52 protein-coding genes and 3 pseudogenes (2 of these 55 cut by a window edge) are annotated in these 57,671 nt (G+C 57.0%); 7 read left to right on the top strand and 48 right to left on the bottom strand.

The window, feature by feature from the left end; all coding sequences use genetic code 11:
• The 3 genes from pyk to PSES9_RS0106565 all read left to right on the top strand — a co-directional run.
• Nucleotides 1-490 carry the final stretch of a pyruvate kinase gene (pyk, locus tag PSES9_RS0106575; RefSeq protein ID WP_010485253.1) on the top strand. Its footprint begins 926 nt before the window's first position, so the window shows 490 of its 1,416 coding nt (coding positions 927-1,416); the start codon falls outside the window, past its left edge; it ends in the stop codon at nucleotides 488-490.
• Nucleotides 491-660: 170 nt separating this feature from the next.
• Nucleotides 661-1,581 carry an urea transporter gene (locus PSES9_RS0106570; protein WP_010485251.1) on the top strand — a complete coding sequence of 307 codons (921 nt, stop codon included), beginning with the start codon at nucleotides 661-663 and terminating at the stop codon, nucleotides 1,579-1,581.
• 106 nt (nucleotides 1,582-1,687) lie between these two features.
• Nucleotides 1,688-2,527 carry an ion transporter gene (locus PSES9_RS0106565; RefSeq protein ID WP_010485249.1) on the top strand — a complete coding sequence of 280 codons (840 nt, stop codon included), beginning with the start codon at nucleotides 1,688-1,690 and terminating at the stop codon, nucleotides 2,525-2,527.
• A gap of 137 nt (nucleotides 2,528-2,664) precedes the next feature.
• On the opposite strand, the gene PSES9_RS0106555 is transcribed toward PSES9_RS0106565, so the two are convergent.
• The 13 genes from PSES9_RS0106555 to PSES9_RS0106495 all read right to left on the bottom strand — a co-directional run bounded on the left by PSES9_RS0106555 (nucleotide 2,665) and on the right by PSES9_RS0106495 (nucleotide 14,181).
• On the bottom strand, nucleotides 2,665-3,243 hold the full coding sequence (locus PSES9_RS0106555) for a TerD family protein (protein WP_010485247.1): 579 nt from the start codon (nucleotides 3,241-3,243) through the stop codon (nucleotides 2,665-2,667).
• A gap of 88 nt (nucleotides 3,244-3,331) precedes the next feature.
• Complete coding sequence (locus tag PSES9_RS0106550) at nucleotides 3,332-3,907, bottom strand: TerD family protein (protein ID WP_010485246.1); 576 nt, start codon at nucleotides 3,905-3,907, stop codon at nucleotides 3,332-3,334.
• 36 nt (nucleotides 3,908-3,943) lie between these two features.
• The gene (locus tag PSES9_RS0106545; protein WP_051120938.1) at nucleotides 3,944-4,942 is read right to left on the bottom strand and encodes a TerC/Alx family metal homeostasis membrane protein; all 999 of its coding nucleotides are present in this window, start codon (nucleotides 4,940-4,942) and stop codon (nucleotides 3,944-3,946) included.
• Nucleotides 4,943-4,987: 45 nt separating this feature from the next.
• Complete coding sequence (locus tag PSES9_RS0106540) at nucleotides 4,988-5,437, bottom strand: tellurite resistance TerB family protein (RefSeq protein WP_010485243.1); 450 nt, start codon at nucleotides 5,435-5,437, stop codon at nucleotides 4,988-4,990.
• Between the two features lie 46 nt (nucleotides 5,438-5,483).
• The gene (locus tag PSES9_RS0106535) at nucleotides 5,484-6,665 is read right to left on the bottom strand and encodes a TerD family protein (protein WP_010485242.1); all 1,182 of its coding nucleotides are present in this window, start codon (nucleotides 6,663-6,665) and stop codon (nucleotides 5,484-5,486) included.
• On the bottom strand, nucleotides 6,665-7,249 hold the full coding sequence (locus tag PSES9_RS0106530; protein ID WP_010485240.1) for a TerD family protein: 585 nt from the start codon (nucleotides 7,247-7,249) through the stop codon (nucleotides 6,665-6,667). Before PSES9_RS0106530 ends, PSES9_RS0106535 begins: the two co-directional genes overlap by 1 nt.
• A gap of 2 nt (nucleotides 7,250-7,251) precedes the next feature.
• On the bottom strand, nucleotides 7,252-7,986 hold the full coding sequence (locus PSES9_RS0106525; protein ID WP_010485238.1) for an HAD family hydrolase: 735 nt from the start codon (nucleotides 7,984-7,986) through the stop codon (nucleotides 7,252-7,254).
• The gene (locus tag PSES9_RS0106520; protein ID WP_010485236.1) at nucleotides 7,986-8,936 is read right to left on the bottom strand and encodes an HpcH/HpaI aldolase/citrate lyase family protein; all 951 of its coding nucleotides are present in this window, start codon (nucleotides 8,934-8,936) and stop codon (nucleotides 7,986-7,988) included. The genes PSES9_RS0106525 and PSES9_RS0106520 overlap by 1 nt, the downstream gene beginning before the upstream one ends.
• Entirely contained in the window at nucleotides 8,936-10,030 is a 1,095-nt protein-coding gene (locus tag PSES9_RS0106515; protein ID WP_010485234.1) for a cysteine protease StiP family protein, read from the bottom strand. The genes PSES9_RS0106520 and PSES9_RS0106515 overlap by 1 nt, the downstream gene beginning before the upstream one ends.
• The gene (locus PSES9_RS0106510; RefSeq protein WP_010485232.1) at nucleotides 10,027-10,779 is read right to left on the bottom strand and encodes a hypothetical protein; all 753 of its coding nucleotides are present in this window, start codon (nucleotides 10,777-10,779) and stop codon (nucleotides 10,027-10,029) included. Before PSES9_RS0106510 ends, PSES9_RS0106515 begins: the two co-directional genes overlap by 4 nt.
• The gene (locus PSES9_RS0106505; RefSeq protein ID WP_010485230.1) at nucleotides 10,769-11,887 is read right to left on the bottom strand and encodes a phosphoribosyltransferase domain-containing protein; all 1,119 of its coding nucleotides are present in this window, start codon (nucleotides 11,885-11,887) and stop codon (nucleotides 10,769-10,771) included. The genes PSES9_RS0106510 and PSES9_RS0106505 overlap by 11 nt, the downstream gene beginning before the upstream one ends.
• A 64-nt stretch (nucleotides 11,888-11,951) precedes the next feature.
• Nucleotides 11,952-13,091 (bottom strand): trypsin-like peptidase domain-containing protein, encoded by a 1,140-nt coding sequence (locus PSES9_RS0106500; RefSeq protein WP_010485228.1) that lies wholly within the window; start codon nucleotides 13,089-13,091, stop codon nucleotides 11,952-11,954.
• 91 nt (nucleotides 13,092-13,182) lie between these two features.
• Nucleotides 13,183-14,181: an ATP-grasp domain-containing protein gene (locus PSES9_RS0106495; protein ID WP_010485226.1), complete on the bottom strand. Its 999-nt coding sequence runs from the start codon at nucleotides 14,179-14,181 to the stop codon at nucleotides 13,183-13,185.
• Between the two features lie 484 nt (nucleotides 14,182-14,665).
• On the opposite strand from PSES9_RS0106495, the gene PSES9_RS0106490 reads away from it, so the two are divergent.
• Entirely contained in the window at nucleotides 14,666-15,205 is a 540-nt protein-coding gene (locus PSES9_RS0106490; protein ID WP_010485224.1) for a DUF1523 family protein, read from the top strand.
• 59 nt (nucleotides 15,206-15,264) lie between these two features.
• Here the strand turns inward: PSES9_RS0106490 and argR are convergent, their stop codons facing one another.
• From argR to PSES9_RS0106385, 20 genes and pseudogenes are all read right to left on the bottom strand, one after another.
• Nucleotides 15,265-16,248: a transcriptional regulator ArgR gene (gene argR, locus PSES9_RS0106485; protein WP_010485222.1), complete on the bottom strand. Its 984-nt coding sequence runs from the start codon at nucleotides 16,246-16,248 to the stop codon at nucleotides 15,265-15,267.
• Between the two features lie 70 nt (nucleotides 16,249-16,318).
• Complete coding sequence (locus tag PSES9_RS0106480) at nucleotides 16,319-17,083, bottom strand: ABC transporter ATP-binding protein (RefSeq protein WP_010485220.1); 765 nt, start codon at nucleotides 17,081-17,083, stop codon at nucleotides 16,319-16,321.
• Nucleotides 17,084-17,109: 26 nt separating this feature from the next.
• Nucleotides 17,110-18,222: a succinylglutamate desuccinylase/aspartoacylase family protein gene (locus PSES9_RS0106475; RefSeq protein WP_010485218.1), complete on the bottom strand. Its 1,113-nt coding sequence runs from the start codon at nucleotides 18,220-18,222 to the stop codon at nucleotides 17,110-17,112.
• Between the two features lie 10 nt (nucleotides 18,223-18,232).
• Nucleotides 18,233-18,931, bottom strand: a complete 699-nt coding sequence (locus tag PSES9_RS0106470; RefSeq protein WP_010485216.1) for an ABC transporter permease — start codon at nucleotides 18,929-18,931, stop codon at nucleotides 18,233-18,235.
• A gap of 16 nt (nucleotides 18,932-18,947) precedes the next feature.
• The gene (locus tag PSES9_RS0106465) at nucleotides 18,948-19,637 is read right to left on the bottom strand and encodes an ABC transporter permease (RefSeq protein ID WP_010485214.1); all 690 of its coding nucleotides are present in this window, start codon (nucleotides 19,635-19,637) and stop codon (nucleotides 18,948-18,950) included.
• Between the two features lie 151 nt (nucleotides 19,638-19,788).
• Nucleotides 19,789-20,568, bottom strand: a complete 780-nt coding sequence (locus tag PSES9_RS0106460) for an ABC transporter substrate-binding protein (protein ID WP_010485211.1) — start codon at nucleotides 20,566-20,568, stop codon at nucleotides 19,789-19,791.
• Between the two features lie 542 nt (nucleotides 20,569-21,110).
• Nucleotides 21,111-23,072, bottom strand: a complete 1,962-nt coding sequence (gene acs / locus PSES9_RS0106455; RefSeq protein WP_010485210.1) for an acetate--CoA ligase — start codon at nucleotides 23,070-23,072, stop codon at nucleotides 21,111-21,113.
• A 164-nt stretch (nucleotides 23,073-23,236) separates the two neighbouring features.
• Nucleotides 23,237-23,671, bottom strand: a pseudogene (locus PSES9_RS25650) (methyl-accepting chemotaxis protein); the annotation flags it as partial.
• Nucleotides 23,672-23,776: 105 nt separating this feature from the next.
• Nucleotides 23,777-24,463: pseudogene (locus tag PSES9_RS25645) on the bottom strand (PAS domain-containing protein); the annotation flags it as partial.
• Nucleotides 24,464-24,815: 352 nt separating this feature from the next.
• Nucleotides 24,816-25,697: a DMT family transporter gene (locus PSES9_RS0106445; RefSeq protein WP_010485206.1), complete on the bottom strand. Its 882-nt coding sequence runs from the start codon at nucleotides 25,695-25,697 to the stop codon at nucleotides 24,816-24,818.
• Nucleotides 25,698-25,795: 98 nt separating this feature from the next.
• Nucleotides 25,796-26,707 (bottom strand): LysR family transcriptional regulator, encoded by a 912-nt coding sequence (locus PSES9_RS0106440; RefSeq protein ID WP_010485204.1) that lies wholly within the window; start codon nucleotides 26,705-26,707, stop codon nucleotides 25,796-25,798.
• A gap of 69 nt (nucleotides 26,708-26,776) precedes the next feature.
• A complete protein-coding gene (gene ycaC / locus PSES9_RS0106435) occupies nucleotides 26,777-27,403 on the bottom strand; it encodes an isochorismate family cysteine hydrolase YcaC (RefSeq protein WP_010485203.1) in 627 nt (208 codons plus the stop codon).
• Nucleotides 27,404-27,488: 85 nt separating this feature from the next.
• Nucleotides 27,489-29,072, bottom strand: coding sequence for an MFS transporter (locus PSES9_RS0106430; RefSeq protein WP_238530367.1), 1,584 nt, complete (start codon nucleotides 29,070-29,072; stop codon nucleotides 27,489-27,491).
• Nucleotides 29,073-29,079: 7 nt separating this feature from the next.
• The gene (locus PSES9_RS0106425; RefSeq protein WP_010485199.1) at nucleotides 29,080-30,918 is read right to left on the bottom strand and encodes an amidohydrolase; all 1,839 of its coding nucleotides are present in this window, start codon (nucleotides 30,916-30,918) and stop codon (nucleotides 29,080-29,082) included.
• 102 nt (nucleotides 30,919-31,020) lie between these two features.
• Nucleotides 31,021-31,560: an antibiotic biosynthesis monooxygenase gene (locus PSES9_RS0106415; protein ID WP_010485198.1), complete on the bottom strand. Its 540-nt coding sequence runs from the start codon at nucleotides 31,558-31,560 to the stop codon at nucleotides 31,021-31,023.
• 17 nt (nucleotides 31,561-31,577) lie between these two features.
• On the bottom strand, nucleotides 31,578-31,988 hold the full coding sequence (locus PSES9_RS0106410) for a DoxX family protein (RefSeq protein ID WP_010485197.1): 411 nt from the start codon (nucleotides 31,986-31,988) through the stop codon (nucleotides 31,578-31,580).
• Nucleotides 31,989-32,029: 41 nt separating this feature from the next.
• The gene (locus PSES9_RS0106405) at nucleotides 32,030-32,854 is read right to left on the bottom strand and encodes an alpha/beta fold hydrolase (RefSeq protein WP_010485196.1); all 825 of its coding nucleotides are present in this window, start codon (nucleotides 32,852-32,854) and stop codon (nucleotides 32,030-32,032) included.
• 296 nt (nucleotides 32,855-33,150) lie between these two features.
• Nucleotides 33,151-34,611, bottom strand: coding sequence for an ATP-binding protein (locus tag PSES9_RS0106395; RefSeq protein WP_010485194.1), 1,461 nt, complete (start codon nucleotides 34,609-34,611; stop codon nucleotides 33,151-33,153).
• 179 nt (nucleotides 34,612-34,790) lie between these two features.
• A complete protein-coding gene (locus tag PSES9_RS0106390) occupies nucleotides 34,791-35,741 on the bottom strand; it encodes a GlxA family transcriptional regulator (RefSeq protein WP_010485193.1) in 951 nt (316 codons plus the stop codon).
• A 174-nt stretch (nucleotides 35,742-35,915) separates the two neighbouring features.
• On the bottom strand, nucleotides 35,916-36,923 hold the full coding sequence (locus PSES9_RS0106385) for an AraC family transcriptional regulator (protein ID WP_029529400.1): 1,008 nt from the start codon (nucleotides 36,921-36,923) through the stop codon (nucleotides 35,916-35,918).
• 133 nt (nucleotides 36,924-37,056) lie between these two features.
• Between PSES9_RS0106385 and PSES9_RS0106380 the strand changes: the two genes are divergently transcribed.
• Nucleotides 37,057-38,652, top strand: a complete 1,596-nt coding sequence (locus PSES9_RS0106380; protein WP_010485188.1) for a GMC family oxidoreductase — start codon at nucleotides 37,057-37,059, stop codon at nucleotides 38,650-38,652.
• A gap of 183 nt (nucleotides 38,653-38,835) precedes the next feature.
• On the opposite strand, the gene sthA is transcribed toward PSES9_RS0106380, so the two are convergent.
• From sthA to PSES9_RS23040, 10 genes and pseudogenes are all read right to left on the bottom strand, one after another.
• Entirely contained in the window at nucleotides 38,836-40,230 is a 1,395-nt protein-coding gene (gene sthA, locus PSES9_RS0106375) for a Si-specific NAD(P)(+) transhydrogenase (RefSeq protein WP_010485186.1), read from the bottom strand.
• Between the two features lie 107 nt (nucleotides 40,231-40,337).
• Entirely contained in the window at nucleotides 40,338-40,565 is a 228-nt protein-coding gene (nqrM, locus tag PSES9_RS0106370) for a (Na+)-NQR maturation NqrM (RefSeq protein WP_010485184.1), read from the bottom strand.
• Nucleotides 40,562-41,587, bottom strand: coding sequence for an FAD:protein FMN transferase (locus tag PSES9_RS0106365; RefSeq protein ID WP_010485182.1), 1,026 nt, complete (start codon nucleotides 41,585-41,587; stop codon nucleotides 40,562-40,564). Before PSES9_RS0106365 ends, nqrM begins: the two co-directional genes overlap by 4 nt.
• Nucleotides 41,588-41,589: 2 nt before the next feature.
• Nucleotides 41,590-42,813, bottom strand: a complete 1,224-nt coding sequence (nqrF, locus tag PSES9_RS0106360; protein WP_010485180.1) for an NADH:ubiquinone reductase (Na(+)-transporting) subunit F — start codon at nucleotides 42,811-42,813, stop codon at nucleotides 41,590-41,592.
• A gap of 15 nt (nucleotides 42,814-42,828) precedes the next feature.
• Nucleotides 42,829-43,437, bottom strand: a complete 609-nt coding sequence (nqrE, locus tag PSES9_RS0106355) for an NADH:ubiquinone reductase (Na(+)-transporting) subunit E (RefSeq protein ID WP_010485177.1) — start codon at nucleotides 43,435-43,437, stop codon at nucleotides 42,829-42,831.
• Nucleotides 43,437-44,111, bottom strand: a complete 675-nt coding sequence (locus tag PSES9_RS0106350; RefSeq protein WP_177313036.1) for an NADH:ubiquinone reductase (Na(+)-transporting) subunit D — start codon at nucleotides 44,109-44,111, stop codon at nucleotides 43,437-43,439. The genes nqrE and PSES9_RS0106350 overlap by 1 nt, the downstream gene beginning before the upstream one ends.
• Nucleotides 44,108-44,896 (bottom strand): Na(+)-translocating NADH-quinone reductase subunit C, encoded by a 789-nt coding sequence (locus PSES9_RS0106345; protein WP_010485173.1) that lies wholly within the window; start codon nucleotides 44,894-44,896, stop codon nucleotides 44,108-44,110. The genes PSES9_RS0106350 and PSES9_RS0106345 overlap by 4 nt, the downstream gene beginning before the upstream one ends.
• Nucleotides 44,889-46,100 carry an NADH:ubiquinone reductase (Na(+)-transporting) subunit B gene (locus tag PSES9_RS0106340; protein ID WP_010485171.1) on the bottom strand — a complete coding sequence of 404 codons (1,212 nt, stop codon included), beginning with the start codon at nucleotides 46,098-46,100 and terminating at the stop codon, nucleotides 44,889-44,891. Before PSES9_RS0106340 ends, PSES9_RS0106345 begins: the two co-directional genes overlap by 8 nt.
• A 2-nt stretch (nucleotides 46,101-46,102) precedes the next feature.
• A complete protein-coding gene (locus tag PSES9_RS0106335; protein WP_010485169.1) occupies nucleotides 46,103-47,440 on the bottom strand; it encodes a Na(+)-translocating NADH-quinone reductase subunit A in 1,338 nt (445 codons plus the stop codon).
• Nucleotides 47,441-47,849: 409 nt separating this feature from the next.
• Nucleotides 47,850-49,350, bottom strand: a pseudogene (locus PSES9_RS23040) (glyceraldehyde-3-phosphate dehydrogenase).
• 132 nt (nucleotides 49,351-49,482) lie between these two features.
• Here PSES9_RS23040 and mfd point away from each other — a divergent pair.
• Together mfd and PSES9_RS0106320 are read left to right on the top strand one after the other, a co-directional pair.
• Complete coding sequence (gene mfd / locus PSES9_RS0106325; RefSeq protein ID WP_010485163.1) at nucleotides 49,483-52,920, top strand: transcription-repair coupling factor; 3,438 nt, start codon at nucleotides 49,483-49,485, stop codon at nucleotides 52,918-52,920.
• Nucleotides 52,921-52,937: 17 nt separating this feature from the next.
• The gene (locus PSES9_RS0106320; RefSeq protein ID WP_010485162.1) at nucleotides 52,938-53,465 is read left to right on the top strand and encodes a CsiV family protein; all 528 of its coding nucleotides are present in this window, start codon (nucleotides 52,938-52,940) and stop codon (nucleotides 53,463-53,465) included.
• 59 nt (nucleotides 53,466-53,524) lie between these two features.
• Here PSES9_RS0106320 and PSES9_RS0106315 read toward each other — a convergent pair whose 3' ends face one another.
• The 5 genes from PSES9_RS0106315 to rnd form a co-directional block, all read right to left on the bottom strand.
• Nucleotides 53,525-54,760 carry a hypothetical protein gene (locus PSES9_RS0106315; protein WP_010485160.1) on the bottom strand — a complete coding sequence of 412 codons (1,236 nt, stop codon included), beginning with the start codon at nucleotides 54,758-54,760 and terminating at the stop codon, nucleotides 53,525-53,527.
• 142 nt (nucleotides 54,761-54,902) lie between these two features.
• A complete protein-coding gene (locus PSES9_RS0106310; protein ID WP_010485158.1) occupies nucleotides 54,903-55,352 on the bottom strand; it encodes a YcgN family cysteine cluster protein in 450 nt (149 codons plus the stop codon).
• 255 nt (nucleotides 55,353-55,607) lie between these two features.
• On the bottom strand, nucleotides 55,608-56,543 hold the full coding sequence (locus PSES9_RS0106305; protein ID WP_010485156.1) for a D-2-hydroxyacid dehydrogenase: 936 nt from the start codon (nucleotides 56,541-56,543) through the stop codon (nucleotides 55,608-55,610).
• Between the two features lie 86 nt (nucleotides 56,544-56,629).
• Nucleotides 56,630-56,923 (bottom strand): YcgL domain-containing protein, encoded by a 294-nt coding sequence (locus PSES9_RS0106300; RefSeq protein ID WP_010485154.1) that lies wholly within the window; start codon nucleotides 56,921-56,923, stop codon nucleotides 56,630-56,632.
• On the bottom strand, nucleotides 56,920-57,671 hold the 3' portion of the coding sequence (gene rnd / locus PSES9_RS0106295) for a ribonuclease D (RefSeq protein WP_010485151.1). Its footprint extends 397 nt past the window's final position; 752 of the gene's 1,149 nt are visible here — the last part of the coding sequence; its start codon lies off the right edge, out of view; its stop codon occupies nucleotides 56,920-56,922. The genes PSES9_RS0106300 and rnd overlap by 4 nt, the downstream gene beginning before the upstream one ends.

Below are 57,671 nucleotides of genomic sequence, written 5' to 3'. Positions count from 1 at the left end.
TGCTGAAACCGCCTCGGGCGACTACCCGATGGAAGCGGTCAGCATGATGAGCAAGATCATCCGCCAGGTTGAAAACGGGCCTGACTTCCAAGCCCAGCTGGATGTCAGTCGCCCCAATGCCGAAGCCACGGCATCGGATGCAATCAGTTGTGCGATCCGGCGTATCAACGCCATCTTGCCGGTCGCCACTCTGGTCAACTATACCGAATCGGGTGCTTCAAGCCTGCGCGCCTCTCGCGAACGGCCAAAGTCACCGATCCTGAGCCTGACGCCAAATCTCAATACCGCGCGCCGCTTGACCCTTGCCTGGGGCATTTATTCAGTGGTCAACGAGCGCCTGCACAAGGTCGAGGAAATCACCAGTACCGCACTTGAAATCGCCCAGGCGCAAGGCATGGCCAAGCGTGGAGATACTGTGGTGATTACCGCTGGCGTACCGTTCGGCCAACCCGGCAGTACCAATAGCCTGCGCATCGAAACACTGCATTAACACCCCTGTTTGCTTCACGGCGCCTCAAGGGAAGGACATCTTAAGGCTCCACCGGACAGGGATGTTCACCTAAGGCTGAAAAGCCGCACATACATGAACTCCTGACGCTCGCAGCTGCAACTGCGGGCGTTTTTTGATTTAACAGCACACTCCTCCGAGCGGTTTGACAGATGCCCACCCGGCCACTCCCCACGCCTGCATTGCGCGGCTTCAGAGCCTTACTCAGCGGTTTCAGCCAGATATTCCTGCAAGCCGATCCAGGCTGCGGCTTGCTCATTTTGCTCGGTATCGCAGTTGGCGCGCCAGAATTGCTCGGCGGGGCCTTGCTCGGCGGATTAAGCAGCATGCTCACCGCACAGCGCCGGGGCTATGCCAGCGCCGACATCGAACAAGGTCTTTATGGCTACAACGGTATCCTGCTGGGCATGCTCATCAGCATGCAGTTTCAATGGTCGGCGAGCTTGCCGTTGCTGATCATGGCCAGCGCCGGCCTGTCGAGCCTGATGCTTGCACCTTGGATGGCGCGGATGCGTAATCACCAATGGTTGCCGGCCTTCACATTTCCCTTTGTCCTGATCAGCTGGTTGTTACTCGAGCTGGCGACGCCCTTGCAATTGCAACTACGACCGGGCGCCATGGCCGAGTCGCAACCGCTGGACCTGATCAACAGCTTGGCGGCAATGGCCCGTGGGCTGGGGCAAGTGCTGTTTATCGAGCGACCGCTGTCCGGCCTGTGCCTGTTGCTTGGCCTGTTTGTCGCGGACAGTCGTGCCGCCGCCTGGGGGTTAATCGGCTCAGCCTGCGGCCTGGGTTTTGCGCTTTACCTGGGCTGGGAACAGCACAGCGCCCTTGCTGGGCTGTATGGATACAATGCAGTTCTGGCGGCCATTGCCGTAAACCAGGTTAATCGCAACATGGCCTTACCAGTGCTGGCGATTTTCCTGGCCCTTGTATTGCAACCCGGCTTCGCCGCACTCGGACTCCCCGCCCTGACCATGCCCTTTATTCTCGCCTGCTGGCTAATCAGCGCCAGCCAGCGCCTGCTCAAACAAAGCGCAACGCAGATTGACCTGCGCAACACCAAGCCCTAGCAGAGTGCGCGCAATACTTGCATCAGGCAGGCTAAACTCCCTAGGCTGAAAAGCGCTTGTTACAACGCGACGATCATCGCCAATCAAGGGAGCACGCCAGCAGCACATGGACAACACATTGAGTTTGCGCCGCCGGATCTACCGGATCATTTTCTTTACCGACACCCCGGCCGGCCAACGTTTCGACAACATTCTGCTGGTCACCATTGTCGCCAGCCTTATCGTGGTGATGCTCGACAGCATCCAGGCCATACACAGCCAGTACCGGGCCTGGATGTCTGGCCTGGAGTGGATGTTCACGGCGTTGTTTGCTGTGGAGTACCTGGTGCGGATCTACTGCTCGCCCAAACCCTTGCGCTATATCTTCAGCTTCTATGGCTTGATCGACCTGCTCGCTATCCTGCCCGGCTTGTTGACGCTGTTCTTCCCCAGCGCGCAGTACCTGCTTATCGTCCGTGTGATCCGCATGATGCGAGTCTTCAGGGTGCTCAAGCTCAGCCCCTACTTGCGTCAGGCCAACTTCCTGATGACCGCGCTGCGTGGCAGCAAGCAGAAGATCATCGTGTTTTTCTCCTGCATCGCCATACTCGTCACCGTATTCGGTACCCTGATGTATGTCATTGAAGGCCCGGAGCACGGTTTTACCAGCATCCCCAAAGGCATCTACTGGGCGGTGGTGACCCTTACCACCGTAGGCTTTGGCGATATAGTCCCACAGACAGTGCTGGGGCAGTTTCTTTCGACCCTGGTGATGATCACCGGTTATTCGATTATTGCCGTGCCTACCGGGATTTTCACTGCTGAATTGGCCACAGCCATGCATGGCGGCGAATTACTGGAGCGTGAATGCCCAAGCTGCAAGAAAGATGTGCACGAACCCCATGCGGCCTTCTGCAATCGTTGCGGCAACCCGCTGTTCCCGCGCGAGGCTGATAAAACAGAGTAAATGATCCGGCAACCCGGGAAGGATAAGAACCAGGCCAAGTGGTTTGACACCACGTTCAAGACAAGGCCCCAAGCTGCAGGTTTCAGTGGATGAAACCTGCAAACAATGGCTGAACTGTTGCAGTTCAACCGTGCCGTTTAGGCGATGCTGACGCCATGGGCTTCAGCCAATGGCTTCAATCCACCCGCAAAACCCTGGCCTATTGCCTTGAACTTGAAGTCGTCACCTGCACGATAGACTTCACCGAAAATCATCGCGGTTTCGGTCGATGCATCTTCACTCAGGTCGTAACGCGCCAACTCCTTGCCGTCCGCCTTGTTCACCACCCGAATGTAGGCGTTGGCAACCTGACCGAAGTTCTGCTTGCGCTGATCCGCTTCATGGATGGTCACCGAGAAAACCAGCTTCTTGACAGCAGCAGCCAGGCCGTTGAGCTTGACGGTGACTTGTTCATCATCACCCTCGCCTTCACCCGACTGGTTGTCGCCCATGTGCTCAACCGAGCCATCGGCGGATTTCTTGTTGTTGTAGAAGATGAAACCTGCGTCTTCGAGAACCTTGCCGTTCTCACCGACGATAAAAACCGAAGCATCAAGGTCGAATGGCGAGCCATCGGTAACGCGTGGGTCCCAGCCCAGGCCAACCACTACTTCGCTCAACCCTGGTGCTTCCTTGGACAGCGAGACGTTTCCGCCTTTGGACAGACTAATAGCCATTTGCAAAATCCTTGCGCAATAAATTCGAGCTTTTTTGAATGGTAAAACTCGCTGGCGCTATTAATGGCGCCAGCAAGTCATCGACTGTTTAGAAGTTCATGCCATAGGAGTTGGCCAATGCTTTCAGGCCACCCGCATAACCTTGGCCAACGGCGCGGAATTTCCATTCGCCGTTGTTGCGATACAATTCTGCGAAAACCATTGCGGTTTCGGTCGATGCATCTTCAGCCAAGTCATAACGCACGACTTCAGCACTGGTTACTTCGTTGACGATGCGAATGAACGAACCGCCCACTTGGCCAAAGTTCTGCTTGCGCGAATCGGCATCGTGGATGGTCACGACGAAGGCAATTTTATCGACATCAGCCGCGACACGACTCAGGTCGACCTTCAACACTTCGTCGTCGCCATCACCGGCACCTGTGCGGTTGTCACCGGTGTGCTCAACCGAGCCGTCTTGGCTCTTCAGCTGGTTGTAGAAAATGAAGTCGGCGTCGCCACGGACCTTGCCGTCAGCACCCAATAGGAAGGCGCTGGCATCCAGGTCGAAATCAGCGCCGTCGGTGGCGCGTGGGTCCCAACCCAGACCGATCAGCAGCTTGGTCAAGCTCGCATCGGTTTTGGTGAGTGACAGGTTACCGCCTTTTTGAAGAGTCAGTGCCATGGGTAAAGCTCCTTTCTGGATGGTTAATACTGTTGCTCAGTTGTTTTCGGGCTGTACATCTTCCTTACCGGGGAAGATCCAGCTCGCGACGACGCCTATGACCAAGACAATCATGACGATCATCAGACTGGTGTTGGCATCAATGGTGTAACCGTGATGGAACATATGGTCGGTTGCATTCAAGCCGAGCTTAACGGCGATGAAGAACAGCAGCACGATGACCGCCTTCTCCAGATGGACCAGGTAGCGTTTCAGGGCCTCCAGTACAAAGTACATGGTGCGCAAACCCAGGATCGCAAACAGCATCGCCGAATAGACGATCAGCGGCTCACGACTGACCGCGATAACCGCAGGCACAGAGTCGAATGCAAAAAAAACATCGGACACTTCCACGACTACCAGACACAGGAACAATGGCGTCGCGAAAATCGCGCCTTTAGCCGCTAGCGTCATGCCTGCGTTTTCAGGCTTCTGAATTTCTGTCTCGAGATGCTTGCGCGAGACGAAGAAGTTATGGCCATACAGCTTCGGCCATACCGGAAACAGCTTCTGGGCGAAGCGATAGGCAATGTGCTTGGAGTAATCCTCTTCTTCCTCGTCGTCACCACCGGCGCGCAGCATCATTACGGCGGTCCAGGCCACGATCACTGCAAATACAATCTCGACCCAAGGGCCAAATGCGAGCAGCCCGGTGCCGATTGCGACGAAGATCCCGCGGAACACGATGGCGCCGATAATGCCCCAGTAAAGTATCCGGTGGCGCAAGCCATCCGGCACTTTGAACCAGGCGAAGATCGCCATGAACACGAACAGGTTGTCCACGCTCAAGACTTTTTCAAGGGCATAACCGGTGACAAACAGGCTGGCAACTTCAGGGCCATGCTGGACATACAGGAAGCCGGCGAAAGCCAGGGAGATTGCAACCCAGAACACCGACCAGACGGATGCCTTGGTCAGTGAAATTGGCTTGTCGCCACGATGGGTAATCATGTCGAGGAGAAGCGCACCAACAGCGATCCCCACGAAAACCGCCATAGTCAGCGGTGGGAATCCAATTTGTGTTTCCACGTCTAGAGTTCCTTAAAGGTCAAAGTCAGCTGGATTGAGATCCAGCTCCAGGCAAATCAAGCGACATACCGCTTTCTCGTCGTCATCGAAGTTGCCATCCGATGCGCCAACGGCAGAGACCACGCGGACCAGAAGGCGAGCAGCGCCATCATTACCTTTAAGCTTGCCAACGACCTTCAGCGCTTCAGCCCGACCGATCTGTTGATCGAACTCGAACTTGGCACAGTGATCGTTGAAGGAGTTGATCACGTCCTTGAGGTCAAAGACTTTCAACTCGGGCGAGTTAGTAATAAAGCCGACCATCTTGGATTTTTCCGCCGAGGAAATATCACCATCGGCTGCCGCGACCAATGCACAACCTGCCGTGGTCGCATCCATGAATTTTTGATTACGAAACTTGCTGACCTCTGTAGTCAGCTTGTCACGTGCCGCTGTCGCATTTGTTTTTAGCCACTCAAGCATTTGAGTTCTCCTCGACAGGCGCAGCCAGATGACTGCGCCATGAATATTATTTTGAGCCTGCGGTCCAGCGCATGCCCCAGCCATAGGCCTTGTCCATCACCGCATGGCCGCGATGGAAATCAACCTGACGGGTGACCTTTACTGCACCATTTACGTTTTCCAGCAAAGCAATAGCGCACACCCCTTCACGACCACCCTCCTCGTTGAGGCGTACTTCAATGTCGGGTTGGCCGGGAATGTAGATGGTCACCACGCCGTCTGTTTCCTTCCAGTTGGGAACACCTTCATAAATGAAGGCAAAGAACAGGATGCGCCGCACCTCGCTCCACTTAGCCCCATTGATGTGCAGCCACTCGCCACCGGCCACCGAGCCAGTCCGGTCGTCGCCCATCAGCTGTATATAAGGCTCGTGCGTCAGGCTTCCGAATGCCTTGCCGAGCGCTTGAACCACGCCCTTCTGGCCATTTTGCAGCTCATACAAGCAGCCGACATCGAGGTCGATGGACTTGCTGCGGGCAAAGAAACCACCGCTCTTGGCCGGCCGCTGATTCCAGTTCAGGTTGACCTTGATCTCACCAAAACCGGCAGCGGTTTTTTCCAGGCTGATAGTGGTGCGCGTCTTGTCGAGCGTGACCTTGCTCAGGCTGACCGATGACTTTGCAGCCGCAGGCGGCGTTGGAGGCACTGGAGCCGGGGGCGGCGTTGGGGTGGCCGCTGGCGCTGGCGCCGCAACTTCAACCCCAAAGTGCTTGGCCAATGGTTCAAGCCCGCCTGCAAAGCCCTGTGCCACGCAGCGGAACTTCCACTCGCCCTGGCGTCGGTAGAACTCTCCGAGGATGAGCGCAGTTTCCTGCATCCCCGCAGTAGCAAGCTGAGCTTCGATACCGCCCGTGATGTTCAGCGAAAGCTGGGAAACACGGTCAAAACTGGCTTTGTTCTCGTAGATAGTGGCGGTCAACGCCACTTTCTCAACCACAGGCTCGAGCTTGCTCAGGTCAACAGTGAATACGGCCCGGCCAGCAGATGATTCGGTCATCTGCACGACACCGCCCAGCACACTGGTTTGGCCGTAGAAACACATATCGCTATCGCCACGGACTTTACCCGCAGCGTTCAAGATAAAAGCCGAGACATCAATGTCCGCCCCAGGAATCGGGGTGTAGTTGATATCCACACTGAGTTGACCGGTCGCAACTGGCGCATTACCCCCCGGTACGAGAGCAACCATTAACGCACCGCCTGCACAGCCAGGGAAACCAGGTCATCGACCGTGCGACCATTGGTGGTAACGCCGATTGCCTTGAATTCCCAACCCGAGCTTTCACGCGACAGGCTGGCCATTACGATGCCAGTGTGACCGCCACGCTCGGACAGGTTGTAGCGGGCCAGTTCGCTGTTGTTGCTGGCGTTGACGATACGGCAGTAGGCGTTTTCAACTTTCTCGAAAGTCTGGCCGGTGAAGCTGTTGACTGTGAACACCAGGTGCTTGACTGCTTCAGGCAGGCGCTGCAAATCGACCTTGATGGTTTCGTCATCACCGTCGCCTTCGCCGGTACGGTTATCACCGGAGTGCTGGATGGAGCCGTCATTGGACTTGAGTTGACGGAACCAGACCAGGTCGATGGCCTTCAGCTCGCTGTCGAGCAGGATGCAGGAAGCATCGAGGTCGATCTCGCCGCCGCTGCCCAGCAACTTGCCGAAGAACCCGCTTTTTGCCGCATCCCAACCAAGGCCCAGGCTGATTTTGCTCAGGCCAGTGCCAGCAGTTTTTTCCAGGGATATCGTTTGGTTTTTGCTCAGCGTGAGTGCCATGGTTACGCTCCTTGTTGATCGTCAGTATTTGCTTGGTTTTCGGACTTGAGCTGTACAACGCTCGCTTGTTCTTTACGCTTCTTGGCCCTGCGCTTGCGTCCACGACGCCAGGCGGAGTGAAAGTGCCGCCAGTGCGCGTCTTGCGCTGCGGCCAGCAGTTCCAGGTCACCACGGGTGTCACCCCAGGCCCTGAGCCGATACTCGCTGAGGAGCCCGTAGACCGCCTCGAGCCGGATCACCTTGTTTTCGCAGCGGCAGTTGTTGCCGCTGATACGGCCCGTCAAAACTCCGTCGACAACCTCAAGCTCGGTGGCGATCAACTTGATCCCAAGTCGCTTGGCAAACGGGCCGAGGACCAAGGCTGGAGACGCCGAGCAAAGCGTAACCTCGGCACCTGACTCGACCTCGGCGGCGACCGACGACAAGCCCGATGGACGCATCAGCCGGGTCCAATAGCGATCGCAAAATGCCACTGCCTTGTGTTCAACCCACTGCGCCTCGACACCGGTCAGAAACTTGGCGATCAAATGGGCCTTGAGTTCATCACGGTTCATATGCCTGAAAAGGAAACGCAAGCTAGGTATCGCCAGGGTAAAAATCCGGCGGATAAACTCAGTTCTACCGAAAGCAAACCTGAGAAAAGGGACAAAACTGTCACGCCGCGTCAGCGTGCCATCGAAGTCAAAGACCGACAGCACCCGCTCATCATCGGCATCAGCACCCAACATCTCGTGCATTATCGAGCCGCTCCAGCCAGAAGGACCGGCGCTTCAACGCTGCCGATCTCGGTTTGTTTAACGCCAAGCCAGCGCGCTCGCTCAAGAATCTTGACCGCCCACTTGTAGTGAGTCGCCGGCTCGCACATCACATCGTTGTGTTTGAACACCGCAGGGGCCAGGTCGCTGACGATCAGCTTTGCGCTGTTGAAATCTTCAAGGCTGACGCGCAGCGAATCCTGGATGATGCTGATTTGGCTTGGATGAATCGCCGTCTTGCCGACCATGCCATGGGCGATATCAAGTTCGAGTTCCGCCTTGAGCAAATCAGGTTTGGCCAACTGCTCGAACACCGGCGCGGTCAAGGCAAAGCCCTGGGAACCCATGACGCCAGCCAGCATCGCAATCACATAGGACATCGGCGTGCTGTAGAGCGTTGTAGCTGGCATACGGCGCAACCCCAGGCTGCCCATCAAATCATTGCCGCCAACACGCAGGGCGATCACTCGCTGGTCGAGGCTGGCCTTGAGCGCCTGGCCTAACTCAACCATCGCATTCGGATTGAAAACCTCAGGTGTTTCCAGGGTCGGCATCAGGTACAGGTCCGTGTTGGTCACGGCCTGCTCCCATGCCCGCAGATTGCTCAACGTCAGCTTTGGTACGACGAAGCCATCGACATGGCGCATCAAAGGCCAGTCATTGAGCACTGCTGCCATTTCCGAATCGCGCGGGCGCACGAACATCAACGGCGCACCGGCTGGGCGTCCGCCACGGGCAGCAATAGCCTCGAGCAAGACCTTGAGATTGTGCAGCGCCGTGGACACATCGACCTCGGCCACTGCATCTTCCAGGCACACGACAAGGGAGCGCAGTTCAGGCAGCTTTGAGCCAAACACCACATCCAGCAGGTCACTGCGCGTAGCTGGCATGTAAAGCGTGGCCCCGAGTGCGTATGGCGACAGCTTATCCATTAGCTAAGACTCCGAATGATGGTCACCGCCCTGTAGGGTCCCAGCGCGCTGCCGACTTCTTCCACCGTAACACCAACGGACGCGGTAAGGTGCATCAGCAACTGGACATCACTGTCATTGCGGTCACGCACCAACACATGGTCGGGTACCCGGCGCAGCACTGCGCGAGTCGCTTCGGCAATCCCTGGCTTGACCCGGTTCAGATTGCTGATGTCAAACCGTTCAGCCAGGGACTCGACGACGGACCGCGCTGCCGCCTGCAGCGCTGTTCGTTGATCCTCGCTCCAGGGTGATGCCGGGGCGACGGGAGCCAAAGCTCGGCGCTGGGCTTCGATGTGCTCGATGAACTCGCGTGTCACGTCGTGCTCGGTCAAATGATCGTACACAACGCATCCATGCAGCCCGCCATTAGCGGGCCAGATGGAGCGCGACACCAAACCCGAAACGGTGGCGCCCAGGATCCCCGAGGGAATGATCCAGTCCTCTGCCGAAGCCGATAGCCAGGCACGGCCACAAGGATCTGCAAGCACCACCAGGCGCGGCTCGGCCGCAAAACGCGGGTCGTCCTTGAGACTACGCCTAATTTCAGCCGATATAGCACCTTTACCTGTCCATCCATCGACAAACACGATGTTCTCGGCGCCATGGGCCTGAATAATGGCCTCAAGCGCTAGATTGTCTATGCCGCGGTCGCGAACAATACTGATTCCATAGTGATGGCAATCGCGGCCCAGTTCGATCAAGGCGCGACGCAACAACACCCCCAATGGCAGCCCCGCACGCACGAAGGACACCAATATTATCGACGGTCCAGTGCAGGCTTGGTTCAATGCCAGGGCCAGGGATTGCACATCCGCAGCCATGCGCTCGCCGCTCTGTTGCAGTGCCTGTTGGTACAACGCCTTGTGTACCGGTGTCGGCGCGTGCTCCTGGCTGATCATCTCGGAATAATGCTTTTGCCTGGTTTGGATCAGGCGCTCCTTTTCCTCGACATCGGTCACTTCGATCTGCACCGCTTGCAGTAAGAAGTGCACATCATCAGCTGCATAGCTACCGCTGCCGACGGTGTCCAGCCCAGCAAGAGACAGCGTCATAGGCAGCGCTCCACAAGCTTGGCGAGCTGGCTGCGAGCCGGGGTTGCCCACATATGGCAGGCGTCCATAAACCCGAGGTCGGTAATGCTGTCACCGAAGCCCAATACCGGCCGTTCACCATTGATTTGGCGGTCACGGCGCAACCATTCCTCGACGGCCAGACGCTTGGACAGGCCAACCGGCAAAAACGCCAGGTTATTGCTGTTGGCGTGGATATGCATGCCATCGAGCAAGCCGCGCGCCTGGACTTCAGCCAGGACCGTATTCAGCACTTCATCACTGGATTCATTGTGTTTGGTGACCACGTAATGCTGCAGGCCGTGCTCTGCAACCACCCAGCCACGTAAGGAAATGCCAAGCGCCTTGCCGATCTCAAGCGTCGCTTGGCTCAAGTTCGGCAGGCGTTCTTGGTAATCGGCCAGAACCTCGGTCATGTGCGCCTGCCAATCAAGATCCAGGGACCTTGTGGCATCGAGCATGATGCCGCCATGGGCACAGATTGCGCCCTGGCTGAAAGGCAGTTGTACGCGGCTGTAGGCTTCAACACTGCGCGCAGTCACAGGCACCACATCGGCACTGGCGAGCAACCACTCGACAAACGACTTCTGCACGGGGCTCATGTAGCCATTTGGCTGGCCTTCGATATCGAGCGTTGCCGTATGCCTGGGCGTTCCTTCAGCCATCTTGCGCGCGGTTTGGAACAGGGTGTCATCAAGGTCGATCAAGACCAACGGACGATTACTGCTCATCGACAATCACCTCGGCGCCAAGGGTTTCCAGCAGTTGTGCCGAGACAGCTTGCGCCGGTGTTTCCGAGCAAATCAGCACGCGATCGAACTGGCCCGGACTGACGTTGTAGAGGAAGTTGGGAATCCCAAGGCCGTAGTTATCGGAAAATGACAGCGCATGGCCGATGGCATGGCCAAGGGCGATGGGCGAACGACTTGTCGAGCTGAAGTGAACATCGGCGCCCGCCCGCTCCAAGCGCTCGGCCAACAGGAATGGCCGCCAGACAAACTCACTGGTGCCAACCACCAGTACGCGTTCACCAGGCTTGACCTGCAGGCCAGGCGCCAAGCTGTCTTGTACTTCACGCACCCCCAGGCGACCCCAATTGTTACGTGCGGACAGCGGCCAGTTGCCTGCTTCGACGGTGCCCACGGCAGGCATCTGCGGCAGTGGCGCCTCAAGATCTTCGTTGAACTGATAGCAACCCTGGAGCAAGGATACTTGCTGCGTAGAGGCTCCGATGCTGTTGCGAACGGCATTGCCCGACCAGTCGGTGAGTACGCATGTGACAACACGCTCAAGCTGGTTCATACCCGCATCGACCAGGGCGCGATGCAGGTTGATAAATGTCTTTCCAGTGGAGGCTTCGTCGTCGACAAGCACCAGCGAACGTGCGTTCAACAGCGCTTCAGGCTCAAGCGGCATGTGGATCAAGTGAGCACTGGCATGGCTGTGCTCTTCTTCGAACCGGGTGAAGAGCTCGGTGCCGGTCGGATGACGGGTACTGACCATGTAAAGCGTGTCCGACCGGGTGCGGCTGTAGGCACGATGTACACCCGCGCCGAGACCGACAGCGGTCTCGGCCATGCCGATCACCACGACCGGACCGGGTAAGTCAGCCGGGATCTTGGCAGCCAAATGCTCAAAACTTGCATTCATCACCGAGGGACGCACTGGAATATGGCGCCCTAATACCTTGGAGACGAACAAAAATGCACGCTTGGGATTGTGCCGCTCGGCAAAGCCGAACAATTCATCAGGCGCACCGACGCAACCCTCGACGTTGACTTCGAGCAGGCCGCGCATCAGTTGCGCACTAAGCATGTGTGTTGCGGTGTTACCAGCCATTGACAATGTTCCTAGATTGGCTTGGGGCAGATCACCCAACGCCGGTTCCATGGGCTTGATGCAACTACAGGTTTCGCGCCTCGATTCGCCATAAAGCAGGCTGGGCTTCACGCGCCAACTCAGCTGTATTCAGGGCTCTTGCGTTTGGCGTTTTATCTGCATCGATACGACAAGCCTCAAGAAAAGAAAGTACCAAGGCGCCCTTGACCGCAAAGTTCATGTTTTGCGTGTCCGGGCAGGTTGAAGTCACCATCGCGACCACTGCGCCGCTGGAATCGAACAGCGGGCTACCACTCGAGCCCGGCTGGATGGGGGCAGTAAACTGCAGAAGGCTCGAGTCGTTGTGCAGCCCAAACAGGGCCGACACACCGCCCTGAGTGACATGCACGCCTCCACCGGCCAGGCCAGCGAGCGGGAATCCCAGGGCAACGACCGGGGCACCAAGGTCACAACCGGCCCCATCCTTGAATACGACCGGTTTCAGCCCCGGACATTCCAGGACCCTGAGCAGGGCGAAATCATTATTGCGGTCGACCACCACGGGCTCGGCCCGATAACGCCCCTCGAAAGAGGCAATGTGAATTTCCTGCATCCCCTCGATAACGTGGGCGCAGGTCAATATATGGTTGGCTGAAACAGCAAAGCCGGTGCCCGTTGCACTGCCTGCAGCTCGACCAGAATCCGAGGGCATGGTGCGCCCTTTTGGATGGGCATCATCAACATCAAGTCCAAGCCTGCGCCCCATCGCCGCCAAACCGTAGGCCGAGCCTTCGGCCAGAGCGCGGAATTTCCAGTGCTCATTGCGAATGTAGTATTCGCCGATGATGATCGCAGACTCGCCGTTCTCGCCAAGATCAAGCCTGCACTCGATTTGCCCATCAATTTGCAGGTGCAGGGTTTTGAGCGTGCTGACCGGCCCGGCTGCAGCGTAGCTGTAGACGACCAGAAGCACCCGGTCAGCGCCAGCGGGCAGTGCCGCCAAATCGAGCGCACAACCGACCTTTTCCGGCCCGCCACTCCACTGCATCCATTCGCGCTCGGTCTGGAACAGTGCAGCCGGGCCTTTTGGCTGGCGTTTCTCGTCAAGCGGCAAAAGTGCAACAGCCGCATATTCGCCAAAAGCACCGGCATCGGCGCACTCCAGCGTCCACTCGCTGCGCTTAGCCGAAATCGGAGCATTGGCGCCAGGCGTCAGCAGCATCATTGTCCAGGCTCTCCCTGAGCATTCATGAACTTCGTCCGGTAATCACGCAGACAAGCGCAATCAAGACGCAGTATCCGATCATCATCCAAGATCAAGCTGCCACCGGAACAGCAATGGTAAGCGCCTTTACTCTGACATCCGCTCGCCAAGCCGTTTCTGGCTCCGCCAAGCCCAGGCGGCGAGTAGCAAAGATTCCAGGCAAATTGACGCCAGTGGCCCGGGTATAGCCGATCCCACCGGAATAACGCGGATTGATTTCCAGCAAATGGGGCTTGTGGTTGGAGTCGTCCCGAGTCTGCACATTGACTATCCCGTCACAGGCAAAATGCTGCACAGCCTTTAGCGCCAGTTCAACCGCAGCGCCTTCGCGCTCGAAGCTCTGGTACAGGCCAGACTTGCGCCGTCCGACAAAAGCAACAGCTTGCCCCGCCTCGCATACGATATCGACCGAGCACTCGCTCCCGGTCATATAGGGCATGACCAGCATTGGCGGGCGGTTTTCAGCGCCAGCGTATGCCTGCAGGTACATGTCGAAATTCACTTCGCGCATGCCCGTCTTGGCAAAGCAGCGAAATGGATCGGCATCTTGCTTGAAGCGCCAGAAGCCCTCGCCATAGATCCCTACAACCGGCTTGATGCAAACCTCGCCCAGCGCCGCAAGCCTTGCATAGGCATCGCTCAGTTGGCGGGCATCCGTTACGGTAATGGCTGGTACACAGTCCAAACCCGCACGTTCGGCTTGCGCCGTGAACAGGCTTTTGTCGTCGACCATGTTGAGTGCATCAATCGACAGCGCGCCGGTCACAAGCGTCAGGCCAGCGGCGTCAAAACGCGCACGGGACGATTCAAGCAGATGGCCTTCACGCCCAGCGACTATGACGCGCACAGCGTTCGCCCGGGCGGTATCAAGGATCCACTCGATACGTTCCTGGTTATCTGCAGGTTCTATCAGGGCGACATCAGCGAGCCCGGTAATTTCGGGACGTGACTGGCGATGAGAAGCAAAAATCTTCACACCTTCGGGCAATGCATCGCGTACACCTGCAATGATGTCACGCTGGCTGGACTGCCCTTCGAGTAACCAGATCATCTGGAGCTCCTATAAATGCGCACGTTCGCAGCAACTGGCCTGCCTGAGGCTGTAAATTCTGATCTCCATGGGGAACAAGGAATTGCCTGCATGACTAGCAGTTGAATTCGCTAGAAGAACCTTCGGCTCAGCGAAGTGTGCCTGGTGAGCCAATGCTCGTGCATAGGTGTCCGTCTGGTTAGTGTGCGCACCCATAATATCAGCTTGCCTGTTGAGTAAAACGACTAGCAAAACCTTGTATCAATTGACTGTTACAGCGAGTCAATCGACCAATCCTGAGAGCATCAACAGCTTGCAACAGCTGCCTTGCAGCTGCCAATGAGTCGTATTGACGCGCAACCAAAGGCCAATCAAACACTGGCAGCGCAGTAAAGTTGTTTCATCCAATGTCTATAACCCTATATTGGGCTTATTCCCGGCCGAACCTCTGACCTTGACCGGTAAAATCAGGCAATATTCGATTAATAACCAATGGAGTCTGCACATGAAGTGGTTGAAAGGACTGGCACTGGGCGCAGTTATCCTGGCGGTTGCCGCCAGTGCACTGGGTCTGTTTTACGTACTACCCCGGCACGAGGTCGTCCTGGTCACGGGTGTCGAAGTCAAACGCGTCGATCATGACGGGGTGATCAATGCCGAGAACCCGGCGGACGGCCCGACCCGCGATGTTTACTTTATCAACACCGAAGATCCGGACAGCAAGAAGGTCATGGTCTATCGCAATGAAGATACTGGCTGGAGCTTTCCCTGGTACTTCAAGTTCGACTCCGCGGACGAGCAGGCCAAGGCCCAGGGTTATTCTCGTGATGCCGAGCAACTGGCGCTTATCCGCTATTACGGCTGGCGGATACAGATACTCTCGATCTTTCCCAACATCACCCATATCGAAGCGACCAACAGCCGGGCGCAGCCCTTCCCTTGGTTCAATACCATTTTCTTCAGCCTGCTTGGCCTAGCGGTGCTGTATGTAGTCGTTAGCTTAAAGCGCCGCAAAAAACGCCGTAACCAAGTGGTTGCCAGTTAAGCGATACGAGTCACTAACACCTCGGCAGGGCTCAACCCAAAAGGGTTGTTCCTGCCACCTCAGCCACGCTCGATCGGCGTCGAAGTCAGCTCGAAAGGACTGTTGCTACGGCGCTGGTTGCGGTCTTCACGCGGGGTGGCGCCAAAGAAATTGCGGTAGGCGCTGGAGAAATGCGGGCCGGACGAAAAGCCACACGACAAGCCAATCTGGATAATCGACTTGCTGGTCTGCATCAACAGTTGGCGCGCCTTGTTCAGGCGCAGCTCAAGATAATACTGACTCGGTACGCGATTGAGATATTGCTTGAAGATACGCTCCAACTGACGGCGCGACACGCAAACGTGCTGGGCGATTTCATCAGTTGTCAGCGGTTCCTCGATATTGGCCTCCATCAGCAACACCGCCTGCGTCAGCTTCGGATGACTCGAGCCCAGGCGATTTTGCAGCGGAATGCGCTGGCGCTCACCACCCTCGCGAATACGCTCGACCACCAACTCTTCACTTACCGCACCGGCAAGCTCAGCGCCGTGATCGCGCGCCAACAGTGCCAACAGCAAGTCCATCACCGCCATGCCACCACAGGCAGTCAAGCGGTCGCGATCCCAATCAAACAAATGACTGGTGGCAATCACCTTGGGGAAGCGCTCGGCGAAATCATCCTGCCAGCGCCAATGCACCGAGGCGCGATAACCATCGAGCAACCCCATCTGCGCCAACGGATACACCCCGGCTGAAATGGCGCCTATCACGCATCCGCTGCGCACCAGTTGCTTGATCGCACTCGACAACCCCAGCGCAATGTTTGCGGGTGGCTCGTCAGCCAGCAGGAAAAGGCGTTGCAGCCCTTCAAGCTTGCCCGGCCAAGGCTCACTCGGCAACGTCCAGCCACCGGCTTCCGCCTGGGGTTCGGCTTGCAGGAAGGTAAGTTCGTAGACCACTTCCGGGTGGACACGCTGGGCAACGCGCAACGCTTCCTCAGCCATTGCCAGGGTTAACGGCTTGGTGGAGGGCCAGATCAGGAAGCCAATTCGGTGGGCATTCATTCGGGGCAGTTTAGCTCTGTTATGCGACCACTGAGCAAGACTCGCCAGTGACCCCACTCGATTAAGGTGCTTATTTTAGGCTACCGGAGAGAAACTGCTTGAGGCGATCGGACTGAGGATTCGCCAGCACTTCACGTGGACAACCACGCTCTTCGACAACACCTTTGTGCAAAAACACCAGTTGGTTCGACACTTCACGGGCAAAGCCCATTTCATGCGTGACAACCACCATGGTACGCCCCTCCTGGGCAAGGTCCTGCATCACCTTGAGCACTTCACCGACCAATTCCGGATCGAGCGCCGAGGTTGGCTCGTCAAACAGCATGACTTCAGGCTCCATCGCCAGCGCCCGGGCGATAGCCACGCGCTGCTGCTCACCGCCGGACATATGCGCGGGATACGCCTCTTTGCGATGGGCGACACCTACTTTGTTCAAGTAATACTCGGCTTTCTCAAGCGCCTCTTTCTTCGACACGCCCAGCACATGCACGGGAGCCTCGATCACATTCTCCAGGGCGCTCATGTGCGACCACAGGTTGAAGTGCTGAAACACCATGGCCAGGCGTGAACGCATGCGCTGCAATTGCTTGGGATCGGCTGCCTTGAGAGCGCCATCTTTGCCGGCGACCAGCTTGAGCTCTTCATTGTTGAGCAAAATCTTGCCGCCATGGGGCTGCTCAAGCATGTTGATGCAGCGCAGGAAGGTACTTTTACCGGAACCACTGGAGCCAATGATACTGATCACATCACCGGCCTTGGCTGCCAGTGAAACACCCTTCAGCACTTCGTGGCTGCCGTAGCGCTTGTGCAAGTCCTGGACTTCAAGTTTGTACATGGTGTCGACTCTCGAATGCAGTGGAATCAGTCGCTGAGTAAGCGGCCCTGACGTATGGATTGATGACCGGCCACCTTCGCCAGCCAGCGCCCTGGCTGGGCAAAACGCGTGCGTTCAATCGCAAAGATCACACCTGATGTACCCGCGCAAACCACGCTGTGCTGGTCGTCGAGCGGATCTATCACTTCAAATACGGGTGTCCCGGCCTCAACATAAACGCCAGCAGGCTGCAGGAAGCTCACCACGCCCGCATGCGGCGGATAAAGCATTTCCGTACCTGCAAAAGGCACCGCATCGCAGCAATCTTCTGGTGCTGCAGGCCAGCGGCCGCTGATCAAGCCTTGCTCGGCAAGAAAAGCCAGAATCGATTCCGCATCAGCATTGGCCTGCTCGCGCCCGGTGCGCTCCATGCCACCCAGTTCCACGGTCGAGGCCAGGCATGCGGGTTCAATTGCAGCCTGCGCAAAACGCTGGGCCAGGCGTAGCCATGGACCCGAACACGCCTCGTCAAAGGATGAGCCACCCGAATCTTCAGCCAGCAGTACGGTTCCCGCCTGCAGGCGAGCCGCCAGCGAGCGCAACTGGGGCCAGTGCTGGGGAATTGCATAAAGATGCACCGCAGCCTCAAAGTCACAATGCAGGTCGAGCACCACATCGGCATCACAGGCATGCTGCAACAGCAGGCGCTGCATGGCTTCGAGCTGCGACTGCGCTGGGGCCAAGGCCTTGAGCGCAGCCACCATGGCCACACGAATCACCTGTGTATTGGCCGCCACATCGGCGCCCAGCTTGCCTTCAAGTTGAGGGGCGATCGCATCTGCCAGATCGACAAAATCACGATTGAAGTTTTGCCCACTGCACAATTCATAGCGGCCCTGGTGCTGACCTTGCACCATCTGCCCAAGCCCAATGGGGTTGGCCACGGGCACCAATTCGATCACGGCATTGAGCTGGCCTTGCTGCTCAAGCTCAAGCAAGCGGCGCTTCAACTCTACCGCAACACGCATACCCGGCAGTTCATCAGCATGCAGCGAAGCCTGGATATAAACCTTGCGTTCGCCACTGCCAAAGCGAAACACCGACAGTCGGCGCTCAGTGCCCGGTGTGCTCCAGGGCAATAGATGATCAATACGTTGCATCAACCTCTCCTCAGTGCTTGCGTGGCGCCAGATACGCCAACCAGCGGCGCTCGGCAAGCTTGAACAGGCGCACCAGAATAAAAGTCAGGCACAGGTAGAAAGCGCCAGCGGTAATAAATGCTTCAAACGGCAAGTAATACTGGGAACTGACCGTGCGTGCGGCGCCGGTGATGTCGATCAGGGTCACGATCGAGGCCAGGCTCGTGGTGTGCAGCATCATGATCACTTCATTGCTGTATTGCGGCAGCGCCCGGCGAATAGCCGATGGCAGCAGAATCCGGCGATAGAGCTTGATCCGCGACATGCCCATGGCCTTGGCTGCCTCGATCTCGCCATGGGGCGTCGCCTTGAGGCTGCCGGCGAGGATTTCAGCGGTATAGGCACTGGTATTGATCGCAAAGGCCATGCAGGCGCAGAAGGATGCATTGGAGAAATACGGCCACAATGCGCTTTCACGCACCAGCTCGAACTGAGCCAGGCCGTAGTAGATCAAAAACAGCTGTACCAGCATCGGCGTGCCGCGGATCAGGTAGGTGTAGAGCCACGCCGGGAAGTTGATGAATACCGACTTTGACACCCGCATCAAGGCCAGTGGAATGGCCAGCAGCAGGCCAATGAAGAGGGAGATCAGCAGCAGCTTTAGTGTCACCAACACGCCGCCGAAATACAGCGGCAGGCTGTCCCAGATAACGTTGTAGTCAAAAATCATGCGTGCGCTCCCCTACTCAGAGTTCAGCGGCTTTGGTGCCGACCGAGTAACGTTTTTCGAGATAACGCAGAGCCAGCAGCGAAACGCTGGTCAGCACCAGATAGAGCGCGGCAACGGCGAGATAAAAGGTAAAAGGCTCACGCGTGGCATCTGCCGCGCTCTTGGCCTTGAACATCATGTCCTGCAGGCCCACGACTGAAATCAGCGCCGTGGCCTTGGTCAGTACCAGCCAGTTATTGGTAAAGCCTGGAATGGCAAAGCGGATCATCTGCGGCACAAGAATGCGGAAAAACACCTTGGTATTGCTCATGCCATAAGCCACGCCAGCTTCGGCCTGGCCTTTAGGGATCGCCATAAAAGCGCCACGAAAGGTTTCCGACAGGTAGGCGCCGAAGATAAAGCCCATGGTGAAGACACCCGCCACAAAGGGGTTGATGTCGATATAGTCGTCATAACCGAGCATCGGGGCGACACGATTGACCATGTCCTGGCCGCCATAAAAAATCAGCAGGATCAGCACCAAATCGGGAATACCGCGAACGACAGTGGCATAGGTTTCACCCAGAACTGCCAGCCACTTGATCGGCGACAGGCGAAAGGCCGCGCCCAACAAGCCAAGCACAGTCGCCACCGCCATTGAGGTCAGGGCCAGAATTACGGTTAGCCAGGCACCGTCAAGAATGGTCGAACCATAGCCATTCAGCATGCTCTAGTGTCCTCATGCAGGCACCGGATGGTGCCGAAGAGTGCATCGAAAAGTGGCGCATACCGTGCAAGCCAGGGTCCTGCACGGTGTACGTTCACCAACGGATTGAGATGTGCACGAGATCCGTGTGCGCCACTTTCAGTTGAGGCGATTAATCACCGTAGACGTTGAAGTCGAAGTACTTGTCCTGAACTTCCTTGTACTTGCCGTTGGCGCGAATGTCCTGGATGGCGGCGCTGATCTTGTCAGCCAGCGCGGTGTCGCCCTTGCGCACGGCAATACCTGCACCTTCGCCGAAGTACTTCTTCTCGTTAAAGTCCGGACCTACCAGCTCAAAGCCTTTACCGGCGTCGGTCTTGAGGAAGCCATCGTCAATGTTGACGGCATCGGCCAGGGTGGCATCGACACGACCTGCGGTCAGGTCAAGGAAGATCTCGTTCTGCGAGCTGTAGCGCACCACTTCAACGCCGGCAGGCGCCAATACATCGGTTGCATAGCGGTCGTAGATTGAAGCGCGCTGCACACCCACTTTCTTGCCCTTGAGGTCAACCAGCGGGTCCTTGATCACAGTACCGGCCTTCATGGCGAGCTTGGCTGGGGTGTGGTAGTACTTCTTGGAAAAGTCCACCGACTTCAAACGGTCTTCGGTGATGGTCATCGAAGACAGGACCGCGTCGAACTTGCGGACTTTCAGAGCCGGGATCAGACCGTCGAACTCCTGCTCGATCCAGGTACACTTGACCTGCATCTGCTCGCACAAGGCGTTGCCGATGTCGTAGTCAAAGCCGGTGATATTGCCGTCCGGAGTCTTGAAGGCAAAGGGTGGGTAAGCAGCTTCAATGCCGATACGTAGCGGTTTTGCATCATCAGCCATGGCCAGCGGCGACAGAACGGATAGCGCCAGTGCGCCGAGAAGTGCAATCTTCTTCATCTTGTGACTCCTTCGAAAGGGAATGGCAACGGATGGCAGTGAGTAAATGCATTCAGCTATGCATGAATTATAGTTAACTCGCCATCAAGACTACGCAGAGCGCAGGCAATGTAAGGCTTCGGCTGAGTGAGCGGCATTCTAACGAGAGGCTGAAACTCTATATTTCTTCAATGCGACAAGTAATTACAAATGCACCTGAGGCACCTGGCCTGGCGATTGACATCCCACGCAAAAAGTGCATGGAAAGAATTGAAGTGTAACCAATTATCAAAGCAATATCGACGCCAAGTTTTCAAACCCCTGTATTCACGGGGCCAAGCCGTCAATTTTATTTCAAAAGCCAAGTATTTTCAGCCCTTTAAAAGCGCAAAGTGTTTCCCTGCGCCCCATTTAGGAGCGGCATTGTTACCCCAACCCTGGGGATTCAAGGCGGGCCACAGGGCCGTCAGCCTCATCCGACAATCTGCGCGACCATACAAAAAAACGCCCGACTCCAAGGAGCCGGGCGTTTCGCTTACTGCAGGTGACGCGCTAGAGATACTTCAGGCGCAAGCGCTCTGCATGGCCTTGTGCGTATCAATAAGGTGCTGCACCACGCTTGGGTCAGCCAGGGTCGAGATATCACCCAGACCTTCGTACTCGGCGGTGGCGATTTTGCGCAGGATACGGCGCATGATCTTGCCTGAGCGTGTTTTCGGCAGGCCCGGTGCCCACTGGATGACGTCAGGAGAAGCGATTGGACCGATCTCCTTGCGCACCCAGTTTTTCAACTCCTGGCGCAACTGCTCTGAGCTTTCCACGCCGCCAGTCAGGGTGACATAGACATAGATCCCCTGCCCCTTGATGTCGTGCGGCACACCGACGACGGCCGCCTCGGCCACTTTCGGGTGGGCAACCATGGCGCTTTCGATCTCGGCGGTACCCATGCGGTGACCGGAGACGTTGAGTACATCATCGACACGCCCGGTAATCCAGAAGTAACCGTCTTCGTCGCGGCGGGCACCGTCACCGGTGAAGTACATGCCACGGAAGGTCTTGAAGTAGGTATCGACAAAGCGGTCATGATCGCCATACAGCGTGCGCGCCTGGCCTGGCCATGAATCGATGATCACCAGGTTGCCTTCTACAGCGCCTTCAAGCAGGTTGCCCAGGTTATCAACCAGGGCTGGCTGGACGCCGAAGAACGGACGGGTCGCCGAGCCAGGCTTGAGTGCTGTCGCACCCGGTAACGGGCTGATCAGAATGCCGCCTGTCTCGGTTTGCCACCAGGTATCGACAATCGGGCATTTCTCTTTACCGATGGTCTTGTAGTACCAGTTCCAGGCTTCCGGGTTGATCGGCTCACCGACAGAGCCCAGCAAGCGCAGGCTGGAGCCATCGGCGTCCTTGATGGCAGCTTCGCCTTCAGCCATCATCGCGCGGATTGCGGTTGGCGCCGTGTACAGGATATTGACCTTGTGCTTGTCGATGATCTTCGACACCCGGGTGATATCCGGGTAGTTCGGCACGCCTTCAAACAGCAAGGTAGTCGCACCATTGGCCAGGGGGCCGTAGACAATGTAGCTGTGCCCGGTCACCCAGCCGACGTCGGCGGTACACCAATAGACATCGCCCGGCTTGTAGTCGAACACACGCTCATGGGTCAGCGCCGCGTAAAGCAAGTATCCACCAGTGGTGTGCTGCACGCCTTTTGGCTTGCCCGTTGAGCCCGAGGTGTAGAGGATGAACAACGCTTCCTCGGCGCCCATCTCTTTCGGCGCGCAGTAGCTACCCGCAACTTTCATCAGGTCTTCGTACCAGACGTCACGGTGCTGGTTCCACTTGATGTCGCCACCGGTGCGCTTGCAGACGATGATTTTCGTCACGCTGGAGGTTTCAGGGTTGGTCAAGGCGTCGTCGACGTTGGCCTTGAGGGCAATGCGCTTACCACCGCGCAGTCCTTCATCGGCGGTGATCACCACTTTCGAGTTGCAGTCGATAATCCGGCCCGCCAGCGCCTCGGGCGAGAAGCCACCGAACACTACCGAGTGGATTGCGCCGATGCGGGTACAGGCAAGCATGGCCACGACCGCCTCGGGGATCATTGGCATGTAGATAGTCACTACATCGCCGCGATGGATATCCTGGCCGCGCAATGCGTTGGCGAACTTGCAGACATCCTCATGCAGTTCGCGGTAGGTGATGTTGCGGTGCTCCGAAGGATCGTCCCCTTCCCAGATAATCGCCACCTGGTCGCCACGCTCTTCAAGGTGGCGATCAAGGCAGTTATGGGAAACATTGAGGGTGCCATCGGCAAACCACTTGATATCGACATGATGGTCGTCGAATGAGGTTTGCTTGACCTTGGTAAACGGCTTGATCCAGTCAAGACGTTGCGCTTGCTCACGCCAGAAACCATCCGGGTTCACCACGGACTGCTGGTACATGGCCTTGTAGGTTGCCTCGTCGGTCAGCGACTTGGCCGCCGCCTCTGGGCTCACGGGATACAGGTTCACAGCACTCATCAACAACTCCTGCGACACAATGGGTTGGTTATTCTTATGCCCCATTGTGTGATCATCAGACCCATTGCAGGCCATTCGACCATGGTATTAGCGCCAGTCAACCAGCCGGGCTGCGGGCTTGTGCGGGCCAAGCGGGTCGACTCACGCCGCTCAGCCTGTCAACCTCAGGTCTTTAGTTGGTTTGCAAACTGGCCAACCGCACTGACCACATGCTGTGCCCCATCCTGGATGTCGACAATCACCGCGCCCGCCTCATTGGCCAGGCCCAGCCCCTGCTCCGCCAGCTCACGACTGCTCGCCATGCTACCCACCGCGGTCTTGGCCAGGGTTTGGTTTTTCTGCACCACCTCGACAATTTCCTCGGCGGCCTGACTGGTTCGACCCGCCAGCTGGCGCACCTCATCGGCCACCACAGCAAAACCGCGTCCCTGCTCGCCTGCCCTGGCTGCCTCGATGGCGGCGTTGAGTGCCAATAAATTGGTTTGATCGGCGATGCCGCTGATGGTCTTGATGATTGAGCTGATCAGTTGCGACTGCTTGTCCAGTGCTTCGATACCTTCGGCAGCTTCCTGCACTTGCTCGGCAATCCGGTGCATCACCGCCACGGTCTGGCTTACGACTGAAGCGCCCTTCTTCGCCGTGGTGTCGGTCTGCTGCGAAGTGCTGTAGGCGATATTTGCCGCCTGAGCGACTTCCTCCTCGCGATTGACCTGATCGGTAATAACGGTTGCGAACTTGACCACTTTATAGAGTACGTCGTGGGCGTCATGCACCGGATTATAGGAGGCCTCAAGCCACACCACGCGGCCATGGGCATCCACGCGTTTGAAGCGGTCGGCGATAAATTTCCCGCGATTGAGCTGCTCCCAGAATTCCTGGTATGCAGACGAGTTGTATTCCTCGGGTTCACAGAAAGTGCGGTGGTGCTTGCCCTGGATCTGATCGAGACGATACCCCATGGCCACGAGAAAGCGCTCGTTGGCCGTCAGCACTTCGCCCTTGAGGTTGAACTCAATAACCGCAGTTGAGCGCAACAGTGCATTGATCAGGCCTTCATGTTCCTTGGAGGTTTCTATGGTGCGGGTCAGGTTGTTGGCGCACATGGTAAAGCCTTCAACTACACCCTTGCCATTGCGCAGTGGCTGCCAGATTGCGCGTAGCCAGGCATCGTCGCCGTTACCGCAAAGCAAGCGATAAGCACCACTGATGTGCTCACCCTGGGCCAGGGCCTTTTTCAATGATTTATAATTGACATCACTGCGGAAAAAACCGGGGATCAACTCTTCAAGGTCATGCCCTATCAGGTCTTCGCGACGGTAGTTCATTTCCTCGAGAAACAGCTCATTGACGAACAGGATGCGGCATTGGGCATCGAGCTCGAGCACCAGCATCTCCTGGTAAATAGACTCTTTAATCTGCCGAGTCCGAGAGTAGGCCTCCCGCAACTCTGCCAATTCCTGCTTCATCTTGCGATTGAACATTGCGGCGCTACTCACTCAGATTGATGGGGCATGTCCAAATAATCGGCGCTATTCATTTTTTCTTAAGTGCAGGCGCATAAATATTCGCAAGAGGCAATTTGCATAGGCCTATACGCACCGACAGGCGCCTGAAGCCAGGCCTGATGATGCTTCTCAAAGAAAATGGCGAGCAACAGGAGTAACAGCCAAAGGCGCTCCAGCACGGGCTGCCCCAGCGCGGGCTGCCCACCAATATCAGGCGCAGAGGTTATTTAAGGGTTCCTCAGCGGCGTCCTTGCTGCCAGGCCGCAGCCAGTCCGCTCAAGCAAATGACCACAATACCGACCAAGGTGCTCAGATCAGGCACGTGGGAAAAGACCAGGAACCCCAGCAACCCGGCAAAGACAATCTGGCAGTAGCCAAATGGTGCCAGCAATGCAGGTGGCGCACGGCGAAATGCCTGGGTCAGGAACAGGTGGGCAGACATGCCGCAGGTACCCAGCGCGAGCATCAGCAGGCCATGAGTCAAACTTGGAATTTCCCAGAAAAACGGCACCAGCGCACTGACCAGCAAGGTATTGAACAATCCGGCGAAGAAATTACTGGTGGTCGGGGAATCAACCTCGCTAAGTTTGCGAGTAAGTATCTGGTAACAGCTAAAGCACATCGCTGAACAGAACGGCAATATGATGGCCGGGGTAAACATTTCACCGCCCGGATGCACTATCACCAGCACCCCGGCAAAGCCCACCAGCACAGCCGCCCACTGGCGCCGGGTTACCGACTCACCCAGCAAGGGCACGGACAAGGCCGTCACCAACAGCGGGGCCAGGAAGTTTACCGCCGTCGCTTCTGCCAAGGGGATGAACAGCAAGCTGCTGGTAAAGAACAGGCTGGTACCCAGCAGGCAACTGGCACGCAGGGCCTGAAGCCCCGGGCGCCTGGTGCGCAGTACACGTAACCCCGACTGCGGCAGGAAGATCGCGGCCATAAGCAGGGTATGCACCACATACCGGGCCCACACCACCATCACGATCGGATAGAAGCCCGACAAGTACTTGGACAGCGCATCATGGCTGGCGAACAAAAATGTCGCCAACAGGATAAGCAGGATCCCCTTGATTGGATGACTGGGGTTCGACAGCGTTGCGCTGCTGGCACTCATGCACGCCTCGTCAGTAAATGCAGGTCAAGGCCCACAAAGGATGAATAGGTTGCTAACTATAGTGCAGAGCAACCAACTGACCAAGCGTCGCCATGAATCTAATGGTTTTCGCTGCCCATGAATTCAACGATTTTTGAACGCAGCCAACGCTCTGCACAGTCGTTGTCCTGGGCACTGCTCCAGACCATCGACAGCTTCGATTGCGAGATTGCAAAAGGCGCAGGTTCGGCACGCAAGCCACCACCGGAGACCAGTTCCGCAGCCGCGTAGTCGGGCACGGTCGCCAGCAGCTCAGTGCCTGCCAGCAAGGAGCGCAAGCCATTAAACTGCGGCACGGCCAGAACCACATTGCGCGAGCGTCCAATACGCTCGAAATCGCGATCAATGTTGCCGTTGAGATCGCCAGAAAACGACACCAGCGCATGCGGGCGACAACAATACTCATCCAGGGTCAGAGCGCCAGGACGGTCGTCCGCGCGCAGCACCTTGGTATCGATCAGCCGCAAGGTCCGGCACTTTGCATTGGCCGGTAAATCCATCACATAGCTGACACCCACCGATATCTCACCCGACTCAAGCTGGCTGGGCATCAACAGGAAATTGGTGCGTCGAATAACCAGCACCAGGTTGGGTGCCTGCTGGCGCAGATTGTTCAAAAGCGGCGGCAGCAGACCGCATTCGACATCATCGGAAAGGCCAATGCGCATCGTCAGCTTGCTGGTGGCGGGATCAAACTCCTGCGCGTAACTCAAGGCATTGGACATTGCATCCAGCGCCGGACGCAGTTGTTCGAATATTTCCAGTGCGCGCTTGGTTGGCTCCATGGTGCGACCGGTACGAATAAGCAGTTGGTCGTTGAAAAAATCCCGCAACCTGGACAGCGCATGGCTGATAGCAGGCTGGCCGAGAAACAGCTTCTCGGCGGCACGGGTCAAATTGCGTTCAAGCATCAATACTTCAAAAATAATCAGCAGATGCAGGTCAACCTTGCGCATGTCATTGCGATTCATCGCCTTGTCCCACACCCCGTCGGGTCTCTCAGGATAAATGGCGCCAGCCCGCAGGCTGGCGCCGGTGCCTTACTTGGTCAGCGCCGAGTAACTGTTCATCAGGTTACGGTAGTTCGGGATACGCTCGGAAAGCAAGTTGCCCAAGCCTTCAATGTCGTTGCGCCAGTCGCGATGCAGTTCACAGGCCACGGCGAACCAGTTCATCATCTGGGCGCCCGCTGCACTCATACGGTTCCAGGCGGCCTGCTGAACGGTTTCGTTGAAGGTGCCAGATGCATCGGTCACCACAAAGACTTCAAAACCCTCAGCCAATGCCGACAAGGTTGGGAACGCCACGCAGACATCGGTGACCACCCCGGCAATGATCAACTGCTTACGGCCAGTTGCCTTGATCGCCTTGACGAAATCCTCGTTGTCCCAGGCATTGATCTGTCCTGGGCGTGGAATGTAGGGCGCATCCGGGAACATGGCTTTCAGCTCAGGAACGATGGGACCGTTCGGGCCACTTTCGAAGCTGGTGGTCAGAATGGTTGGCAATTCAAAGAACTTGGCCAGATCAGCCAGGGCCAGTACGTTGTTCTTGAACTCATTGGGCGAGAAATCCTGTACCAGAGAAATCAAACCGGTTTGATGGTCGACCAACAGCACAACTGCGTCGTCTTTATTGAGGCGCGAATAGGGCATTACTGTACTCATGGGAGACTCTCCTTGGATTGCTGGTTGGGGGTATATCTATTGACGGGCGTTCCAGCACGCACCTGTGTCGCCAATAGCAGAAAAATCATGGCCGCTGGCCCTGCCCGGCAAGCAGATGGCGTATCTGCACCGGCACGCCGTCAACCTGGAGGCGCCGGGCCTTGGCTTCGATACGTTGCTCGGCACGGGTAACGCGATTGTGGTGACGCAAGTGTTCAAGCCAGGACTCATCAAAGAACACCTCAAGCCAACGCTGCTGATTTTCGGTGTCCTGGACCAATGTCCAGGAGAACGCACCATTGCGCCGACGCATGCGTCGCACATCATTCATCGCCTGTTGAAATGCCAACCAGTCCTGGGCAGCGACTTGATATTCCACGGTGATCATGACCGGACCCCGATCAGTGTCTTGCGGCTCCAGCAGCACCGGTACAGGCCAATGCAGTGAAGGCGCCAGGTCTTCGGCATCGGTCACTGGCAACCTGAAGTAGAAGGTCGCGCCAATCCCCAACAGCAAGGCGAGTGCTGCAAAACACAAGGCAGTGGTGATTGAACTGTGGCTGGCAACAAAACCCCATAGCAGGCCGCCGCTGGCCATGCTGCCGAAGAAAACCAGGATATAAACCGACAAGGCGCGCGCACGAACCCAGCTGGGAACCGCCGTCTGCGCCGCCACTTGCAAGGTTGAGAGCACCGCGATCCAGGCGGCACCACTGATAAACATCACTGCAATCAGCAGGGGGAGATCACGGATAAAGGCCAAGGCCAGAATAACAAGGGCATAGAGCACGCTGGCCCCGGCAACCAAGGCATCGGCCTGGACGCGCTCGCGCACCTTGGGCAACAAGGTTGCGCCGGTCACAGCGCCGACACCGACGCTGCCCAGCAGCAGGCCAAAGTCCGCAGCGCTACCCTGTAGTTCCTGGCGGACAATCAGTGGCAATAACGACATGGCACCGCTGGCGCCGAGGAAGAACGCCAAGGCCCTGAGCAACACCGCCTGCAGGGGCTTTGATGCCCGGCTGTAGCGCCAGCCTGCACGAATGGCGCCCCACAAACGCTCAGCCGGCAGTACCGCTGGAGCCACTTCGCGGCGCCAAAATAGCAACACCACTATAACGGCGAAGAACGACAGGGAATTAAGGGCAAATGTCGCCCAGGGTCCACTCAAACTGACCAAAACACCCGCAATGGCTGGACCAATCGCGCGCGCCACATTGACTCCGACACTGGACAGCGCAATTGCCGCTGGCAGGTCGGCCTTACCCACCAGCTCGGGGGTCAGGGCCGACCATGCCGGCATCATCAAGGCGGTGCCAATCCCCATGCTCAGGGTCAACAGTAACAACAGGGTCACAGTCATCTGGCCGCTCAGGGTCAGCAAGGCCAACGCCATTGCCACCGCCGCCATCCACAATTGCACACCAAGCAAATAGCGTCGCCGGTCAACAATGTCGGCCATCGCCCCTGCCGGCAGCGCCAGGAAGAACATCGGCGCCGAGCCCGCAACCTGTACCAGCGCCACATTCATCGGGCTGGCGGACAGCGATGTCATCAACCAACCCGCTCCCACCTCATGCATCCAGGTGCCGATGTTCGAGGCAATACTGGCCAGCCACAGCCAACGGAAGGTCTTGTAACCCAAGGGGCTCCAGGCCGACGATTTCACAGCAGTATCAGAAGGCAAAACAGGAACACCCGAATGCGCCCCAGAACCCCTGGAAGTCGCTGACTGGAGCCGATGATAGTCGTGCTTTTTCATGGCTATGTGCATGCACCGCGCAGGCACCAACACATTGATGGACCTGTTGCGCCATGGGCGCATTCAGCCGCCAATGCCCTGGCACATTGATCACTGGCGACCAGTCCGGCATGACCGGTACCGAAGGCGGTGATAATTTGCTGAACTCTTCGCTGGCATACACCACTTCGCCACCGACGACCGTCAACACCGACTCAATCCATTTGACCGCCTCTTCATCGACCGAGAAGTAATCCGCCGACAAGGCAATCACGTCTGCCAGTTGCCCTACTTTGATCTGGCCTTTCTTGCCCTGCTCCGACGAAAACCAGGCACTGCCATGGGTAAACAGTTGCAAGGCCGTTGCCCGCGACAAACCTTCGGGGTACAGCGCCATGCCGCCAACCGTCTTACCGCTCACCAACCAATAAAGAGAAGTCCAGGGGTTGTAGCTGGAAACACGGGTTGCATCGGTGCCCGCACCCACGGGCACGCCCTCGGCGAGCATGCGCTGGATCGGCGGCGTCTGTTCAGCGGCCTGCTTGCCGTAGCGGTCGACAAAGTACTCGCCCTGGAATGCCATGCGGTCCTGAATGGCGATTCCCCCGCCCAGGGCTCGCACCCGCTCGATATTCCTTGGCGTGATGGTCTCGGCGTGATCAAAGAACCAGGGCAAGCCATCAAAGGGAATATCCCGGTTAACCTTCTCGAACACATCCAGCATGCGCGAGATGGATTCGTCATAGGTTGCATGCAAACGGAACGGCCAGCGCTGCTCGACCAGATGACGTACAACCGGCTCCAGTTCAGCCTCCATGTCGGGCGCCAGATCTGGACGCGGCTCAACGAAATCCTCGAAGTCAGCCGCGGAGAACACCAGCATCTCACCGGCACCGTTGTGCCGCAGAAAATCGTCACCCTGGTGCAGCTTCACCGAACCCGTCCAGTTCTTGAAATCCGTCAGTTCTTCCTTGGGCCGCTGGGTAAACAGGTTGTAGGCGATGCGTACGGTCAACTGCTTGGCCTTGGCCAGTTCCTCGATGACGGCATAGTCGTGAGGGTAGTTCTGGAATCCGCCACCGGCGTCAATCGCGCTGGTGACGCCAAGACGATTGAGTTCGCGCATGAATTGACGCGTCGAGTTGACCTGGTATTCCAGCGGCAACTTCGGCCCCTTGGCCAGCGTCGAGTAGAGAATCATGGCATTGGGCTTGGCCACCAGCATTCCGGTTGGATCGCCATTGGCATCACGCTGGATTTCCCCGCCCGGAGGGTTTGGCGTATTGCGGTCGTACCCCACCACTCGCAGCGCCGCACGATTAAGCAGCGCACGGTCGTACAGATGCAGAACGAATACAGGTGTGTCCGGCGCCGCCTGGTTGAGCTCATCAAGTGTTGGCATGCGCTTCTCGGCGAACTGGAATTCATTCCAGCCGCCAACCACTCGCACCCATTGTGGTGCGGGGGTAACCTCGGCTTGAGCCTTGAGCATGCGCAAGGCATCGGCCAGTGATGGCACGCCCTCCCAGCGCAGCTCCAGGTTGTAATTGAGTCCACCGCGTATCAAGTGCAGGTGCGAGTCATTGAGGCCAGGCACTACAGTGCGACGCTGTAGATCGACCACTTGAGTGGCGCTGTTGCGCATGGCCATGGCTTCGGCATCACTGCCGACCACCACGAAACGTCCGTCCTTGATCGCGACCGCCGTGGCCTCGGGCTTTTCGCGGTCTACCGTGTGCAGACGACCGTTAAACAGAATCAAATCAGCGCTCATGGCTTTTCCCTTCGATATCCTGGGTAATACGCCAGCAACTGCGGCGCTTGATACAGCAGATCAAATCACTGCTGCTGTCGACTAAACCGGTGTACATCGGCTTCAACGCGGGCTCAGCCAGCGGGCAAATAAAGCCGTCGCCCGCGGCATAAAGAAATAAACCACCAATAGAACAATGCTCAGCGTGATCACCACATTGCTGGCCCAGTAACCCGCCAGCAAAGGCATCCGCTGGAAGAGCGGTTGCCAAAGCAAGGGCACCAGCAAACTAAGTGGCAATATCACCATGAAGGTGACGCAAGCCTGCTTCCAGCGCGGCGCTGGCTGGGTATTGGCCGGGGTAAACCAAAACTCGCGGGTGGTCTCTACCTGGGTCTGGTCACCCTCGTCGAGCAAAGGCGCCACCTCCTCGATCAAATGGCGGCGCTCACTGGAATCCAGCCAGTGCTGTAACTCAGCCGTTCCGGCGAAACGCAGCACACAGATGAACTGGCCAGCATCACGCATCACGTTGACACCCAGGTGTCCAGGGTATGTGCTGGCTATCTGCGTGGTCCGGCGCAGCCACTTCTCGTAAGCGGGTTGCTGCGCCGGCTTGACCCGATGGCGCACAATCAAGGTGACAATATCGAGTTCTTTCATTGCATCCCCGGCTGGGTCTAGTGAGCCCACTGCAACCTACCTTGCCAAATAAAGCTGCGGCGCCCGACGGCAAACTGGCCGCCCCCTGCTATTGCCAGAGCGGTGAAAATGATCAAGAGCAACCAGGCAAACTGGCCATCCTCCAAATTCCACTGCGGATGAACCAGCAACAACGAAACCAACAACAAGAACACCACCGGCAAGCAGGCCAGACGGGTAAAAATCCCCAGGATAACCAGCAGCGGACACAGCACTTCGGCAAAAATGGCCAAGCTGACCGTTAGCGCGCCGCCCAAGCCAAATGGGTCTTCAATGACCTGGGCCTGCTGGCTGAAATGCAGCAACTTCGGCAGCCCGTGAACCTGCAACAACAGTAGCGAGGCGCTAACCCGCAAGAATAAAAGCGCCCAATCGACGGCATTGCGCATGGCTGCACCTCACTACTATTGCTGGCTTGGCGCAGATGGACTCAACCTTTTATAAAGGCCAGCAAATCTGCGTTAAGCTGATCCTTGTGCGTGTCTGTCAGGCCGTGGGGCGCGCCTGGATATACAATCAGCTTGGCGCCAGCTACCAGCTTGGCTGACGCTTGGCCGCCACGGCCAATGGGTACGACCTGGTCGTCATCGCCATGCACCACCAGGGTCGGCACATCGAACTTCTTCAAGTCCTCGGTAAAGTCCGTGGCAGAAAAGGCTGCAATGCAGTCATAGGTGTTCTTGTGGCCACCGAGCATGCCCTGCATCCAGAACCAGTCGACCATGCCTTGGGAGGTCACGGCACCTGGGCGGTTGAAGCCGAAGAATGGCCCGCTGGCCAGGTCTTTATAGAGCTGCGAACGGTTTTCGATAGAGCCGGCGCGAATACCGTCGAACACCTCAATCGGCACACCCTCGGGGTTGTCCGGCGTCTGCAGCATCAAGGGTGGCACTGCGGAGATAAGCCCCAGCTTGGCAACCCGGGCAGTGCCATGACGACCGACATAGCGTGCAACTTCACCGCCACCTGTCGAGAAGCCCAGTAATACTGCATTCTTGAGATCAAGCGCCTCGATCAGCTCGGCCAGGTCATCGGCGTAATGATCCATGTCATTACCCTCCCATGGCTGGCTAGAGCGCCCGTGGCCACGACGATCATGGGCAATGACCCTATACCCCTGGTCGGCCAGGAACAGCATCTGCGACTCCCAGCTATCGGCCGTCAAAGGCCAGCCGTGGCTAAAGACTATTGGCTGGCCGCTGCCCCAGTCCTTGTAATAGATTTCAACGCCGTCACGGGTGGTAATGGTGCTCATCTGAAAATCCTCTGCAAAATAAGTGGGAACGCGGATTGTTTGCCCTTACTTCAGTTGCTTGATCAGTTCAGCGTTGAGCCACAGGTTCAAGCCCAGGGTGGCAGACGACTCGCTGAGCTCTTGCGCACGACGCAAATTGCTGGTCTGGCTGCATATTCAGCCCTGATCAGCAAGAGTGCGAGTTAAGGGTTGTTAATCGTCGTTAGGCAGGGATTTACCGGTGAAGCACAAAGGCCAGGCTAGCTTCGGTTTGTGGTGCAAGGACAGCCCACGAAAAATACAAGACAGGCAACAGCTCAGCAGTAATCGCGATCCTGTTCGATCGCTCGCATCTGGCGCTGCTGGACATACTCTGCACGCAGGACCGAAAAGTCCTCGCAGGCCTTGAGCTTTTCCAGGGCGTAGATGCGAGTAACCTTGAGCAGGCGGTAATGCACGGCCTCCTCGCCCATCTCAACAACCAATAATGACTTGGCCGCCAACTGCACTATCGCCTCGAAAATGTCCGACTCGCTGACATGCCTGCAACTGATGGCATTAATCGCCTGTTCGAGGGTTACAGTCCCGTCAAACAGAGCAAAACGCTGCAGGATCACCTGCTCCGTAACCGTTAGCAGTGCATAGCTCCAGTCCAGGGAAGCGCGGAGCGAATGCTGACGCATAAAGGCCGTCCGCGTGCCTTGCATGGCCAACAGGAAATTGCCATTTAATTGCTCGCACATGCCTTTTAAGCCGAATACGCTGACGTAACCCGCTGCCAGCTCGATAGCCAGGGGCGAGCCCTCCAGTTGCCGGCAAATATCCACCACTGCCGGCACATCCGAAATATTCAGGCTGAAGTCTTGCTGCTGCGCTGCAACGCGCTGGACAAATAGCTGTATCGCGCCGTAGGTCATGGCATCGGCGACGCTGAGCCCTGAGGCATCCTGGGCAAAGGCCAGGGCCGGCAGGCGCAGCACGTTTTCCAGCGCAACCAAGAGTGGCTCGCGGCTGGTTGCCAAGATCGATAGCCGCGGTGCGTTCTTGAGCAGGGCCTCGACCATCTCTGCACAGGCATTGACCAGGTGCTCGCAATTATCCAGCAAAAGCAATAAGTGGCGTCCGTGCAAATACTCATGCAGACGCTCAAGTGGCTGTTGCTGGTCGAAGCTCAGACCCAGTGCGCAGCAAACCTGAGCCGGCAGCAGCGAAGGATGGATTACCGCTGCCAGATCAACAAAGACCACGCCATCCTGGTAATACTCAAGGACTAATTCGGCAACGCGAACCGCCACCACAGTCTTGCCCATGCCGCCATCGGCCACCAGGGTCATCAGTCGTCGACCGGGTAATTGCCTGACCAAGTGATCGATAACCGCCTCGCGGCCCTTGATCGAGGTCAGGAGCGCGGGCAACTTGGTGGGAGCGGTTGCCCGCTGTTCCGGGCCAGCGATATCCGCAGCCGTGGTCTGCACATCGGCGACAAAACTGTAGCCACGCTGTGGAATATTGACGATATAGCGCTGGCCATTCAAACCGTCACCCAACACTCGGCGCAGAGCGGCTATATGCACGCGCAAATTGGTATCTTCGACGACAGTGCTTGGCCACACATGGGCAATGATTGCCTCCTTGCTGACCACCGACCCGGCGTTTTCAATCAGCAAGTGCAGGATATCCAACGCCTTGCTGCCGACCCGGAGTGGCCGATCGCCCTGCAATACAACGCGACGCTGTACATAAAAACTGAACGAGCCGAACCGGCGTATCTCATCCAAACAAAGACTTCTGAGTGTACTCATGCCTTGCAAGCGCTTGATGGTCACATCTCGTCAAGAGGCCAGCGCTCCTCCTGCTGAAGGGTTCCCTTGTATTCTGGCAAAGATTTAAGACAACCAAGCTTGCCCATGGGGGGCGATACTGCCAATGAGATGCCCAATACGGACACCCGAACCCGCTAGCTGAACTGTCGGCGATATTGGCTTGGCGGCAACCCCAGTTTTTCTACGAAAAGATGACGCATATGTCGCGCGCTGCCAAAGCCACTTCTGTAGGCAACTGTTTTTAAAGGCAAATTACTGCTTTCAAGAAGACGTCTCGCATTGTCGATCCTGGCGCTTTGGACAAACTCCATAGGCGTCATATTCACCTCACGGGTGAAGGTTCGCGCAAAGTGACGGGCACTCATGGCCGCCAGGCTGGCCATGCGTTCAACACTGAAATCCTCAGTGACGTTTTCCAGGACGTAGTTGCGCACCCTGAAAATAGGCGAATCATCCTTGGCCACATCAGCAACCAAGGGGCTAAATTGCATTTGCCCGCCCTGCCGCTGCATCACCACCAGGAGCACCTTGGCAACGGACAAGGCAATCTTCTTGCCATGGTCTTGAGCAATGATCGACAAAGCCAGATCAATGCCGGTGGTAACACCGCCCGAGGTGATCAGGTTGCCGTCCCGGACGAATATCTGGTCGGTTTCAACCTTGGCCTCGGGGTATTTTTCAGCCAGTCGTTCAGTGTAGTTCCAATGCGTGGTGACCCGCCGCCCGTCCAGCAGGCCAGCCTGCCCCAGGATAAATGCGCCGGTACAGACCGAGGCAAACAGTTGGACCTGGCTGGTGATCTTGCGCAGCCAGCACTGCAACGCTGGGAATGCCTGCTTGTAGGCACCCGGGCCACCCGGGACGATCAACACATCGTAGAAGCCGCCGGCCTGGTCGATATGGCTGTCTGCCGTGAGCGTTATTCCACTTGAGGTGCGGACCGCCAGGCTGTCCGAGGCGATTGTCAGGATCTCGTAGCGGTCTTGGGGCTCAAGGTATCGGTTGGCAATAGAGAAAACCTCTACCGGCCCGGCGACATCGAGCAGCAGGAGTTCGGGAAACAAAATGACCGCGACCGTTTTCATCAACCATGATCCGCAAAAATAAAAACCTTCGCCTAAAGGTTAGGCAATTATAGAGTACAGGCAAGCGGCTCACTGACTGATAAAAATCCAATTAATTCATAACATTACGCAACGAAATGCGCTAAATGCCAAGCAGCCCCGGTTAATCAGGGCAATACTTCTGGCGTGCAAGCCTTAGCCGTTCAGCAACTGGCGACGGTACTCACCCGGCGTCAAGCCAAACCAGCGCTTACAAGAACGATTGAACACGCTTTGCTCGCTGTAACCGAGCAGGCCCGCCACTTGTGACATGGGCATGTGCCGCTCACTTAAATAGTGCTCGGCCCGGTTCCGACGCACCTGCTCGACCAACTCATCAAAGCGGCAACCTTCCTCGGCAAGACGCCGCTGCAACAAGCGCGGATGCATGCCAAGCTGTGCGGCAATAATCAAAAGACGGCAGCGGTTGGTCGGCAACAGCCGGAAAATCAGGCGCTCAACCTGCTGGACCAGGCTCACAGGCCTTTCAGCACCGATCTGACTCAGGTATTGGACCATCGCTCGGTGCAGGCTGGGGTCTTGCTGCTCGATACGTCGCCCCAGCTGTTCATGGGTCAGCACAAAGGCATTGAGTGGCTGGGCGTCATACACCGAAGTCTTGAAATAGCGTCGATAACGCGCCTGCGGCAAGGGGCTGATGCCGCTGAGCAGCACCGACTGAGCGGCAAAAGAGCTGCCGAACAGCAACCTCATGATGTTATGCGCCACCCCCATTGCCAGCTCAACCATCTGCCGCTGCATATGCACGCCGGGCAGGCGAATATCAACGGACATGCGCGGTGCATCAGCCTGGGATAAATCCAGGTCCAGTTCGATACCCGGGCTGTGATAACCAATAAAGCGCACCAGTTCAGCCAGGGCTTGCCCGGCGGTTGCAGAACTTCGCGCAATAATCGCCACGGGTCCGAGGATATGGATGTCCTGGTATTCCGCCATGCGCAGGCCGAAATCAGGACAGTCGAACTCCTCAGCCGCACACTCCAGCAATGCGATCAGGGTGCGTAGCGGCACCGAGGCATCTTCTTCGTCGAGCAAATGTATGGGAACCCGGAACCGCTCCAACAGCAGCAACGGATCGCCCCCCAATTGCCCCACAAGCTCTCGGAAACCCGTAAATGAAGTCGTTCGAATAAGTGCGGTCATGTCGCTTGAAATCAATTAAAAGTCATCAAAGATCAATTAATTTACCACAGGTAAGCGAACAATGACCCTACAAACAATGACTGCATTGCCTACCCTGCAATGTGACTACAACAATTAAAACAGGGATCTCCTCATGCAATTTGACTACATCATCATTGGTGCTGGCTCAGCAGGTTGTGTACTGGCCAATCGACTGAGTGCAAACCCTGAAGTGTCCGTTTGTCTGCTTGAGGCAGGTTCTGAAGACACCTCACCGCTGATCCATACCCCCGTGGGGGTTGCTGCCATTTTGCCGACTCGCCACGTGAACTGGGCATTCGACACAATCGCGCAAAAAGGCCTTGGCAATCGAATTGGCTACCAACCGCGCGGCAAGACCCTGGGCGGCAGTAGTTCGATCAACGGCATGATCTACATTCGCGGCGACCGCAGTGACTACGAGGACTGGAAAGCGCTGGGCAACGACAACTGGGGCTATGACGATGTCCTGCCCTACTTTCGCAAAAGCGAGTCTTACCACGGCGGCGCCAATCAATTTCATGGCGGTGAAGGCGAGCTGTTTGTTGACCAGCTAGCGCCCCATGCCGTGACCAAGGCCTTTATCGAGTCGGGCATCAGTGCTGGCCACACCTACAATCCAGACTTCAACGGCGAGCAGCAAGAAGGCGTTGGCGCCTATGATGTGACCATTCACAACGGCCGCCGCTGGAGCACCGCCACGGCGTTCTTGAAACCTATCCGCGAACAGCGCAGCAACCTCAAGGTGATTACCGGCGCACTGGTTGAACGCATTATCCTCGACGGCAAGAAAGCCGTTGGCGTGTCCATCCGGCACAAGGGCAAAAGCCAGCAACTCAAGGCCCGCAAGGAAGTACTGCTTAGCGCAGGTGCATTTGGCAGCCCGCACTTGCTGATGCTTTCCGGGATTGGCCGCAAAGAGGACCTGGAACCCCAGGGTATTGCAGTGCTGCATGAACTGCGCGGAGTTGGCCAGCAATTGCAGGATCACCCCGACGTGGTGATTTCCTACAGCAGTCCGAACACCTCGCTATTGGGGGTATCCATCACCGGCTCGCCCAAGATGGGCAAAGCCCTTTGGCAATACACCCGCACTAAAACCGGACCATTTGCCAGCAACTGCGCCGAGGGCGGTGCTTTCCTGAAGACCGACCCGACACTCGATCGCCCCGATGTCCAACTGCACTCGGTAATCGCGCTGATCGATGACCACAACCGCAAGCTGCACTGGGGACACGGTTTCAGTTGCCACATTTGCGTGCTGCGACCAAAGAGCGTCGGTAGCGTTGGCCTGAACTCCAGCGACCCGGCAATGGCGCCGAAAATCGATCCCAACCTGCTCGGCCATGAAGATGACTTGAAAACCATGCTCAAGGGTTATCGCATGGCGCAGGAGATCATCAAGCAAGCGCCGATGGCTGAATATCAGTTGAAAGACATATACGGCACCGACAAGCTGACAGACGAAGAACTGCTGCAAAGCATCCGCTCTCGTGCAGACAGCATTTACCACCCGGTCGGCACCTGCAAAATGGGCAATGATGACAATGCAGTGGTTGATAGCCATCTGCGTGTACATGGCATCGAGAACCTGCGCGTAGTCGACGCCTCCGTGATGCCAACACTGGTTGGCGGCAACACCAACGCTGGCACCATCATGATTGCCGAGCGCGCGGCTGAGTGGATCATCCAGGCCCAAGCCGCTGTTTGAGCAAAGGCCTCCCGCCAGCAAGACCCGTGCAACTGAACAAAACCTGCACCCGTAAAAAAACCGGCAATAATTGCCGGTTTTTTATTTAGCCTAATCAGTAACTCTCCCGATTCGGCCACTGCCAATCCCTGGAGTTACTGAACGGGTCATCCCCAACCGGCTCAGGCCACCGGTCGGAGCCGCTCAAAAAAGCCGGTTTAGACCATCGAAGGCAGCAACCCGGTAGGCTTCAGCCATGGTCGGGTAGTTGAAGGTGGTGTTAACGAAATACTTGAGGGTGTTGGCCTCGCCTTTCTGGTTCATGATCGCCTGGCCGATGTGCACGATCTCCGAGGCCTGGTAACCAAAACAATGCACACCCAGAACCTCAAGGGTTTCACGGTGAAACAGGATTTTCAGCATGCCGACCGGCTCGCTGGAAATCTGTGCACGGGCCATGCCCTTGAAGAACGCCTTACCCACTTCGTAGGGGACTTTATCCTGGGTCAGTTCGCGCTCGTTCTTGCCGATAGAGCTGATCTCAGGAATGGTGTAAATGCCGGTTGGCACATCGTTGACGAAACGCCAGCTATCGTTCTCGACAATGCTGCCGGAAGCCGAACGCCCCTGGTCAAATGCGGCGCTGGCCAGGCTTGGCCAGCCGATCACATCACCGGCTGCGTAGATGTTTGGCACCGCTGTGCGGTAATGCTCGTCAACATCCAGCTGGCCACGGCCATTGGCTTTCAGACCAATGTTCTCCAGGGCCAGTTTGTCTGTGTTGCCGGTGCGACCATTGCACCAGAGCAGCGCATCAGCCTTGATCTTCTTGCCTGACTTGAGGTGCAGGACGACGCCGTTGTCCACCCCTTCGATACGCTCGTATTCTTCGTTATGACGAATCAATACATTGGTGTTACGCAGGTGGTAGCTCAAGGCATCGGAGATTTCAGCGTCAAGGAAGCTAAGCAGTTGATCACGGTTGTCGATCAGGTCGACCAATACACCAAGCCCGCTGAAAATCGATGCATATTCACAACCGATCACCCCGGCTCCGTAGATGATCAGGCGCCGTGGCGTGTGACTCAAGGTCAGGATGGTGTCGCTGTCGTAAACCCGCGGGTGCGTGAAATCAACGCCCTCTGGACGGTATGGACGCGAACCGGTAGCAATGACGATGTCCTTGGCCACCAGTTTCTCGACAGCGCCGTTTGGACAAACCACTTCAATCGTATGTTCATCGGCAAAGCTGGCTGTGCCATGAAATACATCAATACGATTGCGTGCGTAGTAACCGGTGCGCGAAGAAACCTGCTTGGAAATGACCCGCTCTGCGCTTTTCAGTACATCCGGAAATGAAAACCAGCGCGGCTCGCCGATTTGGCGAAACATCGGGTTGGTGTTGAACTGCATGATCTGACGAACCGAGTGACGCAAGGCCTTCGATGGCACTGTCCCCAGGTGAGTACTGTTGCCCCCTACTTCACGACGACTGTCGATCACAGCAACCTTGCGACCGGCTTTTACCGCGTTCATTGCTGCGCCTTCACCCGCCGGGCCGGAACCCAACACCACTACATCGTAGTTGTAGACCGCCATGTTTACTCCTCAGATCACGCCGCAGCACTATCTATGCGCTCGCGGCAGGGCCGACGCTGCCAATCACAGCGTGGCAATCAGAAACTCGCGTATTGCAAATACCGCTATCAAAGCTTGCTTGCGTCGTAGGCCAACGTGGTTTGCTTGGCAGGATCGACACTGTTGACCTCTTCGCACTTCTCACGGCTACCGCCGCAGATAGAGCATTCTTTTTCGATGCCCAGGTTGGCGATACCGCCGCACGAACCAGCGATGGGTTTACGGCCCATGATGACGCCAATGGCCATCATCGAGACCACCAGCAACATAACCAAAAATACGATTACAAAGGTCATTGCTCTTCTCCTGCAGCAAAAAGCTGCTCGAATGCCGGGCTAGAGTGTGTGACGAAGCCATTGGCTCCACGGGTCACGAAGAATGCAGCTATCCCTGCCTGCTTAGCGTAAGCCATACCGCGCTCTGGCCCAAGCACCATAAGCAGGGTGGACAAGCCATCAGCCATCAAGGTCGAGCGATTTGCCACTGTTACCGCTGCCAACTTGTGGGTAATGGGCGCGCCTGTTTGCGGATCAATGGTGTGTGAATAGCGCACCCCATTCTCTTCAAAATAGTTACGATAATCGCCCGAAGTAGAAATACCGTAACCGTCTAGCGCAAGGATTTTTTGCGACACCCGCTCATCATCACGCGGGGCTTCGATGGCAATGCGCCAGGGCTGTCCATCTGGCTTCTTGCCTACAGCCTTCAATTCGCCAGTCGCTTCGACCAGGTAACTGCTAATGCCCAACTCGTTGAGTCGCTTGCCAATCTTATCAACCGTGTAGCCTGCAGCGATGCTGTTGAAGTCGAGCTGAATATCGACATCCTTACACAGCGACTGCCCGTCGATATGCAGGTGCTGGTGACCAATTTGCTTGCGCGCCTCGGCGACCTGCTCAGGGCTTGGGACTTTTTCGGCCCTGGCCTTGGGACCAAAGCCCCAGAGATTGAGCAGTGGCTCAAGAGTGAGGTCAAAGGCACCATTGCTTTGCTCGGACAACTCACCGCCAACCTTGACCAACTCAAGCATGCTCGCTGGCAGCGGCATGCAACTGCCAGCAGGCGCCTGGTTGAACTTGGAAACCAATGAATCATCACGGTAGGTCGACATTTGCTGGTCGACCTCGGCCAGGATCGCCTCGGTCTCCTGCTTGACCTCGGCGACATCAGGCGTGACGTCAGTGTGAACGTACTTGACACTGTAACTGCTGCCCATGGTCGGGCCGCCAAACTCTTCTATCCGGTCCGAAAACCAGCAGCCCGTTAGGGCTGCCGCCAGGGCGACAGCAATAACGGGCTGAAGTACAGCATGTTTCATGATTAACCGCCGAAGTCGTCGAGAAGGATGTTTTCCTGCTCTACACCCAAATCAACAAGCATCTTGATCACTGCAGCGTTCATCATTGGCGGGCCACACATGTAGAACTCACAATCTTCAGGCGCCGGATGGTCCTTCAGGTAGTTCTCGTACAGGACGTTGTGAATGAAACCTGTGAGGCCTGTCCAGTTATCTTCGGGTTGCGGGTCAGACAACGCCAGATGCCACTCGAAGTTCGGATTCTCGGCCTGGAGTTGGTCGTACTCTTCGTTGTAGAACGCCTCACGCATGGAGCGTGCGCCGTACCAGAAGCTGATCTTGCGTGTCGACTTCAAACGCTTGAGCTGGTCGAAGATGTGCGAGCGCATTGGCGCCATGCCCGCACCACCGCCGATAAAGACCATTTCTGCATCGGTATCCTTGGCAAAGAACTCACCAAATGGCCCGTAGACAGTAACCTTGTCACCCGGCTTGAGGCTGAACACGTACGAAGACATCTGGCCAGGCGGCAAGTGATCCTTACCAGGTGGCGGCGATGCAATACGGATGTTGAACTTGACCAGACCGACTTCTTCCGGGTAGTTGGCCATCGAGTAAGCACGGATAACCGTCTCTTCAACCTTGGACACGTACTTCCACTGGTTGAACTTGTCCCAATCGCCGCGATATTCCTCTTGAATATCGAAGTCCTTGTAATGCACCTCGTGCGGAGGGCACTCAAGCTGCACATAGCCGCCAGCACGGAAATCAACGCTCTCGCCTTCAGGCAACTTGAGGGTGAGTTCCTTGATGAAAGTGGCCACGTTGGGATTCGACTCAACGGTGCATTCCCACTTCTTGACGCCGAAGACCTCTTCCGGAACTTCGATCTTCATGTCCTGCTTGACCGCAGCCTGGCACGACAAACGCCAGCCTTCCTTGGCCTCACGACGGGTGAAATGCGATTCCTCGGTAGAGAGCATTTCGCCGCCGCCAGAAACAATCACACACTTGCACTGGGCGCAGGTACCGCCGCCACCGCAAGCTGACGACAAGAACACATTGTTGGCCGCCAGGGTTTGCAACAACTTGCCGCCCGCCGGGACCACTATGGTCTTTTCACCATTGATTTCGATGCTCACGTCGCCGCTGGATACCAGCTTGGCCCGCGCCATCAAAATAATCACCACCAGCGCCAGAACGATAGCGGTGAACATGCCTATTGCGAGAAAAATTTCGTAATTCATCTGTTCATCCCGTCCTTACAACTGCACGCCAGAGAAGGACATGAAGCCCAGAGACATCAAGCCGATGGTGATGAAGGTGATGCCCAGCCCTTGCAGCCCCGCCGGTACGTCACTGTACTTGAGCTTTTCGCGAATCCCGGCCAGGGCAGCAATCGCCAGTGCCCAGGACAGGCCCGAACCGAAACCGTAAACGGTACTTTCAGCCAGGTTGTAGTCACGTTGCACCATGAACAGGGTACCGCCCATGATTGCGCAGTTAACCGTAATCAGCGGCAAGAACACACCCAGGGCGTTGTACAGCGCAGGCACGTACTTATCCAGGAGCATCTCAAGGATCTGCACGATGGCCGCGATTACACCGATATAGCTGAGCAAGCCAAGGAAGCTCAGGTCTACATCCGGCAGGCCAGCCCAGGCCAGCGCGCCGTCTTTGAGCAGGTAGGTGTAGATCAGGTTGTTGGCCGGAACGGTGATGACCTGCACCACGATTACGGCAATACCCAGACCAATCGCCGTCTCTACTTTCTTCGAGATCGCGATAAAGGTACACATGCCCAGGAAGAAGGCCAGGGCCATGTTCTCAACGAACACCGCCTTGGCCAGAAGGCTCAGATAATGTTCCATTAGTAAGCCTCCTTATTCGAGACCTGTGGCGCCATTTTGAAGCTTGGCTTTTCCACTTGATCTTTCTTCCAGCTACGAATGCCCCAGATAAACAGGCCGATCAGGAAGAAGGCTGAAGGTGGCAACAGCAACATGCCATTTGGCTGGTACCAGCCGCCGTCATTGATCACCGGCAGGATTTCAAAGCCCAGCAACTTACCGGCACCAAATAGCTCACGGATAATGCCCAGGGCAATCAACATGGCGCTGTAGCCCAGGCCGTTACCGATACCATCGAAGAACGACAGCACCGGCGGGTTTTGCATGGCAAAGGCTTCGGCACGCCCCATCACGATACAGTTGGTGATGATCAGGCCGATAAATACCGATAGCTGTTTCGACAGGCTAAAGGCAAAGGCCTTGAGTACCTGGTCCACCAGGATTACCAGGGATGCAATGATCACCATCTGCACGATCATACGGATCGAGCTTGGGATCTGACTGCGGATCATCGAGATAAACAGGTTGGAGAACCCGGTTACCAAGGTCAAAGCGATCGACATGACCAATGCGGTCTTGAGGTTCGAGGTTACCGCCAGGGCGGAACAGATACCCAGAATCTGCAAACCAATCGGGTTGTTGTTGAAGATCGGATTGAGCAGGACTTCTTTAATAGTCGGCTGCGACATGATCAAGCCTCCCCTGCGCGCAATTTAGTGAGAAACGGACCGAAGCCTTGTTCACCCATCCAGAACTTCAGCAGGTGATCAACGCCATTACTGGTCAGTGTCGCTCCAGCCAGTGCATCAACCTGATGCTCTGCCTTCGGGCTTTTCGGGTCGACACCACCTTTAACTACAGAGATCGCCACTTTGCCATCGTCTGAGTAAATGGTTTTGCCGGGCCACAGGCCTTTCCATTTCGGGTTATCGACTTCACCACCCAAACCTGGGGTTTCGGCATGCTGGTAGAAGCCAAAGCCGCTTACGGTGTCCATGTCGGCTTTCAGTGCGATAAAGCCATACAGGGTCGACCACAGCCCCTGGCCACGAATCGGCAACACCACTTTATCAAGCTTGCCGTCTGTCTCAACCAGATAGACGATGGTGTAGCGCTCACGGCGCTTGAGCTTGGCGAGGTCTTGCTCTGGTGTCAGGGCAATTGACTCGTTCGGGTCTTTAGCACCTTGCAGCGGCTCGTACTTGAGCGGGTCCTTGGCATCACTGAAGGTCCCGGTTTGCAGGTCGACAATTTTTGCCGTGATGCGCTGGTCGAACAACGCCTTCACTTCCTTGCCGCTCATGCCCGGATTACCCAGGCTGGCGATAGCCAGGATGCTGCGTTGCTTGTCCAGCAGGCGATTGTCCTGCTGCGTTGGCTTCAACGCAATGGCGGCGCCGGCAACAAATACCGAGCACACCAGGCAAACCAACAGGGCCACCAGCAACGTGCGTGCGGTGGATTCTTTTTGACTAGACATTACGCGCCAGCCTCCGCTTGATATTGGCTTGAACAACGAAGTGGTCGATCAGCGGTGCAAACAGGTTGGCGAACAGGATCGCCAGCATCATGCCTTCTGGGAATGCGGGGTTGACCACACGGATCAACACCACCATAAAGCCGATCAGGGCACCGAAAATCCACTTGCCGGTATTGGTCATGGAGGCCGACACAGGATCGGTGGCCATGAAGAACATACCGAATGCGAAACCACCCACGACCATATGCCAGTACCACGGCATGGCGAACAGCGGGTTGGTGTCAGAGCCAATCAGGTTGAACAGCGAACTCAGGCCGATCATGCCAAGCATTACGCCAGCCACGATGCGCCACGAAGCGATCTTGGTCATGACCAGGATACCGCCACCGATCAGCAGTGCCAGGGTGCTGGTTTCACCGATGGAGCCGTTGATGGTGCCAATAAACGCACTACTCCAGGTGATGCCATTGCCAATCACGTTCTCAACGCCACCGGCGGCGGCCAGGCCCAACGAGGTCGCGCCGGCAAAGCCGTCAACCGAGGTCCATACCGCATCACCGGACATCTGCGCCGGGTAGGCGAAGAACAGGAATGCACGACCCGCGAGTGCCGGGTTGAGGAAGTTCTTGCCGGTTCCGCCAAAGACTTCCTTGCCGATGACCACGCCGAAGCTGATGCCCAACGCCACCTGCCACAATGGAATGCTTGCCGGCAGGATCAAGGCAAAGAGCACCGAGGTCACGAAGAAACCTTCGTTGACTTCATGGCGACGGATCGAGGCGAACAGCACTTCCCAGAAACCGCCAACAATAAAGGCAGTTGCATAAATCGGCAGGAAGTAGGCTGCGCCCTGGATGAAGTTATCCCAGATGCTGGTCGGGTCGAAGCCCGCCAACGAGCTGATCAAGGCAAAGCGCCAGCCCTCTTGAGCTGCCAGCAGATCAGGGCTTGCACTGTAGATCAGGTTGGCCTGGTAGCCTGTGTTCCACATGCCGAAGAACATCGCCGGGAAGGTACACATCCAGACGGTGATCATCATGCGCTTGAGGTCAATACCGTCGCGCACGTGAGCGGTGGTCTTGGTTACGCTGCCGGGACGATAGAAGAAAGTGTCAACGGCCTCATACAAGGCGTACCACTTTTCATACTTGCCGCCAGATTCAAAGTTGTGCTCGATTTTATCGAGAAAAGCACGGATACCCACGATTAACCCTCCTTCTCGATGCTTGCGAGGTTATCGCGCAGGATCGGGCCATATTCATACTTGCCAGCACAGACATAGGTGCACAACGCCAGATCTTCTTCGTCGAGCTCCAGGCAACCCAGCTTCTGGGCCATCTCGGTGTCACCAACGATCAGGTAGCGCAGCAGCTGTGTCGGCAAGATATCCAGTGGCATCACAGCTTCGTAATTGCCCACGGGAACCATCGCTCGCGGGCTGCCATTGGTGGTGGTCGAAAAAGCAAACTTCTTCGCCGCGGCCAGCTTGGATACGAAAATATTCAGCACCGAGTGCTTGTTCACACCCGCGCGCAGGTAATGCAGCATTTCACGGTCATTGCCTTCGGCCAGGCAAGATACCTGCTGGTGATAACGACCCAGGAATGCAAAGGCGCCCTGCGCCGTGCGACCACCGAGCAGCGAACCCGAGACAACGCGGTTTTCGCCAGGCTTGAGTTCGCCAGCGGTGATTTCCTCAAGGTTCGCACCCAGGCGAGTACGCAACAGGCGCGGAGTTTCGACAACCGGGCCAGCCAGCGAGACAACCCGGTCAGTCCACAACTGCCCGGTGGTAAACAGCTTACCGATTGCAATGACATCCTGATAACCGATCGACCATACGCTCTTGGTCACGGTAACCGGGTCAAGGAAGTGGATATGGGTGCCAGCCAGACCCGCAGGATGCGGCCCGGCAAATGCCTCTGCCTGCACGCCCGGTAGCTGCTCGCCAGGTACCTTGGCACCATCGGCCTTGCACAGGAATACCTTGCCGAAGGTGCTAAGCACCTGCAGACCATTTTCAAAATCGGTGGCGTACTCGGCGATAACGACCGCAGGATCAGCCGCCAGAGGATGGGTATCAATCGCAGTCACGAAGATCGAGTTAGGGACCGCGTCAATGGCAGGCACCTTACTGAACGGGCGCGTCCGCAAAGCAGTCCACAAGCCTGACTGCTGCAGGTTCTCGCGGACTTTCTCATGGCTCAGCCCCGCCAGCTCACTGGCCGGATACTGAGCGAAAGTCACTTGCTCATCGCCCTCGATGTCAATTACCACCGATTGCAGCACACGCCGCTCACCGCGATGAATCGCGCTGATCACGCCTGCCGCAGGTGCGGTATAGACCACCCCCGGGGTTTTCTTGTCAGCGAACAGTACTTGCCCGAGCTTGACCCGATCACCCACCTGGACTTCCATCGTAGGCTTCATACCATGATAGTCGTAGCCTATGACGGCGACGCTACGTACCGGCCTTGCGGCCTCGATACGTTGCGCCGGCGCGCCAGTTATGGGCAAATCGAGCCCATTCTTAATTTTGATCATAGGTTTGCCTAACCACTGATATTGGAAATCTTCTTAGAATACGGACGACGCCAGAAAGCCAATAGGCAAGCACACACTGAAATAAATCAGCATGATGGACGGCATCGGTCGCGGGTAAAAAATCCGCTTGATTATAAAGACGGCCCCAGCCACTGACCACCCAAGGCTTGGCTTTTTTTAGGCGATACGTAACAAGAGGCAACAAGCTCATAGTTTGGATCAATCAATCCACGCCGTGAATACGACTAAAAGCACCTTTACAGCCAAGCCTTTATCAAAACCTAATCCGCCCATTATCCCCCAACCGGCCAGATTTCGCGACCAGGCAGTCAGAACCCACCGATATCCAGTAAAACCAGGGCATAAAAAACGGGAGCCTGGGCTCCCGTTCTCGTGACGCTAAGGCGTCTTAGCGTGGAAAGGCTGGCGGGTTGACCCCGACCATATCTTCCATCACCCGGACGACCTGGCAGCTGTAGCCGAACTCGTTGTCGTACCAGACATACAATACAACGCGGTTATCGTTGCTGATGGTGGCTTCGGCATCGACAACACCGGCATGACGGGAACCAACGAAGTCAGTCGAAACCACTTCTTGCGAGTTCACGTAGTCGATCTGCTTGTGCAGGTCCGAATGCAGCGCCATGTAGCGCAGGTACTCGTTGATTTCTTCGCGAGTGGTCGACTTCTCAAGGTTCAGGTTGAGAATGGCCATCGACACGTTCGGCGTCGGAACACGAATCGCGTTACCGGTCAGCTTGCCCTTCAGCACAGGCAGAGCCTTGGCCGCCGCAGTAGCCGCGCCGGTTTCGGTGATTACCATGTTCAACGCTGCAGAACGACCACGACGACTGCCTTTGTGGAAGTTATCGATCAGGTTCTGGTCGTTGGTGTAGGAGTGAACGGTTTCAACGTGGCCGTTGACGATGCCGTATTTGTCATCGACAGCCTTGAGCACCGGCACAATGGCGTTGGTGGTGCAGGACGCAGCGGAGATGATCTTGTCATCCGGGCTGATGTCCGCGTGGTTGATACCGTGAACGATATTCTTCAGCTCACCCTTGCCTGGCGCGGTCAGGACCACACGATTGATGCCTGGACACTTGAGGTGCTGACCCAGGCCTTCGGCGTCGCGCCACTTGCCGGTGTTGTCGACCAGCAGTGCGTTTTCGATGCCGTAAGCGGTGTAGTCGATCGACGCCGGGTCGTTGGAGTAGATAACCTGGATCAGGTTACCGTTGGCGCTCAGGGTGTTGTTGGCTTCATCGACGGTGATGGTGCCATTGAACGGGCCATGTACCGAGTCGCGACGCAGCAGGCTGGCGCGCTTGACCAGGTCATTGTCGGCGCCCTTGCGCACAACAATGGCACGCAGGCGCAGGCCATCGCCACCACCGGTCTTTTCGATCAGGATGCGCGCCAACAGGCGACCACTTTTCGATCAGGATGCGCGCCAACAGGCGACAAATACGACAGAAGCCGTAAAGCACAACGTCGGTGCCTTTGCGCCCGGCGGCATTTTGCTGGCCGCTAACGGTCTCCAGCTCTTCACGGACGAACTGCTCAAGGCTGCGGCCGTTGGCTTCTTTTCCGAACTTGGCCATCATGCGGCCAAGGTCGATCGATGCCGCGCCCAGCTTGAGCTCGCCCATGGTTTTGAGAACCTGGAACGTGTCGTGTACCGACAGCTCGACATCACCATCAATACGGTGGCGAGCATAACGGTGAGCTTTGAGTATCTGAATAACGGAACGATTGATCAGGCTACGACCATAGATCGATGTGACCACGTTGTTATTGCGATAGAGCTGGCCGATCATCGGAATCATCGCTTCCGCAAGGGCTTCTCGATCGATCCACTCACCAAGACACTGGTCGGGCTTCTGATTCACAGGCAGTACCTTCCACATATGTAGGGGCTGAAAAAAGGGGCTACATTATGCCGATCCGCGAGCGCGGGGGCAATGTCGCCTGTCGAAACTGACAGCAGACACTTTCGCCCGTTACAATCGCCAGCCTTGTATCTTGACCGTGAGCCGCCTGTGTCCGTACTGCGCCTTCCGTCCCTGCCCGCTGCTGCCGGCAAACAACACTGGGGCAACCTTCCCGGTGCTGCGCTAAGCCTAGCAATTGCTGAGGCTGCAAGCGCTGCAAATCGCTTCACTTTACTGCTGACCGCCGACAGCCAAAGCGCCGAACGGCTTGAGCAGGAATTGAGTTTCTTTGCCCCGCAACTGCCGGTGTTGCATTTCCCCGACTGGGAAACCTTGCCGTACGACCTCTTTTCGCCACATCAAGACATCATTTCACAGCGTATTTCTGCACTTTATCGTCTGCCAGAACTAAAACATGGCGTTTTGGTAGTACCGATAACCACCGCCCTACATCGCCTGGCCCCGACACGCTTCCTGCTCGGCAGCAGCCTGGTCCTGGATGTTGGCCAGACACTTGATGTCGACGAGATGCGCAGCCGCCTTGAAGCCACGGGCTATCGCTGCGTCGACACGGTTTATGAGCATGGCGAGTTTGCCGTGCGCGGGGCACTGATTGATTTATTCCCCATGGGCAGCAAGCAGCCTTTTCGCATCGATTTGTTCGATGACGAAATTGAAACCCTGCGCACCTTCGACCCGGAAACCCAACGCTCAATCGACAAGGTTGAATCCATAAAGCTACTTCCAGCCCGTGAATTTCCGCTGGAAAAGAAAGCCATTACGGATTTCCGTGGACGCTTTCGCGAGCGCTTTGATGTCGACTTCCGTCGTTGCCCTATCTACCAGGACCTTTCCACGGGCATCACCCCGGCGGGTATCGAGTACTACATCCCACTGTTTTTCGAAGAAACCGCGACCCTGTTCGACTACCTGCCGCAGGACACCCAGGTGTTTTCACTGCCCGGCGTCGAAAAAGCCGCCGAACAGTTCTGGAATGACGCCCGCAACCGCTATGAAGAACGTCGGGTCGACCCCGAGCGACCACTGCTGCCGCCAGCGGATATCTTTTTACCGGTCGAGGACTGCTTCGCACGCCTGAAAAACTGGCCCCGCGTGGTGGTCAGCCAGGAAGATATCGACGAGGGTGTTGGCCGCCTGCGCTTCAACGCACAGCCCTTGCCTGACCTGGCGATTCAAGCCAAGGCTAGCGAGCCACTTGCTGCGCTACGGCGTTTTATCGAGGAATATCAAGGACGCATCCTGTTCTGCGCCGAGTCAGCAGGTCGTCGTGAAGTCCTGCTCGAATTGCTGGCACGGCTGAAGCTCAAGCCCAAGGAGGTCGATGGCTGGCCAGCGTTTATCGCCGGCAAAGAGCGCCTGGGCATCACCATAGCCCCGCTCGACGAAGGCCTGCAGCTTGAGGATGTGGCGCTCATTGCCGAAAGCCCGCTCTTTGGCCAACGCGTCATGCAGCGCCGTCGCCGTGAAAAGACCCGTGATGCTGGCGAAAACGTCATCAAGAACCTTACCGAGCTGCGTGAGGGCTCACCCGTGGTCCATATCGACCACGGCGTGGGTCGCTATCAAGGCCTGGTAACCCTGGAGATTGACGGCCAGAACGCGGAATTCCTGTCGCTGCAGTATGCCGAGGACGCCAAGCTCTACGTCCCGGTTGCCAGCCTGCACCTGATCGCCCGCTACACCGGCAGCGACGACGCCCTCGCCCCGCTGCACCGCCTGGGCTCGGAAATCTGGCAGAAAGCCAAACGCAAAGCCGCTGAACAGGTTCGCGACGTTGCCGCCGAGTTGCTGGATATCTATGCGCGCCGCGCCGCGCGTGAAGGCTATGCCTTTGCCGACCCGCAGGTTGACTATGCCACTTTCAGTGCGGGCTTTCCCTTCGAGGAAACCCCGGATCAACAGGCTGCAATTGATGCAGTACGCCACGATATGCTCGCGCCCAAGCCCATGGATCGCCTGGTCTGCGGTGATGTCGGCTTCGGTAAAACCGAAGTGGCCATGCGCGCTGCATTTATTTCGGTACACGGCGGCAAGCAAGTGGCGATCCTGGTTCCGACCACGTTGCTCGCCCAGCAACACTACAACAGCTTTCGCGACCGCTTTGCCGACTGGCCGGTAAAGGTCGAGGTCATGAGCCGCTTCAAGAGCGCCAAGGAAGTTGGCGAAGCCATGCAGCAACTGGCGCAAGGCAAGGTCGACATTGTCATCGGCACCCACAAGTTGCTGCAGGACGACGTCAAGTTCAACAACCTGGGCCTGGTCATCATCGACGAGGAACACCGCTTTGGCGTGCGCCAGAAAGAACAGCTCAAGGCACTGCGCAGCGAAGTCGATATCCTCACCCTCACCGCCACGCCTATCCCGCGCACCCTGAACATGGCGGTTGCCGGCATGCGCGACCTGTCGATTATTGCCACGCCTCCGGCACGACGCCTGTCGGTTCGCACCTTTGTCATGGAACAGCAAAATACCGTGATCAAGGAAGCTCTGCTGCGTGAGCTGCTGCGTGGCGGCCAGGTCTACTACCTGCACAACGATGTCAAAACCATCGAGAAATGTGCCGCCGACCTGGCCCAACTGGTGCCGGAGGCGCGCATAGGCATAGGTCACGGTCAGATGCGCGAGCGCGAGCTGGAACAGGTGATGGGTGATTTCTATCACAAGCGCTTCAATGTGCTGATTGCCTCGACCATCATTGAAACCGGTATTGACGTACCGAGCGCCAACACCATCATCATCGAGCGTGCCGACAAGTTTGGCCTGGCCCAGCTGCATCAATTGCGCGGGCGTGTCGGACGCAGCCACCACCAGGCCTATGCCTACCTGTTGACGCCACCGCGCAAGCAGCTCAGCGACGACGCCCAGAAGCGTCTCGAAGCCATCGCCAACGCCCAGGATCTCGGCGCCGGTTTTGTCTTGGCCACCCACGACCTGGAAATTCGCGGGGCTGGCGAGTTGCTCGGCGATGGGCAGAGCGGTCAAATCCAGGCGGTTGGCTTTACCCTGTACATGGAAATGCTCGAGCGCGCGGTCAAAGCCATCCGCAAGGGCGAACAACCGAACCTGGACCAACCACTGGGTGGCGGCCCGGAAATCAACCTGCGTGTCGCCGCGCTGATCCCGGACGATTACCTGCCTGATGTGCATGCCCGCCTTATCCTGTATAAACGCATCGCTTCGGCGGTCGATGAGGACGGGCTCAAGGAGCTGCAGGTTGAAATGATTGATCGCTTCGGACTGCTTCCGGAGCCGACCAAGAACCTGGTGCGCATCACCCTGCTCAAGCTTAAAGCCGAAACCCTGGGCATCAAGAAGGTCGATGCCGGGCCACAGGGCGGTCGCATCGAGTTTGCCGCCGACACCTGCGTTGACCCGCTGACACTGATCAAGTTGATCCAGAGCCAGCCCAATCGCTACAAGTTCGAAGGCGCTACGCTATTCAAATTCCAGGTCCCAATGGAACGCCCGGAAGAACGATTCAACATACTTGAAGCGCTGTTTGAGCGCCTGACACCACCCTCTTGAAGGACCAATACGTGAATATGCGTGTACTTCGCAGCCTTGCCCTGCTGCCTTTATTGGCACTTAGCGCCTTTAGCCAGGCAGCCGTGGCCGCCGACAACTATCAAGTTGAAGTAATTGTCTTTCGTCAGCCCGGTGAAGTCCTGGTTTCCGGCAAGCGCGCCCCAGACGACTGGAGCCAGGGCGCACGCCTGCTGGAAGCCGATCAGGAGCGCGCAACCGCGCTCAATGACGAAGCAGACAAACTCAATGATGGCGGCGACTACCAGGTTCTGCTGCACAAGGCCTGGACTCAATCCGGTGATGAAACCCTGGCCTTCAGCAGTGGCGACATGCGCCTCGGTCATGCACCGATCGAGGGCACCCTGAGCCTCAAGCAAGACCGCTTGCTGGAGGCCAAGGTGGATCTGTGGATCAACCAGTTCGAGCCTGGCGGCCTGGTCCAGCGCAGTGAGCGTCTGAAGCAGTCAAGCACCTTGCAGGTACGCAAGCTCAACTATATCGATCACAGCAACCTGGGCATGCTGATTCAGGTTCGCCCGCAATAACCCCACCCGCAGCCGGGCGCGGCGCTGTCGCCGCGCCCCTGCACGAGCCAAGGCTGGGTTTATTTGCTCTTCAGCAACTTGGTGTCCAGCACATCCGAAGACTTGCCCATGACGTTTTCGCTGATCTGGATAAAGTCCTTGGTGCTGACCTTGTCGAGGCGCATCAGGCCACGAGTCACGTCATCCAGCGACAGTTGCTTGCGGTCATTGGTGGCTTTGCGGATTTCACGGTCAAGGTCTTGCAGCATCAGCACTGCACGCGCGGTGATTGGCCCCGTGGAATTCTCGGTGCGCAGGGTCTTGACCGACTTGCTCCACTTCAGCAGTTGCTCACGCACTTTCTGGTAGCGCTCTTCTGTCATGCCGCCGGAGCGGCGAACCAACTCGATCGCGTAGTACTCGGCCAGGCCCTCACTGATCCAGTCGCTCTTGTCGGTATCCTTGATTCGGGTAAATACGTGAACCAATTCGTGAACCAGTGAACTGGTACCGTTTTCACTGACGGTTGGACGGCCAGCGTGCATAAAGTAGGAGTTGGATGCCGAAAGACCACCACGCCACATCGGGTCGTTCGCCCCCACGACCAGCAACTTTTTCGGATCACGCGGGAAAACCGCCTGCGCCTCAGGCCAGACATAGGTGAGCATGGTCAGCATGTCCATACGGCGCATGCCCTGGCCGTCTGGCGCGGCGATGGTGACATCGGTTTCGCCCAGCTTGGTGCGGCGGGTGCCGATTTTACCTGCGAGAATCCAGCCAGTTGGACGATCGAACTTGCGCTGTGGGTTATTGATCCTGAAGGTGTTTTTGCCTACCCGTGGCCAGCCGGTTTCGACACTCGGCCAGCCTTCAGGCAACTTGAACTTCAGGTGCGCGACCAGATTGGTCTTGTCCTGGATCTGCATGGCCGCACTGGGTATCAGGTTGTCGCCACGAAACAGCGCCCAGTCCCGGGTCATGAGCGCATCGAACTTACCGTCAGCGCGCGGGTGGCTTATTTTCACCCGGTAGCTGAGCTTGGTCTTGCCCTTGCCCGGCGTCCAGATGCCGCGTTCCGGGCTTTCCTGGGTCCACTCCCCGCCTTCGGTGCTGAAGTCAGAGTAGCGTTGCTCGTCGCCCAGGTTAAAAGAAAGCCGCTGGATGGCTTCGCCCTTGTCCAGGGTCATGCTCACTTCGGCCACGTCATCCTCTGGCACGAATCGCACGTTGTAATCCAAATCGACCTTAGTGGCTGCCCATAGCGGCGAGCCAAAACCAAACAGCGCAACAGACAACAACAGGGGACGAATCGACATCACAGGGCAACTCCATGGCAAACGAGGTCAGTTCCAAGCATAGACAAGCAGCCAACCCGGCAATTCCATCACCGGAGCCGACATTTATTCAAGCTGGCGGGGTCAGTTTTAGCGAATGTTCAACGCTGTACAGGGACAGATATTAGCCTGCCCGAAAGATCAGATAGTCTTCCCAATCATCTTCAGCGACATTTTTTTCACTGAGCATGCGCCCTGATTGAGAAATACGTTCGACATGCACGGCTTGCGGGTCGCCACACACCAGGTGATGCCAGAGCGGCAGGTCCTTGCCTTCGCTGACCAAACGATAGCCGCAAGTCGGTGGCAGCCATTGAAACTGATCAGCCTGTGCCGGCGTCAGTTGAATGCAGTCGGGCACGAACTTGATGCGGTTTTCATAGTTGGTGCAGCGGCAAGTATCGAGATCAAGTAGCTTGCAGGCGATGCGTGTGTAGTAAACGCTGCCGTCGTCTTCGTCTTCAAGTTTTTGCAGGCAGCACAGTCCACAGCCATCGCACAGCGACTCCCATTCAGCTTGATCAAGCTGCTCGAGGGTCTTACGTTTCCAGAAGGGTTCGACTTTGGCGGCCATGGCAAGAACCAAGATAGAGGTGCGAAAAGGCCGGCAGTCTAACGCGGCGCCCTTTCGCAACCAAGCCTACAGCGACGGATAGTGACCTGTTGCCCGGTAAAAGCTGAGTAATTACCGCGATGACTCCGCCTTGGGCCTTTGAAAAGCGAACGAGCGACGATAGTAAAAAGCGCAACGGGCGTAACAGCCATAGACGGGGTCGCAGCAAGGGCTGCCCCACTAAAGCGCGTTCGGCCTGTGGTTTTCAGGGGTCACTTAATAATCGCGGGAAAAATCCACCACCCCCTGGAGCGCCTGCCCTGCCTGAAAACGTTCCAGGTTGTCGACAAACAGCTTGACCATCAATGCCGGCTGCGTCGGGGCAGAACTGTGGCCAGTAAGCAACAAGCGCGGCGCAGTCCAGAACATGTGCCCGGCAGGCAAGGGCTCTACTCGACACACATCGATTACCGCCGCAGCCAGCCTGTCCGCCTGCAAAGCGCTGACGAGGTCTTCATCCACCACCGCCGCGCCGCGCCCGGCATTGATAAACATGGCGCTTGGCTTGAGCAGGGCAAATAGCTCGCTGTTGTAGATATTCTGGGTCGCTGGCGTGTCCGGCAGCAGATTGATCAGGTAGTCCGCCTCGGCAGCCATGCGCGGCAATTCAGAAATCGACGCCACCTCAATGAACGGCCCTTGTTCACGCGCCTGGCTGGCAATGCCGTGGAGTTCTACGCCAAAGGCCGCCAAGAACAAGGCCATGCTATGGCCAATATCACCACAACCGACAATCAGTACGCGCCGACCAGCCAGGCTTTGTGGCAGTTCGCCGCGCCATTGCTGCCGGGCCTGGGCGGCCTGCTGGGCCGATATTTGCCGTTCATGGGCAAGCATGTGGCACAGCACGTACTCGGTCATGACCTGGCCGAAGATACCTACAGCCCGGCTCAGCAGATAATCACGGGGCAAGCCATCTGCCAGAAACGGCGTGATCCCCGCCCATGTCGATTGCAGCCATTGCGGTTTTGGCCCCTCACGCAGGACCTGGGCGAGCAGATCAGGCTGGCCAAGCCAGATTTGGCAGTCTGCTGCCAGATCCGGCAACTGCTGCGGATCATCACTACCCACCAGTTCCAGGTCCGGACCCAGAACCTGTTCGAGGCGCCGGGCATAGTCGGCATGGGCCTTTTCAGCAATCAACACACGCATCTTGTTATCCAAGGTCGTCAATGGGGCAATGCATCCGGGCGCCGTGCCTGGTCGAGCACAGCGCTCATTATTGGGTTACAGGCCCCTCAAACGGGGTCGTTGCGCCGCAGCAGCTCTTCGGGCAGATGCTGGATGTAGTCTTCCTCTTGCGGCGGCATCTGCAGGTGATAGCCCTGGTTGTCGAGGTTCTCCAGCACCTGGTGGATATCTTCGCGGGCCAGGGCGCGCTCAGGGGTCAAGATCATGCTGAACGCCAGGGTCGGTGTGCCAAACGCCGCGAGCAGCGACTCCGGCACACGCTTGAGCTCATCGCTTTTGAGCACGTAGAGGTACATCTCGTTGCGTTTGGAACTCTTGTAGATATTGCAGATGCGCTTCACACCCTCTCCTCTTCTTTGGCTTCGCTGATTTTAGCCAGGCGATCTAGTAATGCTTGTCCCATCAACTCGCGGCGCCAGCCGGTGAGGGACTCAGGCAACTCATAAGGCCCCGTTGGGTAGCCACTTTTGAGCAGTGCCTCAAGGATCTTCTTGCGCAGCATCAGTTCCGGTGCGATATCCAGGCGTTCAGCCTCTTTCTGGCCAATAGCGCGCAGCTTTTTAAGGATTCCCGATGCCTCGATTGGCAGCGGCTCAGGCAAGGCTTCTGGCCATTGCGACGCGGGCAGCGCGGCGGCATCCTTGATCAACTGCAGAATAAATTCGCCGTCTTGACGCACCGTCTTTGGATGCATGTCTTCAATACGCGCCAGGCTCTGCAGGTTATCCGGCTGAGTCTTGGCCAGCGGCCACAGTGAATGCTCACGCAGGATTCGATTACGGGGCTGGTTACGGGCTCGCGCTTCACGCTCACGCCAGGCACAAAGTTCGCGCAACACCGCCAACTGCGCTCGCGACAGCTTCCACGCCAGCTTGGCTTCGCGATAGGCCTCTTGCGGTTCGACTTCACGGCCAAGGTGATTGACCATGTCGGCGCAGTCTTCAAGCACCCATTGGTATTTTTCAGGCGACAGCTTGGCTTGCAGCTCACGGTAGACATGCGCCAGGTGCAGGACATCTTCGGCTGCATAGCTTACCTGGGTCTCAGAAAGCGGACGCTTGAGCCAGTCCGAACGTGTCTCGCCCTTGG

This window comes from Pseudomonas sp. S9 (assembly GCF_000222125.1).
Lineage (GTDB): Bacteria > Pseudomonadota > Gammaproteobacteria > Pseudomonadales > Pseudomonadaceae > Aquipseudomonas > Aquipseudomonas segetis.
Note: the sequence above shows the minus strand (reverse complement) of the source record. Positions and strands in the feature narration are given on the sequence as shown.

Excerpts from the sequence above, each read along its gene's own strand:
- PSES9_RS0106570 (WP_010485251.1), top strand. The coding sequence starts at position 661 with ATGCCCACCCGGCCACTCCCCACGCCTGCATTGCGCGGCTTCAGAGCC.
- PSES9_RS0106565 (WP_010485249.1), top strand. The coding sequence starts at position 1,688 with ATGGACAACACATTGAGTTTGCGCCGCCGGATCTACCGGATCATTTTC.
- PSES9_RS0106555 (WP_010485247.1), bottom strand. The coding sequence starts at position 3,243 with ATGGCTATTAGTCTGTCCAAAGGCGGAAACGTCTCGCTGTCCAAGGAA.
- PSES9_RS0106550 (WP_010485246.1), bottom strand. The coding sequence starts at position 3,907 with ATGGCACTGACTCTTCAAAAAGGCGGTAACCTGTCACTCACCAAAACC.
- PSES9_RS0106545 (WP_051120938.1), bottom strand. The coding sequence starts at position 4,942 with ATGGCGGTTTTCGTGGGGATCGCTGTTGGTGCGCTTCTCCTCGACATG.
- PSES9_RS0106540 (WP_010485243.1), bottom strand. The coding sequence starts at position 5,437 with ATGCTTGAGTGGCTAAAAACAAATGCGACAGCGGCACGTGACAAGCTG.
- PSES9_RS0106535 (WP_010485242.1), bottom strand. The coding sequence starts at position 6,665 with ATGGTTGCTCTCGTACCGGGGGGTAATGCGCCAGTTGCGACCGGTCAA.
- PSES9_RS0106530 (WP_010485240.1), bottom strand. The coding sequence starts at position 7,249 with ATGGCACTCACGCTGAGCAAAAACCAAACGATATCCCTGGAAAAAACT.
- PSES9_RS0106525 (WP_010485238.1), bottom strand. The coding sequence starts at position 7,986 with ATGCACGAGATGTTGGGTGCTGATGCCGATGATGAGCGGGTGCTGTCG.
- PSES9_RS0106520 (WP_010485236.1), bottom strand. The coding sequence starts at position 8,936 with ATGGATAAGCTGTCGCCATACGCACTCGGGGCCACGCTTTACATGCCA.
- PSES9_RS0106515 (WP_010485234.1), bottom strand. The coding sequence starts at position 10,030 with ATGACGCTGTCTCTTGCTGGGCTGGACACCGTCGGCAGCGGTAGCTAT.
- PSES9_RS0106510 (WP_010485232.1), bottom strand. The coding sequence starts at position 10,779 with ATGAGCAGTAATCGTCCGTTGGTCTTGATCGACCTTGATGACACCCTG.
- PSES9_RS0106505 (WP_010485230.1), bottom strand. The coding sequence starts at position 11,887 with ATGGCTGGTAACACCGCAACACACATGCTTAGTGCGCAACTGATGCGC.
- PSES9_RS0106500 (WP_010485228.1), bottom strand. The coding sequence starts at position 13,091 with ATGATGCTGCTGACGCCTGGCGCCAATGCTCCGATTTCGGCTAAGCGC.
- PSES9_RS0106495 (WP_010485226.1), bottom strand. The coding sequence starts at position 14,181 with ATGATCTGGTTACTCGAAGGGCAGTCCAGCCAGCGTGACATCATTGCA.
- PSES9_RS0106490 (WP_010485224.1), top strand. The coding sequence starts at position 14,666 with ATGAAGTGGTTGAAAGGACTGGCACTGGGCGCAGTTATCCTGGCGGTT.
- argR (WP_010485222.1), bottom strand. The coding sequence starts at position 16,248 with ATGAATGCCCACCGAATTGGCTTCCTGATCTGGCCCTCCACCAAGCCG.
- PSES9_RS0106480 (WP_010485220.1), bottom strand. The coding sequence starts at position 17,083 with ATGTACAAACTTGAAGTCCAGGACTTGCACAAGCGCTACGGCAGCCAC.
- PSES9_RS0106475 (WP_010485218.1), bottom strand. The coding sequence starts at position 18,222 with ATGCAACGTATTGATCATCTATTGCCCTGGAGCACACCGGGCACTGAG.
- PSES9_RS0106470 (WP_010485216.1), bottom strand. The coding sequence starts at position 18,931 with ATGATTTTTGACTACAACGTTATCTGGGACAGCCTGCCGCTGTATTTC.
- PSES9_RS0106465 (WP_010485214.1), bottom strand. The coding sequence starts at position 19,637 with ATGCTGAATGGCTATGGTTCGACCATTCTTGACGGTGCCTGGCTAACC.
- PSES9_RS0106460 (WP_010485211.1), bottom strand. The coding sequence starts at position 20,568 with ATGAAGAAGATTGCACTTCTCGGCGCACTGGCGCTATCCGTTCTGTCG.
- acs (WP_010485210.1), bottom strand. The coding sequence starts at position 23,072 with ATGAGTGCTGTGAACCTGTATCCCGTGAGCCCAGAGGCGGCGGCCAAG.
- PSES9_RS0106445 (WP_010485206.1), bottom strand. The coding sequence starts at position 25,697 with ATGAGTGCCAGCAGCGCAACGCTGTCGAACCCCAGTCATCCAATCAAG.
- PSES9_RS0106440 (WP_010485204.1), bottom strand. The coding sequence starts at position 26,707 with ATGAATCGCAATGACATGCGCAAGGTTGACCTGCATCTGCTGATTATT.
- ycaC (WP_010485203.1), bottom strand. The coding sequence starts at position 27,403 with ATGAGTACAGTAATGCCCTATTCGCGCCTCAATAAAGACGACGCAGTT.
- PSES9_RS0106425 (WP_010485199.1), bottom strand. The coding sequence starts at position 30,918 with ATGAGCGCTGATTTGATTCTGTTTAACGGTCGTCTGCACACGGTAGAC.
- PSES9_RS0106415 (WP_010485198.1), bottom strand. The coding sequence starts at position 31,560 with ATGAAAGAACTCGATATTGTCACCTTGATTGTGCGCCATCGGGTCAAG.
- PSES9_RS0106410 (WP_010485197.1), bottom strand. The coding sequence starts at position 31,988 with ATGCGCAATGCCGTCGATTGGGCGCTTTTATTCTTGCGGGTTAGCGCC.
- PSES9_RS0106405 (WP_010485196.1), bottom strand. The coding sequence starts at position 32,854 with ATGAGCACCATTACCACCCGTGACGGCGTTGAAATCTATTACAAGGAC.
- PSES9_RS0106390 (WP_010485193.1), bottom strand. The coding sequence starts at position 35,741 with ATGAAAACGGTCGCGGTCATTTTGTTTCCCGAACTCCTGCTGCTCGAT.
- PSES9_RS0106385 (WP_029529400.1), bottom strand. The coding sequence starts at position 36,923 with ATGACCGCACTTATTCGAACGACTTCATTTACGGGTTTCCGAGAGCTT.
- PSES9_RS0106380 (WP_010485188.1), top strand. The coding sequence starts at position 37,057 with ATGCAATTTGACTACATCATCATTGGTGCTGGCTCAGCAGGTTGTGTA.
- sthA (WP_010485186.1), bottom strand. The coding sequence starts at position 40,230 with ATGGCGGTCTACAACTACGATGTAGTGGTGTTGGGTTCCGGCCCGGCG.
- nqrM (WP_010485184.1), bottom strand. The coding sequence starts at position 40,565 with ATGACCTTTGTAATCGTATTTTTGGTTATGTTGCTGGTGGTCTCGATG.
- PSES9_RS0106365 (WP_010485182.1), bottom strand. The coding sequence starts at position 41,587 with ATGAAACATGCTGTACTTCAGCCCGTTATTGCTGTCGCCCTGGCGGCA.
- nqrF (WP_010485180.1), bottom strand. The coding sequence starts at position 42,813 with ATGAATTACGAAATTTTTCTCGCAATAGGCATGTTCACCGCTATCGTT.
- nqrE (WP_010485177.1), bottom strand. The coding sequence starts at position 43,437 with ATGGAACATTATCTGAGCCTTCTGGCCAAGGCGGTGTTCGTTGAGAAC.
- PSES9_RS0106345 (WP_010485173.1), bottom strand. The coding sequence starts at position 44,896 with ATGTCTAGTCAAAAAGAATCCACCGCACGCACGTTGCTGGTGGCCCTG.
- PSES9_RS0106335 (WP_010485169.1), bottom strand. The coding sequence starts at position 47,440 with ATGATCAAAATTAAGAATGGGCTCGATTTGCCCATAACTGGCGCGCCG.
- PSES9_RS0106320 (WP_010485162.1), top strand. The coding sequence starts at position 52,938 with ATGCGTGTACTTCGCAGCCTTGCCCTGCTGCCTTTATTGGCACTTAGC.
- PSES9_RS0106315 (WP_010485160.1), bottom strand. The coding sequence starts at position 54,760 with ATGTCGATTCGTCCCCTGTTGTTGTCTGTTGCGCTGTTTGGTTTTGGC.
- PSES9_RS0106310 (WP_010485158.1), bottom strand. The coding sequence starts at position 55,352 with ATGGCCGCCAAAGTCGAACCCTTCTGGAAACGTAAGACCCTCGAGCAG.
- PSES9_RS0106305 (WP_010485156.1), bottom strand. The coding sequence starts at position 56,543 with ATGCGTGTGTTGATTGCTGAAAAGGCCCATGCCGACTATGCCCGGCGC.